This window comes from Mycobacterium spongiae (assembly GCF_018278905.1).
GTDB lineage: Bacteria > Actinomycetota > Actinomycetes > Mycobacteriales > Mycobacteriaceae > Mycobacterium > Mycobacterium spongiae.
Window position 1 is genome coordinate 5,072,475 of sequence record NZ_CP046600.1, and the last position, 57,671, is coordinate 5,130,145.

52 protein-coding genes and 2 pseudogenes (2 of these 54 cut by a window edge) are annotated in these 57,671 nt (G+C 65.8%); 26 read left to right on the top strand and 28 right to left on the bottom strand.

Annotated features, from left to right (window positions below; all coding sequences use genetic code 11):
* The 3 genes from F6B93_RS20425 to F6B93_RS20435 form a co-directional block, all read right to left on the bottom strand.
* A protein-coding gene (locus F6B93_RS20425) for a PE family protein (protein WP_211696702.1) crosses the window boundary here: on the bottom strand, positions 1–2,701 show its 5' portion. 1,664 nt of this gene lie to the left of the window's left edge; the window shows 2,701 of its 4,365 coding nt (coding positions 1–2,701); it begins with the start codon at positions 2,699–2,701; its stop codon lies off the left edge, out of view.
* A gap of 250 nt (positions 2,702–2,951) precedes the next feature.
* On the bottom strand, positions 2,952–3,335 hold the full coding sequence (locus F6B93_RS20430) for a type II toxin-antitoxin system VapC family toxin (protein ID WP_211696703.1): 384 nt from the start codon (positions 3,333–3,335) through the stop codon (positions 2,952–2,954).
* Positions 3,332–3,595: a hypothetical protein gene (locus F6B93_RS20435; RefSeq protein WP_211696704.1), complete on the bottom strand. Its 264-nt coding sequence runs from the start codon at positions 3,593–3,595 to the stop codon at positions 3,332–3,334. The genes F6B93_RS20430 and F6B93_RS20435 overlap by 4 nt, the downstream gene beginning before the upstream one ends.
* 187 nt (positions 3,596–3,782) lie before the next feature.
* Here F6B93_RS20435 and F6B93_RS20440 point away from each other — a divergent pair, with 187 nt between their 5' ends.
* Positions 3,783–4,613, top strand: coding sequence for an HNH endonuclease (locus F6B93_RS20440; protein WP_211696705.1), 831 nt, complete (start codon positions 3,783–3,785; stop codon positions 4,611–4,613).
* A 70-nt stretch (positions 4,614–4,683) separates the two neighbouring features.
* Here the strand turns inward: F6B93_RS20440 and F6B93_RS20445 are convergent, their stop codons facing one another.
* The 6 genes from F6B93_RS20445 to ipdE1 form a co-directional block, all read right to left on the bottom strand.
* Positions 4,684–5,115 carry a nuclear transport factor 2 family protein gene (locus F6B93_RS20445; protein ID WP_246540889.1) on the bottom strand — a complete coding sequence of 144 codons (432 nt, stop codon included), beginning with the start codon at positions 5,113–5,115 and terminating at the stop codon, positions 4,684–4,686.
* 92 nt (positions 5,116–5,207) lie between these two features.
* Entirely contained in the window at positions 5,208–6,983 is a 1,776-nt protein-coding gene (locus F6B93_RS23515) for a serine/threonine-protein kinase PknH/PknJ (protein WP_211696706.1), read from the bottom strand.
* A gap of 198 nt (positions 6,984–7,181) precedes the next feature.
* On the bottom strand, positions 7,182–8,342 hold the full coding sequence (gene fadA6 / locus F6B93_RS20455) for a steroid 3-ketoacyl-CoA thiolase FadA6 (protein WP_211696707.1): 1,161 nt from the start codon (positions 8,340–8,342) through the stop codon (positions 7,182–7,184).
* An 18-nt stretch (positions 8,343–8,360) separates the two neighbouring features.
* Positions 8,361–8,963, bottom strand: a complete 603-nt coding sequence (gene kstR2 / locus F6B93_RS20460) for a TetR family transcriptional regulator KstR2 (protein WP_211696708.1) — start codon at positions 8,961–8,963, stop codon at positions 8,361–8,363.
* 42 nt (positions 8,964–9,005) lie between these two features.
* The gene (ipdF, locus tag F6B93_RS20465) at positions 9,006–9,794 is read right to left on the bottom strand and encodes a (5R,7aS)-5-hydroxy-7a-methyl-1-oxo-2,3,5,6,7,7a-hexahydro-1H-indene-carboxyl-CoA reductase (RefSeq protein WP_211696709.1); all 789 of its coding nucleotides are present in this window, start codon (positions 9,792–9,794) and stop codon (positions 9,006–9,008) included.
* Positions 9,791–10,942 (bottom strand): acyl-CoA dehydrogenase IpdE1, encoded by a 1,152-nt coding sequence (gene ipdE1 / locus F6B93_RS20470; protein WP_211696710.1) that lies wholly within the window; start codon positions 10,940–10,942, stop codon positions 9,791–9,793. The genes ipdF and ipdE1 overlap by 4 nt, the downstream gene beginning before the upstream one ends.
* A gap of 98 nt (positions 10,943–11,040) precedes the next feature.
* Between ipdE1 and fadD3 the strand changes: the two genes are divergently transcribed.
* The 6 genes and pseudogenes from fadD3 (at position 11,041) to F6B93_RS20495 (ending at position 16,941) form a co-directional block, all read left to right on the top strand.
* Positions 11,041–12,570 carry a 3-((3aS,4S,7aS)-7a-methyl-1,5-dioxo-octahydro-1H-inden-4-yl)propanoate--CoA ligase FadD3 gene (fadD3, locus tag F6B93_RS20475; RefSeq protein WP_211696711.1) on the top strand — a complete coding sequence of 510 codons (1,530 nt, stop codon included), beginning with the start codon at positions 11,041–11,043 and terminating at the stop codon, positions 12,568–12,570.
* A complete protein-coding gene (locus tag F6B93_RS20480) occupies positions 12,571–13,716 on the top strand; it encodes an acyl-CoA dehydrogenase family protein (RefSeq protein ID WP_211696712.1) in 1,146 nt (381 codons plus the stop codon).
* Positions 13,716–14,669: an acyl-CoA dehydrogenase family protein gene (locus F6B93_RS20485; protein WP_211696713.1), complete on the top strand. Its 954-nt coding sequence runs from the start codon at positions 13,716–13,718 to the stop codon at positions 14,667–14,669. Before F6B93_RS20480 ends, F6B93_RS20485 begins: the two co-directional genes overlap by 1 nt.
* Before the next feature lie 13 nt (positions 14,670–14,682).
* A pseudogene (locus tag F6B93_RS23870) lies at positions 14,683–14,756 on the top strand (hypothetical protein); the annotation flags it as partial.
* A 65-nt stretch (positions 14,757–14,821) separates the two neighbouring features.
* Positions 14,822–15,778, top strand: a complete 957-nt coding sequence (gene ipdE2, locus F6B93_RS20490) for an acyl-CoA dehydrogenase IpdE2 (protein ID WP_211696714.1) — start codon at positions 14,822–14,824, stop codon at positions 15,776–15,778.
* Positions 15,775–16,941 carry a pyridoxal phosphate-dependent aminotransferase gene (locus tag F6B93_RS20495; protein WP_211696715.1) on the top strand — a complete coding sequence of 389 codons (1,167 nt, stop codon included), beginning with the start codon at positions 15,775–15,777 and terminating at the stop codon, positions 16,939–16,941. Before ipdE2 ends, F6B93_RS20495 begins: the two co-directional genes overlap by 4 nt.
* Here the strand turns inward: F6B93_RS20495 and F6B93_RS20500 are convergent.
* The 6 genes from F6B93_RS20500 to hsaA form a co-directional block, all read right to left on the bottom strand.
* Complete coding sequence (locus F6B93_RS20500; protein ID WP_211696716.1) at positions 16,927–17,757, bottom strand: arylamine N-acetyltransferase family protein; 831 nt, start codon at positions 17,755–17,757, stop codon at positions 16,927–16,929. The genes F6B93_RS20495 and F6B93_RS20500 overlap by 15 nt on opposite strands.
* Positions 17,758–17,790: 33 nt before the next feature.
* Complete coding sequence (locus F6B93_RS20505) at positions 17,791–19,401, bottom strand: PE family protein (protein ID WP_211696717.1); 1,611 nt, start codon at positions 19,399–19,401, stop codon at positions 17,791–17,793.
* Between the two features lie 143 nt (positions 19,402–19,544).
* Positions 19,545–20,108 (bottom strand): 3-hydroxy-9,10-secoandrosta-1,3,5(10)-triene-9,17-dione monooxygenase reductase subunit, encoded by a 564-nt coding sequence (gene hsaB / locus F6B93_RS20510; protein WP_211696718.1) that lies wholly within the window; start codon positions 20,106–20,108, stop codon positions 19,545–19,547.
* 49 nt (positions 20,109–20,157) lie between these two features.
* A complete protein-coding gene (gene hsaC / locus F6B93_RS20515; protein WP_211696719.1) occupies positions 20,158–21,060 on the bottom strand; it encodes an iron-dependent extradiol dioxygenase HsaC in 903 nt (300 codons plus the stop codon).
* A complete protein-coding gene (hsaD, locus tag F6B93_RS20520; RefSeq protein ID WP_211696720.1) occupies positions 21,057–21,944 on the bottom strand; it encodes a 4,5:9,10-diseco-3-hydroxy-5,9,17-trioxoandrosta-1(10),2-diene-4-oate hydrolase in 888 nt (295 codons plus the stop codon). The genes hsaC and hsaD overlap by 4 nt, the downstream gene beginning before the upstream one ends.
* 18 nt (positions 21,945–21,962) lie before the next feature.
* The gene (gene hsaA / locus F6B93_RS20525) at positions 21,963–23,147 is read right to left on the bottom strand and encodes a 3-hydroxy-9,10-secoandrosta-1,3,5(10)-triene-9,17-dione monooxygenase oxygenase subunit (RefSeq protein WP_211696721.1); all 1,185 of its coding nucleotides are present in this window, start codon (positions 23,145–23,147) and stop codon (positions 21,963–21,965) included.
* A 177-nt stretch (positions 23,148–23,324) separates the two neighbouring features.
* Between hsaA and F6B93_RS20530 the strand changes: the two genes are divergently transcribed.
* Positions 23,325–24,410, top strand: coding sequence for a ferredoxin--NADP reductase (locus F6B93_RS20530; protein ID WP_211699638.1), 1,086 nt, complete (start codon positions 23,325–23,327; stop codon positions 24,408–24,410).
* 55 nt (positions 24,411–24,465) lie between these two features.
* Positions 24,466–25,008: a hypothetical protein gene (locus tag F6B93_RS20535; protein ID WP_211696722.1), complete on the top strand. Its 543-nt coding sequence runs from the start codon at positions 24,466–24,468 to the stop codon at positions 25,006–25,008.
* On the opposite strand, the gene F6B93_RS20540 is transcribed toward F6B93_RS20535, so the two are convergent.
* From F6B93_RS20540 to F6B93_RS20555, 4 genes are all read right to left on the bottom strand, one after another.
* Positions 25,005–26,264, bottom strand: a complete 1,260-nt coding sequence (locus tag F6B93_RS20540; RefSeq protein ID WP_211696723.1) for a cytochrome P450 — start codon at positions 26,262–26,264, stop codon at positions 25,005–25,007. The two genes, F6B93_RS20535 and F6B93_RS20540, sit on opposite strands and share 4 nt — an antisense overlap.
* Positions 26,261–26,716, bottom strand: coding sequence for a 2,4'-dihydroxyacetophenone dioxygenase family protein (locus F6B93_RS20545; RefSeq protein ID WP_211696724.1), 456 nt, complete (start codon positions 26,714–26,716; stop codon positions 26,261–26,263). Before F6B93_RS20545 ends, F6B93_RS20540 begins: the two co-directional genes overlap by 4 nt.
* A gap of 76 nt (positions 26,717–26,792) precedes the next feature.
* Entirely contained in the window at positions 26,793–28,289 is a 1,497-nt protein-coding gene (locus F6B93_RS20550) for an NADP-dependent isocitrate dehydrogenase (RefSeq protein ID WP_211696725.1), read from the bottom strand.
* A 279-nt stretch (positions 28,290–28,568) separates the two neighbouring features.
* Positions 28,569–30,791, bottom strand: coding sequence for an acyl-CoA dehydrogenase family protein (locus F6B93_RS20555; RefSeq protein ID WP_211696726.1), 2,223 nt, complete (start codon positions 30,789–30,791; stop codon positions 28,569–28,571).
* Positions 30,792–31,083: 292 nt separating this feature from the next.
* Here F6B93_RS20555 and kstR point away from each other — a divergent pair, with 292 nt between their 5' ends.
* Complete coding sequence (kstR, locus tag F6B93_RS20560) at positions 31,084–31,683, top strand: cholesterol catabolism transcriptional regulator KstR (protein ID WP_211696727.1); 600 nt, start codon at positions 31,084–31,086, stop codon at positions 31,681–31,683.
* Positions 31,684–31,710: 27 nt separating this feature from the next.
* On the opposite strand, the gene F6B93_RS20565 is transcribed toward kstR, so the two are convergent.
* On the bottom strand, positions 31,711–32,787 hold the full coding sequence (locus tag F6B93_RS20565) for an Rv3575c family transcriptional regulator (RefSeq protein WP_211696728.1): 1,077 nt from the start codon (positions 32,785–32,787) through the stop codon (positions 31,711–31,713).
* Positions 32,788–32,997: 210 nt separating this feature from the next.
* Between F6B93_RS20565 and F6B93_RS20570 the strand changes: the two are divergent.
* From F6B93_RS20570 to F6B93_RS20600, 7 genes and pseudogenes are all read left to right on the top strand, one after another.
* Positions 32,998–33,837 (top strand): annotated as a pseudogene (locus F6B93_RS20570) (metal ABC transporter solute-binding protein, Zn/Mn family); the annotation flags it as partial.
* Between the two features lie 12 nt (positions 33,838–33,849).
* On the top strand, positions 33,850–34,653 hold the full coding sequence (locus tag F6B93_RS20575; protein WP_211696730.1) for a metal ABC transporter ATP-binding protein: 804 nt from the start codon (positions 33,850–33,852) through the stop codon (positions 34,651–34,653).
* A 17-nt stretch (positions 34,654–34,670) separates the two neighbouring features.
* A complete protein-coding gene (locus F6B93_RS20580) occupies positions 34,671–35,504 on the top strand; it encodes a metal ABC transporter permease (protein WP_425518572.1) in 834 nt (277 codons plus the stop codon).
* Positions 35,505–35,908: 404 nt separating this feature from the next.
* Positions 35,909–36,364 (top strand): DMT family transporter, encoded by a 456-nt coding sequence (locus F6B93_RS20585; RefSeq protein WP_211696732.1) that lies wholly within the window; start codon positions 35,909–35,911, stop codon positions 36,362–36,364.
* A 102-nt stretch (positions 36,365–36,466) separates the two neighbouring features.
* Positions 36,467–37,225 carry a LamB/YcsF family protein gene (locus F6B93_RS20590; RefSeq protein WP_211696733.1) on the top strand — a complete coding sequence of 253 codons (759 nt, stop codon included), beginning with the start codon at positions 36,467–36,469 and terminating at the stop codon, positions 37,223–37,225.
* Positions 37,225–38,145 (top strand): MBL fold metallo-hydrolase, encoded by a 921-nt coding sequence (locus tag F6B93_RS20595; protein WP_211696734.1) that lies wholly within the window; start codon positions 37,225–37,227, stop codon positions 38,143–38,145. The genes F6B93_RS20590 and F6B93_RS20595 overlap by 1 nt, the downstream gene beginning before the upstream one ends.
* 13 nt (positions 38,146–38,158) lie before the next feature.
* Entirely contained in the window at positions 38,159–39,400 is a 1,242-nt protein-coding gene (locus F6B93_RS20600; RefSeq protein WP_211696735.1) for an SLC13 family permease, read from the top strand.
* A gap of 31 nt (positions 39,401–39,431) precedes the next feature.
* Here the strand turns inward: F6B93_RS20600 and rlmB are convergent, their stop codons facing one another.
* The 5 genes from rlmB to carD form a co-directional block, all read right to left on the bottom strand.
* The gene (gene rlmB, locus F6B93_RS20605) at positions 39,432–40,361 is read right to left on the bottom strand and encodes a 23S rRNA (guanosine(2251)-2'-O)-methyltransferase RlmB (protein ID WP_211696736.1); all 930 of its coding nucleotides are present in this window, start codon (positions 40,359–40,361) and stop codon (positions 39,432–39,434) included.
* Positions 40,362–41,780 carry a cysteine--tRNA ligase gene (gene cysS, locus F6B93_RS20610; protein ID WP_211696737.1) on the bottom strand — a complete coding sequence of 473 codons (1,419 nt, stop codon included), beginning with the start codon at positions 41,778–41,780 and terminating at the stop codon, positions 40,362–40,364. It lies immediately after the preceding gene.
* Positions 41,781–41,873: 93 nt separating this feature from the next.
* Entirely contained in the window at positions 41,874–42,380 is a 507-nt protein-coding gene (ispF, locus tag F6B93_RS20615) for a 2-C-methyl-D-erythritol 2,4-cyclodiphosphate synthase (protein WP_211696738.1), read from the bottom strand.
* A complete protein-coding gene (ispD, locus tag F6B93_RS20620; protein ID WP_211696739.1) occupies positions 42,377–43,066 on the bottom strand; it encodes a 2-C-methyl-D-erythritol 4-phosphate cytidylyltransferase in 690 nt (229 codons plus the stop codon). The genes ispF and ispD overlap by 4 nt, the downstream gene beginning before the upstream one ends.
* Positions 43,067–43,095: 29 nt before the next feature.
* Positions 43,096–43,584: an RNA polymerase-binding transcription factor CarD gene (gene carD / locus F6B93_RS20625; protein WP_211696740.1), complete on the bottom strand. Its 489-nt coding sequence runs from the start codon at positions 43,582–43,584 to the stop codon at positions 43,096–43,098.
* 496 nt (positions 43,585–44,080) lie between these two features.
* Between carD and F6B93_RS20630 the strand changes: the two genes are divergently transcribed.
* The 3 genes from F6B93_RS20630 (at position 44,081) to disA (ending at position 47,243) form a co-directional block, all read left to right on the top strand.
* Positions 44,081–44,653 carry a copper chaperone PCu(A)C domain-containing protein gene (locus F6B93_RS20630; protein ID WP_211696741.1) on the top strand — a complete coding sequence of 191 codons (573 nt, stop codon included), beginning with the start codon at positions 44,081–44,083 and terminating at the stop codon, positions 44,651–44,653.
* Positions 44,654–44,719: 66 nt separating this feature from the next.
* Complete coding sequence (gene radA / locus F6B93_RS20635; protein WP_211696742.1) at positions 44,720–46,162, top strand: DNA repair protein RadA; 1,443 nt, start codon at positions 44,720–44,722, stop codon at positions 46,160–46,162.
* Between the two features lie 4 nt (positions 46,163–46,166).
* Positions 46,167–47,243, top strand: coding sequence for a DNA integrity scanning diadenylate cyclase DisA (disA, locus tag F6B93_RS20640; RefSeq protein ID WP_211696743.1), 1,077 nt, complete (start codon positions 46,167–46,169; stop codon positions 47,241–47,243).
* 103 nt (positions 47,244–47,346) lie between these two features.
* Here disA and F6B93_RS20645 read toward each other — a convergent pair whose 3' ends face one another.
* Positions 47,347–48,156 (bottom strand): hypothetical protein, encoded by an 810-nt coding sequence (locus tag F6B93_RS20645; protein WP_211696744.1) that lies wholly within the window; start codon positions 48,154–48,156, stop codon positions 47,347–47,349.
* A 95-nt stretch (positions 48,157–48,251) separates the two neighbouring features.
* Positions 48,252–48,884 (bottom strand): carbonic anhydrase, encoded by a 633-nt coding sequence (locus F6B93_RS20650; RefSeq protein ID WP_211696745.1) that lies wholly within the window; start codon positions 48,882–48,884, stop codon positions 48,252–48,254.
* On the opposite strand from F6B93_RS20650, the gene F6B93_RS20655 reads away from it, so the two are divergent.
* Positions 48,883–49,794, top strand: coding sequence for an HhH-GPD family protein (locus tag F6B93_RS20655; protein ID WP_211696746.1), 912 nt, complete (start codon positions 48,883–48,885; stop codon positions 49,792–49,794). The two genes, F6B93_RS20650 and F6B93_RS20655, sit on opposite strands and share 2 nt — an antisense overlap.
* A 20-nt stretch (positions 49,795–49,814) precedes the next feature.
* Here F6B93_RS20655 and F6B93_RS20660 read toward each other — a convergent pair whose 3' ends face one another.
* On the bottom strand, positions 49,815–50,261 hold the full coding sequence (locus F6B93_RS20660; RefSeq protein ID WP_211696747.1) for a YqhA family protein: 447 nt from the start codon (positions 50,259–50,261) through the stop codon (positions 49,815–49,817).
* Positions 50,262–50,440: 179 nt separating this feature from the next.
* On the opposite strand from F6B93_RS20660, the gene F6B93_RS20665 reads away from it, so the two are divergent.
* The 5 genes from F6B93_RS20665 to F6B93_RS20685 all read left to right on the top strand — a co-directional run.
* Positions 50,441–51,658, top strand: coding sequence for a LuxR C-terminal-related transcriptional regulator (locus tag F6B93_RS20665; protein ID WP_211696748.1), 1,218 nt, complete (start codon positions 50,441–50,443; stop codon positions 51,656–51,658).
* A 161-nt stretch (positions 51,659–51,819) separates the two neighbouring features.
* The gene (locus F6B93_RS20670) at positions 51,820–53,106 is read left to right on the top strand and encodes a hypothetical protein (RefSeq protein WP_211696749.1); all 1,287 of its coding nucleotides are present in this window, start codon (positions 51,820–51,822) and stop codon (positions 53,104–53,106) included.
* A gap of 25 nt (positions 53,107–53,131) precedes the next feature.
* Entirely contained in the window at positions 53,132–53,620 is a 489-nt protein-coding gene (locus F6B93_RS20675) for a flavin reductase family protein (protein ID WP_211696750.1), read from the top strand.
* Between the two features lie 303 nt (positions 53,621–53,923).
* Complete coding sequence (locus tag F6B93_RS20680) at positions 53,924–55,507, top strand: proton-conducting transporter transmembrane domain-containing protein (protein WP_211696751.1); 1,584 nt, start codon at positions 53,924–53,926, stop codon at positions 55,505–55,507.
* A protein-coding gene (locus tag F6B93_RS20685; protein ID WP_246540890.1) for a DUF2309 domain-containing protein crosses the window boundary here: on the top strand, positions 55,504–57,671 show its 5' portion. 412 nt of this gene lie beyond the right edge of the window; the window shows 2,168 of its 2,580 coding nt (coding positions 1–2,168); its start codon is at positions 55,504–55,506; the stop codon falls past the right edge of the window. The genes F6B93_RS20680 and F6B93_RS20685 overlap by 4 nt, the downstream gene beginning before the upstream one ends.

Here is a 57,671-nt window from a genome sequence, read left to right on the forward strand (position 1 = left end):
CGCCGGCCCCGCCAGCACCCCCGCTGAAAGCGCCAGTGCCACCCGCACCGCCGGACCCGCCGACACCACCGAACCACCCGCCGGCCCCACCGACCCCGCCAGCCCCGCCGTTATTCCCAAAAACATCCGTAGAGCCCCCAGCACCCCCAGCACCCCCACTACCAAACAACCCCGCATTCCCGCCCGCGCCACCATTCTCACCCGCCGCACCCGAGCCCCCAGCCCCACCATTGCCGAAGAGCCATCCACCCGCCGTGCCGTCGGCACCGGTGCCGGCCGCCCCGGGGGTGCCGTTGCCGATCAACGGGCGACCGGTCAGATCCTCGAAGGGTGTGTTGATCGCGTTCAGCGCCTGTTGTTGCAGGGTGTGCAGGGGCGAGGTGCTTGCCGGGGCGTTGAATCCGTCTAGGCCCAGTAGTTGCCCGCCGATGCCACCAACGCCGATGCTGCCCACAGTCACACCGGTTCCGCCGACGCCGGCATTGCCACCGTTGCCGATCAGCTGGGCATCTCCGCCGTCGCCGCCGTCGCCGCCGTCGCCGGTGAGCCCGCCGCTGCCCCCGGCGCCGCCGTTTCCGGCGCTACCGATCAACGCGGCCCCGCCCCCAGCACCGCCGGCACCCCCGACGGTGCTGCCATTGCCGGCGATGCCGCCCGCCCCACCGGCACCACCACGCCCAAACAGCCCACCGCCACTACCACCGGCACCACCGCCACCACCGTTGTTGCTGGCGCTGACAGTGGAGTTCCCCCCGGCGCCACCAGCACCGCCGACACCACCATCACCGAAGAACAAGCCCCCGCTACCGCCGGCCCCACCAGCACCCCCGCTGCCATCGGCGGTGTTATCCAAGAATCCGATCCCGCCGGCACCGCCGACCCCCCCGGCACCGCCATTGCCGCCGAACAACCCGCCATCACCACCGGCCCCGCCGGCACCGCCGTTACCAAGGCCACTGTCGCCGCCGATACCGCCGGCCCCGCCGAACCCGAATCCAGTGCCGCTACCAACACCGCCGGCACCACCGTTACCGCCATTACCGCCGGCGCCCACCGCACCATCACCACCGACACCACCGACACCCAAGAACACCCCACCAGCGCCGCCGGCGCCGCCGTCACCGCCGGGCGCGAACCCGCTGACGCCGCCGGCACCGCCAGCCCCACCAATGCCGATCAGTCCGGCGTTGCCGCCAGCCCCGCCGTCCCCGCCGCCGGCCGAGCCCGCGGACAGTGGACCGCTGAACCCCCCTTGCCCGCCGGTGCCTCCCATGCCGAACACCAAACCGCCGTCGCCGCCATCGCCGCCCGCACCCCCGGCCGACAGGCCAGGGTCGCCGGGGAAGCCGACGCCGGTGCCACCCACACCGCCGTCCCCGCCGGTACCGAACAACGTGGCCTTGCCGCCGTCCCCGCCGGCACCACCGGGCCCGCCCGCCCCGGTACCACCAACCCCGCCGCTACCCCCATTCCCGCCGAACAGTCCGCCGGCCCCGCCAGACCCGCCCGTCCCGCCGCTGCCGGCTCCGCCTTGCCCGCCGCGCGCGCCGTCGCCACCGGGACCCCACAACAGGCCGCCGTCGCCGCCATCGCCACCCGCAGCACCAACGCCAGAAAACCCAAGACCACCAACGCCGCCGTTACCACCGATACCGAACAATCCCGCATCTCCGCCGGACCCGGCGATCCCACCCGACGGGCCTTGCCCAAACCCGCCGAACCCGCCCCCGCCCCCGACGCCGAACAGCCATCCGCCACGCCCACCATCTCCACCGGCCCCACCAACGCTGACTTGGCCAATCTCCACGCCATTAGTGCCGCCCGAACCACCCGTCCCACCCCCACCACCGGTGCCGAAAATCCCGGCGGCACCACCACTGCCAGCCGCACCCCCGGTAAGGAATCCAGTTCCGCCGTGGCCACCGGCCCCACCATCGGCAGCCGCCAAGAACCCGGAAGCACCACCGTCGCCGCCCACACCACCGACACCCGCAGTGCCGATACCGCCCGTGCCACCCGCGCCGCCACCACTAAAGAGCCGACCAGCCCCGCCGGCCCCGCCAGCACCCCCGCTGAAAGCGCCAGTGCCACCCGCACCGCCGGACCCGCCGACACCACCGAACCACCCGCCGGCCCCACCGACCCCGCCAGCCCCGCCGTTATTCCCAAAAACATCCGTAGAGCCCCCAGCACCCCCAGCACCCCCACTACCAAACAACCCCGCATTCCCGCCCGCGCCACCATTCTCACCCGCCGCACCCGAGCCCCCAGCCCCACCATTGCCGAACAGAATCCCGCCATGTCCGCCGTCCGCGCCAGTCCCCGGTGCCCCGTTGGCACCATTGCCGACTAACGGGCGGCCCAGCAGTGCCTGGGTAGGCGCGTTGACCACATCGAACAGCGCTTGCAATGGAGCCACGCTTGCCGCTTCGGCGCTCGCGTATGCCGCCGCCCCTGAAGTCACGGCCCGCAGGAACTGTTCATGAAACGTGGCCACGCTGGCGCTCAGCGCTTGATACTCGAGGGCCTGCGCGGCGAACAAGGCCGCTATCGCCGCCGACACCTCATCAGCACCCGCGGCCACCACCTGGGTCGTCGGCACGGCGGCCACCGCGTTCGCTGCGTTGAGCGCCGACTCGATTCCCGCCAAATCCGCCGCCGCCGCTAGCATTTGCTCCGGTGCCGCGACTACATAGGACATTTGGACCTCCCACCGCGAGCCACGCCAAGCATTCACCCACCCTGAGATCGCCCGTCAAGACGATCGGCTAATCAAACGCTATCAGCGCACATGGATGGTTGTGGGCGTTTTCCGCCACTACCACCATGAGGTTGGCGCGGACGCGCCCCTATCACGTCGCGTCGCCGGAATGCCTACAGCCGCATCGCTGTTCGAAGTCCAATCTGGGAAGCACCGTGGGCGTGGAATAGCGGGCACAAACTGGCCGCACTCATGTGTGAACAGGCACGCCGCGTTTGCGGGCCACGGCAGCGAGCGCTTCATCAAAGGTCGCAAGGCTTGCCTGGTGATGGATGGCGACATCCAAGACGCAGCAGTCAGGTAGCTTGAGCCCCGTACTTGCGCGTAGTTCGGCAAGACGCAGCGGTTCGCCATCATCGTGGGGCGCAACGCCGATGCCGGCGGACTGCAAATCGTCAAGCATCGATGCTCCTTGCCTGACGCGGACGCCGCCGACGAGGACCTCGGCCAACGTGTCGGTGTGCGCCAGCATCCGTCCAGGTGTCGCGGCCAGCAGAACCGCGGTGGCCGCGTCATGATGGGCGTCGCGGGAGTTCAAATGCGCTATCAGAACGCTGGCGTCCAGCACGATCACGCGGGCCAATCCTCCCGCAGGTCAGTCAGATAGCCAGGCGCGAACGCCTCGGAGTAGCGGCCACTGCTTGCCAGCACCGCGGCACGATGCGCACTGTCGTCCGATTTCTCGTTGCGCTCGAGGATGCCGCCCCCGACTTCGATCAGCCGTCGCAACAATTTGGACCGTGGCTCACCAGGCCATCGCCTGGCAGCCTGGTCGAGCGCCCGAGCGATCTCCGGTGTTTCGGTTACCTGGTAGCGCGGACGTGTGGTCGGCATAGGCGCCAAGTGTACCACTTTTTCTACGGTGGTACACTTTGCTGTTGACCGAAGGTAGCAGTGCCGCACAGGACTTCGGCGGCTAATGGCAGTCCTGGTCCACCCCAAAAGGCGAGCTGCTCAGCGAGTCAGCCGTCACACGCCCGGAGTATCGTTCGGGAGCTGAGAAACGGGAGTAGCACATAACGTGAATGGCCAGTTCGCCGCCGCAGCAGTCGTTCTAGCGTTCCTGGGAGCTATCTCTGGCGTCCTACTCCTCGCCGTTGCAAAGCGTCGGCGTCTAGTGGTCGAGAACAGTGCTGCGCTAGCCGAACTCGACTCGCTCAACCGAAATTACCGGCAGCGACTGCAGTATTCAGGTCCGATCACCTACAACTGGGAAGACAGGGTCAACTCCAAAGCAAAGCTCGAACGCTACGACCTCCATGCGTTCTTCCTTGCAAACCTCGCCGCCCTAGAGGCCGAGCTACAGTATGCAATCGCTTTACGGACAAACGATTTGGTGGTGTACGCCGAGTATCGCGGCGCATATCAGCACATTGACTCAACCAAGCTCGGCCGCTCAGCTACTGACCAGGTGAACCCCGAGGCATTCGCACGGATTGAGCGGAAGCTCTTCACCAAGTGGACGCTGAGCCCGCCCGTTTGCGCCGCTCACGTGCGTTGCGCCGTCCGGTACACCAGCCCGAAGGGACAGAATTCCTATTCCAAGGCTCTTTCGTGGGACTTCGAGGGGCTTCGGAGCGCGTTCACCGAGATGAAACGGCTTCGGGAGGCCCAGTCCACGGCGACGTTCCTACGCCGACAGGAACGTAACCGCATGACCGCCAGCCTCCGATATCAAGTCCTCTCGCGAGATGGCTCGCGCTGTCAACAATGCGGAGCGAACCCACAAACGCGTGGCGTGACCCTCCATGTTGACCACATCGTCCCGGTGAGCAAAGGAGGAAAGACCGAGATGGGCAACCTCCAGACCTTGTGCGAGTTCTGCAATCTAGGGAAGAGCAACCGCCACTAATGTGCCGCATCAGGCAAGGGCCGGCGGCATACGGCCCGAGCGCTTGAGGACGGCTGCTGCCGCCAGCCCATTACATGCAAATTTTCCAGCCTTCCTCGGTGCGTGCCAGTGTCATGCTGACCTGCATAGAGCCAATGAGTTCGTTGGTGGAATCGAGGTCTGCCTTGGCGGTGTCGCCGGTGATGGTGACGCCGAGGACCGTGACGATCGTGATGCCGTCCGCGGCCCGGTTCGTTTTCACCTGTTCCATGATCGGCGCGGTGAACGTAGCGCGCATGGCCGGGCACATCGCCGCCAGGTAAGCGTCCCAGTTCTGACTGTTGGCTGCGTCCTGAAACGCCTTGATTGCCGCGCGGACCTGGTCCTGGTCGGAAGGTGGTGCGGTGGTAGTCGGGGTGGTTCTGCTCGGTGGCGTAGCGGTGATCACCGGCGTGGGCGGCGGGGTTGAACCATTCTCGGCGACCGGATTGCCAGTGGTAGTGCCGCACCCGGCGAGCACCATCACCGCAGCGTTGGCGGCAAATACTCGCAATCTGGTCACCAGCAGCGCCCTTTCAGCCCGTCGTGGGATGGCACACCTTAACAACTTCCCAGTTACTGGCGCGGTACCCGATCTCCGGCAGCTCGGATCAACGCTGCGACGTCGCCGCCTCCGCCGGGGCGGCACAAGCGCATGTCGATGACCACGTTCCCGCGCGCGGCGATCCCGCGCGAGCACGAAACGCCGCCGTCGGCTGGGGTGGCGGTCAGCGTGACGATTCCGCCGGTGGTGACCGGCTGGGAGAACGTCCAACTCTGAGCTGCCCCGTCTGGCAGGGTCACCGTCACCGCACCGGCCTGCGCGCAGGCCACCCACCGGCGTTGCTCGCCTTGCATGAACCCGCTGATGCTCATCACGGAGTCCAACGAGACCGCGGCCTGAATCACGCCGTCTTGCCACACCGCCGCACCCAGCGCGCGTAGTGTCTGCACCGCCGCTCCGGTTTGTCCGCTGCCGGCATAGACCGATCGTTGGGCCGGTGACCAAGCCCCGCGACACCGCGGACTGCTCACTGAGGCATTGGCCGACAGTTCGGTGGTATCGCTGTCCATCGTCAACGCCGCTCCCCCAGCGATATTCGCGATCTGGCTGTCGGACAACAAAATCGACCGCAGTTGGTCCGGTGCGACATCGGTGGCTGGTCGCCGAGTCGGGGTGGCCGATGTCGGGGCGGTCGCACCCGTCGTAGTCGAAGATCTGGCGGGGGCTGGGTTGCCACCTTGTGCCGCCGGTGGCGCTGGGGAGGATCCGCGCGGCCAGACGATTGCCGCAACAACCACCAACACCACCACCGCTGCTAGTGACGCGGCGATCCACCCTGCGCGGCGGCGGCGAGGGAGAGGCGCCCGGATCGAGACAGTCGCCGCCGGCGGAACCGCACCGGGGGCGAGCATGGTGCGCGGGCCCCTGTCGGGCCACCCGGCCGTGCCCGGCGGCGGATAGGACGACACGTCCCGGCTAGACACCGGAGGCAGCGGCGTGCTGATGAGCATGGTGGCGTCATGGAGCGCCGATGCGGCCGCCGCCGCCAACGCCGCCGCGGTCGGGAAGCGTGCTGCGGGGTCTTTGGCCATCGCGATTGCGATCACTGCATCCAGCGCCGGCGGAAGGGACGGCACGAAATCGGTGACCCGCGGTGGGGGCGCCTGCAGATGCGCCATCATCACCGCAGCCATCCCGTTGCTCGCAAACGGGGGTTTGCCCGTCAGCAGCCGAAACAGCGTGCAGCCGAGCGAGTAGATGTCTGCCCGCCCGTCGACCGAGAGCCCGGAGAGCACTTCGGGGGCAGCGTATGCAACGGTGGCCACGAGCGACCCGGTGGCTGTCAGTCCCACATCGTCGAGCGCGCGAGAAATCCCGAAATCGCCCATTAGCACCCGCTCTGAGGGGCCGATAGGACCGGACAACAGGAAGTTCGCCGGCTTGACATCGCGGTGAATGATGTTGCGCGAGTGGGCATGGTCGAGGCCTTGGGCGACCGCGGCCACGATGTGCACTGCCCGATCGGGTGTCATTTCCCCAGCCCGCAGGGCCGCCTCAGCGTCGGTGCCGTCGACGAACTGCATTGAGATCCACAGCTGGCCGTCCTCGGTCTGACCGCGGTCATAGACCCCGACGATGTTGGGGTGATCCAGGCTGGAGGCGACGTCGGCTTCGCGCAGGAATCGGGTTCGAAAGTCTGGGTCGTGCGATAGCTCCGCGGAGAGCACCTTCAACGCGTCGCGACGTGGCAGGCTTGGATGGGCAGCGAGGTACACCGCGCCCATTCCGCCAACGCCGAGCGTCCTGTCGATGCGGTAGCCGGCCAGTACCTCGCCAGGTTTAAGCATCCATCGCCCTACCTTTTCGCATCCAGCAGATGCTCAACATCGTTGGTGCGCTGCATCGCCCAACGTGCAGCTTAGGTGACGAGTGCTGCGCTTAGTGCCGGCAAGGTCAGCGACATTCCGGATGTGGGAGATGAGCGACTCACCTCGATGCCGGCCGGCGCTTGTCAGCCGGCCCTGTGGGGAGACCCGCGGCGCGGGCTACAACCGCTCGATGATCGTGACGTTGGCCGTGCCGCCGCCTTCGCACATCGTCTGCAACCCGTAGCGGCCACCGATGCGCTCGAGCTCGTTGAGCATTGTGGTGAACAACTTGGCCCCGGTGGCCCCCAGCGGGTGGCCGAGGGCAATCGCGCCACCGTTGGGGTTCACCGTCTCCGGGTCGGCCTTGATTTCCTTGAGCCAGGCCAGGACTACCGGTGCGAACGCCTCGTTGATCTCGACGGTGGCAATGTCCTCGATGGCCAGTCCGGTCTTTTCCAGAGCGTAGCGGGTGGCTGGGATAGGCCCGGTCAGCATGACCACCGGATCTGCGCCACGAGCGCTGATGTGGTGGATTCTGGCCCGCGGGGTCAACTTGTGGTCTTTGACCGCCTGCTCGGACGCGAGCAGCACGGCACTGGCGCCATCGGAGATCTGGCTGGCCAGGGCGGCCGTCAGCCGGCCCCCCTCGACCAGCGTCTTCAGACCCGCCATTTTCTCCAGCGATGTCTCGCGGGGCCCCTCGTCGATGCGGAAATCCGTGCCATTCTGGTGGACCGGCACGATCTCATTGTCGAAATGTCCTGCACGGATTGCCGAAAACGCACGTTCGTGGCTGCCGAGGGCGAATTGCTCCATTTCTTCTCGCGACAGGTTCCACCGCTCGGCGATCATCTCGGCGCCGCGGAACTGCGAGATCTCCTCGTCGCCGTAGCGGTGCTGCCATCCCTTGGACTCTGCCGTGGGAGAGGTGAAGCCGAACTGGTTGCCGACCTCCATGGCCGCAGAAATCGGGATCTGGCTCATGTTCTGGATACCGCCAGCCACGATGAAATCAGCGGTTCCGGCCATGATCGCTTGCGCGCCAAAAGAAATCGCCTGCTGGCTGGAGCCGCATTGTCGATCGACCGTGACGCCTGGGACCTCTTCGGGGTAGCCGGCCGCCAGCCACGCCAGCCGGCCGATATTGCCGGCCTGCCCGCCGATGGCATCCACGCACCCCACGATCACGTCGTCGACGGCGGCGGGGTCCACATCAACCCGTTCGAACAAGCCGTGGAACACCTCCGCCCCGAGATCAATGGGGTGCACTCCGGCCAGGGATCCGTTGCGCTTACCGACGGCGGTCCGCACAGCGTCCACGATGTACGCCTCGGGCATTTCAGACTCCTTCTGTCGTCATTGTTGCTGAGCCGTGATCCCGCCAAGGACGATGGCGAGATATTGCTGACCTACCTGTTCTGCGGTGAGCGGCCCGCCAGGCTGATACCAGCGCACCGATACCCAGGTGGTGTCACGGATGAATCGGTACACCAGATCAACGTCCAGGTCGGGACGAAGAAAGCCTTCGTCAATGCCCTGATTGAGCACCTCGACCCACATCTTCCGCTGCTGCTGGTTCAGATCCTCGATATAGGAAAACCGCGGCTGAGACGCGAGTCGTTGCGCCTCATGCTGGTAGATGACGACCTGCGCGTGGCGATGCTCGATCGCGTCGAACGAGGCCATGAACAGGCCCTTGAGCCGCTCCAAGGGATTGGCCTCGGTGTCCACGATCTCGCGATAGCGGGCGAAAAGCCCGTCCAGGAAACCGCGCAACAGCTCGTCGATCATCTCCTCTTTTGAGGAGAAGTGGTGATAGAGACTGCCGGACAAGATACCGGCGCCGTCGGCGATATCGCGCACAGTCGTAGCACGAAGGCCGCGCTCGGCGAACATCTCGGCAGCGAGCTCCAGCAGCTCGTCTCGCCGGCTGTTAGCCTGACCGGCCACTCGGTCCATTCCCCCAGGATATCAACCAAGCGCTTGCTTGGCTATCTGTGGTCACGGATGCTGGCTGGAAACCGAAATCACCTCTCCGGTGAGGTAGCTGGAATAGTCACTCGCCAGAAAGGCAATGGTGGCCGCCACCTCCCAGGGCTCGGCGGCCCGTCCGAACGCCTCACCCGCGGCCAACCGATCGAGCAGCTCGGCCGAGGTCGTCTTGTCCAAGAACTTGTGCCGGGCAATGCTGGGCGAGACGGCGTTGATCCGGACTCCGTACTCGGCGGCTTCAATGGCGCTGCACCGGGTCAATGCCATGACCCCGGCCTTGGCGGCGGCATAGTGGGCCTGCGAATGTTGAGCTCGCCAGCCCAGGACGCTGGCGTTGTTGACGATTACTCCGCCGTGCGGCGCGTCGCGGAAGTAGCGCAGCGCGGCCCGGGTGGCCCGGAACACCGACGTGAGGGTCACATCGAGAACACGCTCCCACTCGTCGTCGGACATGTCGGCCACGGGCGTCTGCCCGCCGAGGCCGGCATTGTTGACCAGCACGTCGAGGCGGCCCATCCGGGCAGTCGTCGAGTCGATCAGGGCATCGACGGCGGCGGTTGAGGTCACGTCACACACGACGCTTTCGACGCGGCCCTGTCCCAGCGCCGACAGCTCGTCGGCCGTCTCCCCCAACCGTCGCTCGTGGTGGTCGGAGACCATCACATCGGCGCCTTCGGCCAGCGCACGCCGCGCGGTGGCCGAACCGATACCGGTACCCGCCGCCGCGGTGACCACCACCACCTTGCCAGCGAGAAGTCCGTGTCCAGCAACCTCTTTCGGCGCCACGGAAAGGGTCATCCCTTTACCTCCCTGGGCAGGCCAAGCACCCGCTCGGCAATGATGTTGCGCTGTATCTCGTTGGACCCGCCGTAAATGGTGTCGGCGCGGGTAAACAGAAATAATCGCTGCCATTCGTCGAACTCGCCGTCGGCCATGGTCAGCGAGGGCTTGCCGACCACATCCATCGCCAACTCCCCGAGATCGCGATGCCAGTTGGCCCACAACAACTTCGACACGTTGTCCTGGCCGTCGACAGCTGGCCCTTCCAAGGTGGCCAGCGCGTAGCTGCGCATGGCTCGCAGCCCCGTCCACGCTCTGGTCAGCCGCTCCCGGATGAACGGGTCCTCGGCGGCGCCGGTGCGCTGTGCGAGCTCGGCCAGATTGGAAAGCTCACGCGCGTAGACGATCTGTTGACCCAGCGTTGAAACGCCGCGCTCGAATGTCAGCGTCCCCATCGCGACCCGCCAACCGTCACCCGGCTGGCCGACCACCATGCCGGCGTCGGTACGGGCGTCATCGAAGAACACTTCGTTGAACTCGGCAGTGCCCGTGATCTGGACGATCGGGCGGATCTGCACGCCGGGCTGGTCCAGCGGCACCAACAGGTACGACAGGCCAGCATGGCGCTTGGAGCCCTTCTCGGTGCGGGCGACGACGAAACACCACTGCGACAGGTGTGCCAGCGATGTCCACACCTTCTGCCCGTTGATCACCCACTGGTCGCCGTCGAGTTCGGCTGTGGTCGACACGTTGGCCAGGTCGCTGCCGGCACCGGGCTCCGAATATCCCTGACACCACAGCTCGGTGACGTCGCGGATCCGCGGCAGAAACCGTTGCTGTTGCTCGGGCGTTCCGAACGCGATCAATGTCGGCCCCAGCAGCTCCTCGCCGAAATGGTTCACCTTGTCCGGCGCGTCCGCGCGGGCATACTCCTCGTAGAACGCCACCCGGTGCGCGGTCGAAAGCCCACGGCCGCCATGCTCGACCGGCCACCCCAAACAGGTCAGTCCCGCCGCCGCCAAGTGCTGGTTCCATGCCCGGCGCTCTTCGAAAGCCTCGTGCTCGCGTCCTGGCCCGCCGAGGCCGCGCAGTGCAGCGAACTCGCCGACCAGATTGTCCGCGAGCCATTGGCGGACTTCTGCGCGGAACTCCAGAACATCCTGCATCCCTGTAGGCTAACCTACCAAGCACTTGCTTTGTTAGCCTGGCGGTAATACGCATCACAAAGCTTGGCGACGATGTACGCCACGTTCGAGGAGCGTCGATGACCACCGATCCCCGTACCGTGCCTGCAGCGGTCGATCGCTCGGTGCGCCAGTTACCCGGCCACGATGCGTTGGTGACGGACGACCGGAGCTTCACATCGCATGAGTTGCGCGACGAGGTGTACCGGGCGGCGGCCGCGCTGGTCGCGCTGGGCGTCGAGCGCGGAGACCGAGTGGCCATCTGGTCACCGAATACCTGGCACTGGGTGGTGGCGTGCCTGGCCATCCACCACGCCGGCGCGGCGATGGTTCCGCTGAACACGCGTTATACCGCGGAGGAAGCCGCCGACATCTTGGGTCGAACCAAGGCGCCCGTGCTATTCGCGATGGGCCGATTCCTGGACGCCGACCGGGCAGCCGACTTGGATCGTGCTGCCCTGCCCGCGCTGCGCCACATCGTTCGGGTGCCGATCGACGAACCCGATGGAACCTGGGATGAGTTCATGGACGCAGGGGCGGGTGCCGGAACCCTCGACGCGGTACGCGCGCGGGCTAGCGCCGTCTCGCCCGACGACGTCAGCGACATCCTGTTCACCTCCGGCACCACGGGCCGAAGCAAGGGCGTGATGTGCGCACACCGGCAATCGTTGTCGGCGTCGGCTTCGTGGGCCGCCAACGGCAAGATCACGAGCGCCGACCGCTACCTGTGCATCAACCCGTTCTTTCACAATTTCGGCTACAAGGCTGGAATCTTGGCTTGCCTACAGACCGGCGCGACGCTGATCCCACACCCGACATTCGACCCACTGCAAACGCTGCGAACGATCGAGGAACAGCGCATCACCGTGTTGCCGGGTCCGCCCACGATTTACCAGAGCTTGCTCGATCACCCGGCTAGGCCGGAATACGACCTGAGCTCGCTGCGGTTCGCGGTGACCGGTGCGGCCACCGTGCCGGTCGTGTTGGTGGAGCGCATGCAGTCCGAACTCGACATCGACATGGTGCTCACCGCCTACGGCCTGACCGAGGCCAACGGGATGGGGACGATGTGCCGCCCCGACGACGACGCGGTGACGGTTGCCACCACCTGCGGACGACCTTTCGCGGATTTTGAGTTGCGCATCGCCGAGTCTGGCGAAGTCTTGCTGCGCGGGCCCAACGTGATGCTCGGTTATCTTGACGACCCCGAAGCGACCGCCGCGACGATTGACGCCCATGGCTGGCTGCACACCGGCGATATCGGTACCGTCGACGACGCTGGCAACTTGCGAATCACCGACCGACTCAAGGACATGTACATCTGTGGAGGTTTCAACGTTTATCCCGCCGAAGTTGAGCAAGTGTTGACGCGAATCGACGGCGTGGCCGACGCGGCGGTGATTGGCGTTCCCGACCATCGGCTCGGCGAGGTCGGTCGCGCCTACGTGGTTGCTCGACCGGATTCGGACATCGACGAACGCGCGGTGATCGCCTATACGCGTGAACATTTAGCGAACTTCAAGGCACCGCGTTCGGTGCGGTTCGTCGACGCATTGCCGCGGAATGCCGGCGGCAAAGTAGTCAAATCACAACTGCGAGAGCTGGCCTGAATGGATCTGAATTTCGACGAAGAGACCCTGGCGTTCCAAGCCGAGGTACGAGAGTTTCTTTCGGTCAACCGAGACTCGATCCCGGTGAAGTCCTATGACAACGCGGAAGGGTTTGCACAACATAGACATTGGGACAGGGTTCTGTTCGATGCCGGCCTGTCGGTGATCACCTGGCCGGAGAAGTACGGCGGCCGCGACGCGCCACTACTGCATTGGGTGGTGTTCGAGGAGGAATACTTTCGCGCCGGCGCGCCGGGTCGCGCCAGCGCCAACGGTACTTCGATGCTGGCGCCGACACTGTTCTCACACGGCACCGAAGAGCAGCTGGACCGGCTGCTGGTCAAGATGGCTAGCGGCGAACAGATCTGGGCTCAGGCCTGGTCAGAACCCGAAGCCGGCAGCGACCTTGCGTCGCTACGATCCACCGCCACGCAGACGGACGGTGGTTGGCTGCTCAACGGCCAGAAGATTTGGAGTTCGCGCGCACCGTTCGCCGACATGGGATTCGGGCTTTTTCGATCCGACCCTGCAGCCGAACGACATCGCGGGCTGACGTACTTCATGTTCGACCTGAGTGCCGAGGGAATCACGGTGCGGCCGATCGCTCAATTGGGCGGCGACACCGGCTTCGGCGAGATCTTCCTCGACAACGTCTTCGTGCCGGACGTGGACGTCATCGGCGCCCCCAACGACGGGTGGCGTGCGGCCATGAGTACATCGAGCAACGAACGCGGTATGTCGCTGCGCAGCCCGGCACGCTTCCTCGCGGCCGCAGAGCGACTGGTTGCGCTATGGAAAGACAACGGCTCTGCACCGGAATTCGCCAACCGGGTGGCCAGCGCGTGGATCAAGGCGCAGGCCTACCGACTGCAGACGTTCGGCACCGTAACGAGGCTAGCCGCGGGCGGCGAGCTGGGCGCGGAATCGTCAGTGACCAAGGTGTTCTGGTCCGACCTGGACGTGGAGATCCACCAGACGGCACTCGACATCCGCGGCGCCGATGCAGAATTGGCCGGCCCCTGGACCGATGGCTTGCTGTTCGCCCTGGGCGGCCCGATCTACGCCGGGACCAACGAAATCCAGCGCAACATCATTTCGGAACGCCTGCTGGGTCTTCCGAAAGAGAAAGCCGGGGGCAAGAAATAGTGGATTTCGCACTAGACGAACAGCAACGGGATTTCGCGGCCAGCATCGATGCGGCGCTGAGCACCGCGGACCTTCCTGGCACGGTCCGCGCGTGGTCGACGCACGATGTCGAGCCGGGCTGCAAGGTGTGGGAACAGCTGGCCGCCCTTGGCATCACTGCACTGGCCGTGCCCGAGCAATTCGACGGCATAGAAGCGCATCCCGTAGATCTGGTAGTAGCGCTCGAGCGTCTAGGGCGATGGTGCGTGCCGGGCCCGGTTGCCGAATCCATCGCTGTTGCCCCGGTGTTGTTGGCGCACGACGAGCGGTGTGGCGAGCTGGCTTCGGGCGAATTGATAGTCACTGTCGCGATGCCGCCGGAGATGCCCCGCGCGGTCGACGCCGACACCGCGGGACTGGTCTTGTTGGCCGGCGACTTCGGGGTCGCGGAGGGAACTGCCGGCGAGCCCTACGAGTCTGTCGATCCCAGCCGCCGCCTGTACGACGTGACCGCAACCGACGGTACCTGGCAGGCAGACGTTATGCGCGCCTACGAGTTCGGGGCACTCGCCACGGCCGCACAACTGATCGGTGCCGCCGAGGCGCTGCTGAACACGACCGTCGACTACGCCAAGCAACGCACCCAGTTCGGTCGGGTGATCGGTTCCTACCAAGCGATCAAGCACAAACTCGCCGACGCCCATATCGCGATCGAGCTGGCTCGGCCCCTGGTGTACGGTGCCGCATTGGCGATAGCCGAGAACTCGGGCGCGTGCGGCCGAGACGTCAGCGCCGCCAAAATAGCGGCGTCCGAGGCGGGCCTGCTGGCGGCGCGGTCCGCGTTGCAGATACACGGTGCCATCGGTTTCACCGAAGAGCATGACCTGTCACTCTGGCTGCTGCGAGTGCAGGCCTTGCGCGCGGCCTGGGGTGATCCAATGTTGCACCGGCGGCGCGTGCTCGAGGCGCTGTGACCCGCCGGCGACGATGCAGAGCGCAGCGATGAGGAGGAGCGGCGCCAATGACACCCGCCGGCGACGATGCAGAGCGCAGCGATGAGGAGGAGCGGCGTTTATGACCCCGCCGGCGACGATGCAGAGCGCAGCGATGAGGAGGAGCGGCGTATATGACTGACGAACGCGAGATGCTGCGGCAAACCGTTGCTGCCCTTGTCACCAAGCACGCCAACCCAGCGGCAGTCCGAACGGCGATCGAGTCCGAGCGAGGCTACGATGAGGCGCTCTGGCAGTTGCTGTGTGAGCAAGTCGGTGCCGCCGCATTGGTGATACCCGAAGAACTGGGCGGCGCAGGCGGCCAACTTGCCGACGCCGCAATAGTCCTCCAAGAGCTGGGCCGGGCGCTGGTGCCCTCACCGCTGCTGGGCACGACGTTGGCGGAGCTCGCCTTGCTGGCCGCACCCGAGCCGGACACCGAGGCACTCGAAGCGCTCGCCGAGGGACGCGCGATCGGCGCGCTGGTGCTTGACCCCAGTTACGTGGTCAACGGAGATACCGCCGAGATCGTCGTCGCCGCCCACGACGGTGTGCTGACAAGGTGGACCCGCTTCACCTCCGAGCCCGTGGCCACCATGGACCCCACCCGCCGGCTGGCGCGGGTAACCGCGGAGGAAACCATCGCCGCCGGCACCGACCCCGGCATCGCTGACGCCGCGGCCATCCTGCTGGCGGCCGAGCAGATCGGCGCCGCCGAGCGCTGCCTGGAACTGACTGTCGACTACGCCAAGAGCCGGATCCAATTCGGACGACCGATCGGCAGCTTCCAGGCGCTCAAGCACCGGATGGCCGACCTGCACGTCACGATCGCCGCGGCACGCGCCGTCGTGGCCGACGCGTGTAAGGACCCGACACCGACGAATGCCGCCACGGCACGGCTCGCGGCTACCGAGGCCCTCAGCGCCGCCGCGGCCGAGGGGATTCAGTTGCACGGTGGCATTGCGATCACCTGGGAACACGACATGCACCTGTACTTCAAACGAGCCCATGGCAGTGCGCATCTGCTGAGCGAACCGCGAGAACTGCTGCGAACATTGGAGTCCCACGTGCTAGGTGCCGGATCACCGTGAACGATCGGGTGGCGCTGCGCGCCGGCATCCCGCCGTTCCATGTGATGGATGTCTGGCTGGCGGCCGCCGAGCGCCAGCGCAGCCACGGCGATCTGGTCAACCTTTCCGCGGGCCAACCCAGCGTGGGCGCACCCGAGCCGGTCCGCGCCGCCGCCGTCGCCGCGCTGCGCGACAACCAGCTGGGTTACACTGTGGCACTCGGTATCCCAGAACTCCGCGCTGCGATCGCGACCGACTATCAACGCCAGCACGGTCTCACCGTCGAACCGGACGCAGTCGTGGTCACCACCGGTTCGTCGGGTGGCTTTCTGCTGGCATTTCTGGCGTGCTTCGACGTGGGCGACCGTGTAGCACTGGCCAGCCCCGGCTACCCGTGCTATCGGAACATCTTGTCGGCGTTGGGATGCGAAGTGGTCGATATCCAATGCGGCCCGGACACCAGGTTTCAACCCACCGCGCAGATGCTGGCCGCGCTCGATCCCCCGGTGCAAGGCGTCGTCGTCGCCAGCCCGGCCAATCCCACCGGAACCGTCATACCGCCGGCAGAGCTCACGGCGATCGCGTCGTGGTGCGAAGACTCCGGGGTGCGGTTGATCAGCGATGAGGTCTACCACGGGCTCGTCTACCAGGGGGCGCCACAAACCAGCTGCGCCTGGCAGACTTCACGAAATGCCTTGGTGGTCAACAGCTTTTCCAAGTACTACGCGATGACCGGCTGGCGGCTGGGCTGGCTGCTGGTGCCGCCTGAGCTGCGGCGCGCCGTGGACTGCCTGACCGGTAATTTCACCATCTGCCCGCCGGTCCTGGCGCAAATCGCGGCGGTGTCGGCGTTCACGCCCGAGGCCACCGCCGAAGCCGACAACAACCTGGACCACTACGCGATCAACCGATCGCTGCTGCTCGACGGTCTGCGGAGCATCGGCATCGCCCGGCTGGCACCCACCGATGGCGCATTCTACGTCTACGCCGATGTCTCGGACTTCACAAACGATTCGCTGGCCTTCTGCTCGAAGTTGCTGGCCGACACCGGAGTTGCGATTGCACCTGGGATCGACTTCGACACCGTGCGCGGCAGTTCTTTTGTGCGTCTGTCGTTCGCCGGGCCGACGAGCGACATCGAGGAGGCGGTGCGGCGAATCGGATCTTGGCTACTGGCTCAGTAGCTGGTCAATGCGCGCTTCGAGCGCGCTGCGCTCGCCGACATCGGCCACGTTGATCCCGAATCGCTCACCCAAAGTATCGACCACCGCGGCCGCGTCGCCCAGAAGGATCTTCTCGGTCCCGTCGGCGCGATGGATGGCCAGAGTGCGGCCAGCCAGGTTGCACCGCGCCTCGCCAGCGAACCCTGCAACCGTCAGGCCCGTCACAAAAAGAGAGGAGGGGTGTGTTGAGGCGAACCAGCTGCCCACCTGCAGATCGATGTGCGGCCGAGTTTGCACGGTGAACTGGTAGAGCGCCTGCCACTCGTCGCGGACCAGTGCGTGCAGCAGCAGTCCGTCGCCGCGGTCGTCGAGGCGATACGGTTCGTGCCTCGTCTGCTGGATGCAGCCAGTTTGCAAGCGCAGGGGCGACGTAGGCGTCTGGCCCCCGAAGCCCACGTCGACCAGATACGACCTGTGGGCGCCGGGGAAGGTGACCGCCAACGCGGTGTGCGTCTCGGCGGGCACCGGAGCGTCGGGCGGACGCATCCAGATCACTCGGCCGGCCAATCGGCGCACCCGAAATCCGAGTTCTGACAGCACGTAGCCCATGAGCCCGTTGTGCTCGTAGCAGTAGCCGCCGCGGCGCCGGTGAACCAGCTTGTCGGTCAGTGCCTCCGGACTCAGGTTGTCGATGGGCACCCCCATGAACGGATCCAGGTTTTCGAAGGGAATGGCACGGGTGTGGGCGGTCACCAGGTCCTGCAGGACACCGAAGGTCGGCTCGGTATCACCGTGGTAGTTGACGCGGTCAAAGTATGCGGGCAGATCCAGTGCCATACGGACATTGTGACCCGGCCGCACCGCGGCGGCTCAGGTGCCGTTGCTTCCCGCGAACCCGATGAACCCGCCGGCTCCGCCGGATCCGCCGTCGCCATTGGTGGCACCGGTGCCACCATCGCCGCCATCGCCGCCGTTGCCGATGACCTGGGCGGCGCCGCCGTTGCCGCCGTCCCCACCGGTGCCAGAGGTGGAGTCGCCGCCGTTGCCGCCGTTGCCGCCGAACCCGATCAGTGCTCCGGCGGCGCCACCGGCCCCGCCCGCACCACCCGTACCCGTCTCGGCGGCCCCGCCGTTGCCCCCCGCACCGCCGAAGCCGAGCAAGATTCCGCCGCCGCCGCCGGCCCCGCCAGCACCACCGGCTTCGCCATCGGTTCCCGCCCCGCCAACCCCGCCGTTGCCGCCGCTGCCGATCACGATGGACCTGCCGCCGGCGCCACCCGCGCCGCCCTGTTCGCCGCTGGCGTCGCCGGCGCCACCCGCACCGCCGTGGCCGCCGAAGCCGAACAACGCACCGCCACCGTCACCGCCACGCGCGTCGCCCGACAAGACTCCGGCCCCGCCAGCGCCACCATCGCCGCCAACGCCGAACAACGCGAACCCGCCGCTGCCGCCGATAACCCCGGCGGCGCCGCCGTTGCCGCCTTCACCGAATATCGCGAATCCACCGCTGCCGCCGATAGCGTCGCCGTAGCCGCCAGCACCACCGTTGCCGAAGAGCAGCCCGGCAAAGCCGCCGTCACCGCCGATGCCACCGTCGCCACCGCGGCCGCCAGCGCCGCCATCGCCGGCTATCAACGCGCCACGGCCGCCGGCACCGCCGAAGCCTCCGTCTCCACCGGTACCGCCGCTACCACCGGCCCCGGCGTGGCCTATCAGACCCGCATTGCCACCAGCGCCGCCGTCGCCGTTGAAGACGCCATCGGAGTCGCCGCCAGCACCGCCGGCCCCGGCGTTACCGAACAGCCACGAGTTGCCACCGGCACCTCCGGTGCCGCCGACATCGCCCGCAGAGCTAGCACCCGAACCGCCAACGCCGCCAACCCCGCCGTGACCGAACAGCCACCCACCATGGCCTCCGGCGCCGCCGTTTCCGCCGAGTCCCACAAGGCCGTCGACCCCGTCCCCGCCACTGCCGCCGGCCCCGCCGTTGCCGAACAGGCCCGCGTCCCCGCCGTTTCCGCCAGGCACGCCGGGGCTCAGGCTGTCCCCACCGTTGCCACCACTACCGAACAGGATCCCACCATCGCCGCCATCCGTCCCCACTGCGCCGGTAATCCCGTCTGCGCCATCGCCGATCAGCGGCCGGCCCAGCAGCAGCTGAGTGGGCGCGTTGATCACGTCGAGCAGGATCTGCACGACGCTGGCGGCCTCGGCGTTGGCATACGACGAGCTACCGGCAGTCAGGGCTTGCACGAATTGTTGGTGAAACGCCGACATCTGGGCACCGACGGCCTGATAAGCCTGCGCGTGCGAAGCAAATAGCGTGGCGATGGCTTCCGATACCTCGTCGGCAGCGGCCGCCGGCAGGGCGATTGTCTGGGCAGCCGCGGCGGCGTTGGCCTCGGCAAGAGTGGACCCGATTCCTGCCAAATCGGCGGCCGTAGCCAGCATTTCCTGCGGGCCTGCGATCACAAACGACATACTGCACCTCTCCCGGTCAGCGCATCCTTGCCCTTGCCCGACAACCGTGGACTAGGCAGGACCTGATCGTATCCCGATGGAGGTCAGCATCGGGGGCAATTGCGGCGCCCGCCCGCGCCGGGCGGTGTGCAGCCCGGGAACGATCAGAGCCAGGTGTCGCGGGTGGTGGTCGTGAGAAAGGCTTCCAAGTCATCGCGCCAGTGCGCTGGCGTGGTCTTATCCGGCTCGATGCCGGTGTAGTCGCCACGATAGAACAGCAGCGGCCGCGGCTTGACCTTGGGAACCTCCGACAGCGATTGAACCGCACCGAAAACCACGAAGTGATCTCCGCCGTCATGCACAGAAGCCACCGTACAGTCGATATACGCTAGCGATCCGGAGATGATCGGCGAACCGAGTTGCGAAGGACGCCAATCGATCCCCGCGAACTTGTCGGGCTCCTTCGAGCCGAATCGCGCCGAGACGTCCTTTTGCTTTTCCGTGAGCACGTTGACGCAAAACCGGCCGCTGGCCTCGATGGCCTTCCAAGACCGCGACATTTTCGTCGGACAGAACAGCACGAGCGGTGGGTCCAAGGACAGCGCGGCGAACGACTGGCAGGCAAAGCCCACCGGCACGCCCTCGTGCTCGGTGGTGATAATGGTGATTCCGGTGCAGAACTGACCCAGCACCTGCCGGAAGACCCGCGGATCGATCTGCGCCGTCATTATTTGTCTCGGGGTTGGTCTCTGGGTTGGTCTCGGGATTGGTCTCAGGCTAGCCGCGAGCGCCGACCGTGAAGTCGTGACCCCACAGGCTGACGGCGGTGCTCTCCCGGGCGATCCAGTCCTGGTCGTCGACTTTCCGGCCCTCACAGCCGAATTCGACATCAAAGCCGCTAGGCGTCTTCATGTAGAACGACAACATCAGGTCGTTGACGTGACGACCCAAGGTGGCCGACATCGGCACCTTGCGGCGCAACGCCCGATCGAGGCACAGACCCACGTCGTCGGACTGCTCGACCTCCACCATCAGGTGGACAATCCCGCTGGGCGTCGGCATCGGCAGGAAAGCCAGGCTGTGATGGCGGGGGTTGCAGCCGAAGAAACGCAACCAGGCCGGCGGGCCATCGGCGGGCCGGCCAACCATCTGCGGCGGAAGTCGCATCGAGTCACGCAGCTTGAAACCGAGCACGTCTCGATAGAAGTGCAGCGCTTCGGCGTCGTCCCGGGTGGACAGCACCACGTGACCAAGCCCCTGCTTGCCGGTGACGAACTTGTGGCCGTAAGGGCTGACGACCCGCCGGTGTTCAAGCGCGACGCCGTGGAAAACCGCCAGGCAATTGCCGGACGGATCGGAGAACCTGATCATCTCGTCGACCCGGCGGTCCGCCAGTTCCGCCGCGGTGGCCTCCTTGTAGGGCGTGCCCTCGACGTCAAGTCGATTCCGGATCTCTTGCAGACCTTCGGCATTCGCGCATTCCCAGCCAGCCTCCGACAGCCGGTCGTGCTCGCCGGGCACGATCACCAGCCGAGCGGGGAAGTCGTCCATGCGCAGATACAGCGCACCCTCGGTAGCGCCCTTGCCCTCGACCATGCCGAGGACCTTGAGGCCGTACTCACGCCAGGCACCCATATCGGTGGCCTCGATGCGCAGATATCCCAGCGACCGAATGCTCACCTCGCACCTCCCAGAAAATCACTCGTCAGCCTGTTGAACTCGTCGAACTTCTCCACTTGCGCCCAGTGTCCACACTGCCCGAAGACGTGCAGCTGCGCACGAGGCATGGTCTTGAGGGCAACCAGCGCACCGTCCAGCGGATTGACCCGGTCCTCCCGGCCCCAGATCAGCAGCACCGGTTGACGCAACCGGTATACCTCGCGCCACATCATGCCGAGCTCGAAATCGGCTGCGGCGAAGGACTTTCCCATCGCCCGCGTCGCGGCCAGCGATTCCGGCGTACTGGCCAGCTCAAATCGCTGTTCCACCAACTCGGGGGTGATCAGCTTCTGGTCGTAGACCATCACCCGGAGGAACGCCTCGAGATTTTCCCGGGTGGGCGCCACGGAGAACTTCCCCAGCCGCTTGACACCTTCGGTCGGGTCGGGTGCGAACAGGTTGATGCTCAGCCCGCCCGGGCCCATCAGCACGAGCCGCCCCGCTCGGTCGGGGTAGTCCAGCGCGAACCGCACCGCGGTGCCCCCACCGAGTGAGTTGCCCACCAGCGGAACCCGCTCCAGCCCCAGGTTGTCGAACAGCCCCTTGAGCGCCCTGGCCGCATAGCGGTTGAACTGACCGTGCTCAGCGCGCTTGTCGGAGTGACCATAGCCGGGCTGGTCGACGGCAAGAACGTGAAACTGCCGCGCCAACACCGCGATGTTGCGCGCGAAGTTGGTCCAGCTCGACGCGCCGGGCCCGCCGCCGTGAAGCAGCACCACCGTCTGGTCGTGGCCGACGCCCGCTTCGTGGTAGTGCAGCTTCAGAGGTCCGTCGACGTCCACGTCGGCAAAGCGCGACGTGGATTCGAAGGTTATTTCGTCGGTCTCGGACTGGCTCACAGTCATGGCTACAGGCCTCGCCCGCTAAACCATGGTGTCGCCGGCCGGCAACCCGAATTCGTGGTTGCCGAAGATGACGTACGCGCGCTCGGGGTCGTTGGCAGCGTGCACCCGCCCAGCGTGCGCGTCGCGCCAGAACCGCTGAATCGGAGCGTCGTTGGCCAGCGCGGTGGCCCCCGACGCCTCGAACAGCCGGTCGACCGACGCGATCGAACGCCCGGTGGCGCGCACCTGGTCACGCCGCGCGCGGGCGCGCAGCTCGAAGGGAATCTCCTTGCCAGCGGCCAACAGTGCGAACTCATCGCCGACGTTACCCATCAGCTGGCGCCACGCCGCGTCGATGTCACTGGCCGCTTCGGCGATGCGCACCTTGGCGAACGGATCGTCCTTCGACTTCTCCCCGGCGAACGCCGCGCGAACCCGCTTGCCCTGATGCTCCACGTGCGCGTCGTACGCGCCGTAGGCCATGCCCACGATCGGAGCCGAAATGGTCGTGGGATGCATGGTGCCCCAGGGCATCTTGTAGACCGGCGCGGTGTTGGTCTGCAGCCCACCGGCAGTTTGGTCATTCATCGCCTTGTAGGACAGGAAACGGTGCCGCGGCACGAAGACGTCCTTGACGACGATCGTGTTGCTGCCCGTACCACGCAGGCCGACCACGTGCCACACGTCGTCAATGCGGTACTCAGTGCGTGGGATCAAGAAACTGCCGAAGTCGACGGGGCGACCGTCCTTGATCACCGGACCACCCACGAAGCACCAGTCGGCGTGATCGCAGCCCGACGACCAGTTCCACGAGCCATTGACCAGGTAACCGCCGTCGACCACAACGCCCGCCCCCATGGGCGCGTACGAGGACGAGACCCGCACCGTGGGATCGTCGCCCCAAACCTCCTCCTGGGCCTGTTGGTCGAACTGCGCCATGTGCCAGTTGTGCACACCGATGATCGAGCTCACCCAACCGGTAGAGCCGCACGCACTGGCGATTCGGCGCGTGGCCTCGAAGAACTGTGTCGGGTCACATTGCAGTCCGCCCCACTGCTCCGGCTGCAACAGGGTGAAAAAGCCGGCTTCGTCCAGCGCCTTGACGGTCTCGTCCGGCAGCCTGCGCAGATCCTCGGTCGCCTGAGCGCGCTCCCGAATCTGCGGAAGCAGATCATCGATGGCAGCCAACACCGACTGCGCATCACGCTGTTGAATGGTTGTCACTTAGGTTTGCCTCCTGGGAGTGCGGATTAGGTCCACAATATGACCGGACCGTTGGAACCTACAGAAAAGACTAGAACACGTTCCGATTTGTGTCGAGCACGGCGTTCCTGCGCCTGGTAGCGATACTAAACCAGTTTTCTATAACATGTTCTAGTTATGACGGAAGAGAGGGTCGGCTTGACCGAGGCAATTCCCGACGAGCCACTCGGCGACCACGTCCTTGAGCTGCAGATCGCCGACGTCGTAGCCGAGACCGACGACGCGCGGTCACTGGTGTTCGCCGTGCCAGATGGACCAGACGACCCACAGATCCCGCCCGAGCGCCTGCGCTACGCGCCCGGTCAGTTCCTGACGCTGCGTGTGCCCAGCGACCGCACCGGCTCGGTGGCACGCTGCTACTCGTTGTGCAGCTCCCCATTCACCGACGAAGCACTCACCGTCACGGTCAAACGGACCGCCGACGGGTACGCCTCCAACTGGCTCTGCGACAACGCCCACCCAGGCATGCGCATGCACGTGTTGGCCCCGTCCGGCAATTTCGTGCCCAAGACCCTCGACGACGACTTCCTGCTACTGGCGGCAGGAAGCGGGATCACCCCGATCATGTCGATTTGCAAGTCAGCGCTCGCCGAGGGCAGTGGTCAGGTGACGCTGCTCTATGCCAACCGCGACGACCGCTCGGTCATCTTCGGCGACGCGCTGCGTGAGTTGGCCGCCAAATACTCGGATCGGCTCACGGTGGTGCACTGGCTGGAGTCGCTTCAAGGACTGCCCACCGCTACCGCGCTGGCGAAGCTGGCCGAGCCGTTCACCGACCGGCCAGCGTTCATCTGCGGGCCGGGTCCGTTCATGCAGTCGGCCAGGGATGCCCTGGAAGCACTCCGTATGCCGGCTCAGCGGGTACATGTCGAAGTGTTCAAGTCGCTGGAATCGGATCCATTCGCGGCGGTGAAAATCGACACCGCAGCCAGCGACGACGATGCACCGCCAGCTTCGGCGGTGGTGGAGCTCGACGGTGAAACCCACACCGTGACGTGGCCGCGCCGCGCCAAGCTGCTGGACGTGCTGCTGGCTGCCGGACTCGACGCGCCGTTTTCCTGCCGGGAAGGCCACTGCGGCGCATGCGCCGCCACGCTGCGCAACGGCAACGTGAGCATGGAAGTCAACGACGTGCTCGAGCAGCAGGACCTCGACGAGGGACTAATTTTGGCCTGTCAATCTCATCCGGAATCTGATTCGGTAGAGGTGACCTACGACGACTAGTCGCGGGTTTAGGTTTCTCCCATGAGGTCGCCTGACCGGAGAGGCAGGATTCGCGATGAAGCCGCTGGTACGGGGATCTGTGACGGTCGGAGCGCTGGTGGGACTAATGCTGGCGTTGCTGCCCGCCCCGACCTCGGCGGCCGGGAGCGACACCGCCACCACCCTGTTCCCGGTCGACGAGATCAATCAGCTGGAGACTCATACCTTCGTCGACTGCCATCCGAACGGTAGTTGTGACTTCGTCGCGGGGGCGCACCTGCGCACACCCACTGGCCCTGCGGGCTTCCCGCCGGGGTTATGGGCGCGCCAAACTACGGAGATTCGTCCGTCGAACCGGATGGCGTACCTGGACGCGCACGCCACCAGCCAATTCGAGCGGGTGATGAAGGCCGCCGGGTCCGATGTGATCACCACGGTCTACTTCGGCGAGGGTCCGCCAGATAAGTACCAGACCACCGGCGTCATCGACTCGGCCAGTTGGTCGACCGGCCAGCCGATGACGGACATCAGAGTAATCGTGTGCACGCACATGCAGGTGGTCTACCCCGGGGTCAACCTCACCTCACCCAGCACCTGCGCGCAGGCCCCGTTTGGCTAGACGCCGCGGATCTGGCGAATCTCGGTCATCAGCCGGACCGGCAGGCCCTTGAGTGAATTGTTCAGGTTCGACCGAATCCGGACGGGCTCGCCGATCAGCTCGACCCGCGCAAACGTAGCAAGCAGTTCCTCGAAGAACAGACGGCCCTCGAGTCTGGCCAGGTGCGCGCCGAGGCAGAAGTGGGCTCCCATCCCGAAGGAAAGGTGCGGATTGGGGTGACGGTGGATGTTGAAGGACTGCGGATTATCGAAGACGGTCTCATCCCGGTTGGCAGATGTGTAGTACATCGCGACCTTGTCGCCAGCGCTGATCCGGGTATCCGCGAGCACGGTGTCGACGAGTGCGGTGCGCCGAAAGTAGTGCAGCGGGTTTTCATAGCGAACGATCTCTTCGACAGCGCGGGCGATGAGCGACGGGTCGGCGCGCAGTTCGGCCATCTGGTCGGGATGCCGCAACAGCGTCAGCAGCCCCGACGAGAGCATCCCTTTCGTCGTGTCGTTGCCAGCGGTGACCAGCTGCACAAAGAAGCCGCCGAAGTCGAAGTCACTCATCGGGTGCCCGCCGAAGTCGGCGCGCAGGATCGCACTGGTCAAGTCTTCGACGGGATCGTGCTGGCGACGGGCGGCAGCGAACTCGATGGCGTACGCGGCCATCTCGGCCCCGGCATCGTCGTCACCGTAACCTGACCCACCGAAGTCTGGATCCTGGCTCGACGTGATGCGCTCGGCCAGTTTTTGCAGATAGCTCCAATCTTGCCGCGGCAGACCGAAGAACTCGCCGAACACCCGTGTCGGCAGCGGTGCGGCGACCTCATGAACGAACTCGACGTCTGCGCGTTCTCTGGCCTCGGCCATGATGGCGCGACAGATATCCCGAACCCGCTCCTCGCGTCGCGCGATCGCACGGGGCCGAAAGTGCTCCGAGAGCGGGCCCCGGTGCGCGCTGTGCCTGGGTGGATCCATTGCCGCGAGCATGGTGCGGACCCTGGCCAGGGTCTGTGGCGGCGGGTCCTCGATGACAATGCCGCCCTCACTGGCCGAGAAGATCTCGGCGTGGCGGGCGACCCGTACCACGTCGGCGTGCCGCAACACCGCCCAGAAGCCAGGCTCGCCATCCATGGGCTGCCAGTGCACCGGATCGGTGCGCCGCAGCGCCGTGAGCGCCTCGTGCGGAGCACCGTGGAGGAAGGTGTCCGGGCTGGCCAGGTCGACGGAACCGGATGGGCCGGATGAACCGGATGCGCTGGCCACGTTCATCCGACCAGAACATTCGGCTCGGGGAGGCCGGCAGCCGCACACGCCGACCGATAGGTCGCCAGGGTGCTGGCTCCGTCGAAGACACTCTCGACGTTGCCCGCGGCGTCGAGGTTGAGGTTGGCGCCGTAGATCTGGAACCAGACATGAGTGTCGTCCTCGAGAACCTGCAAGGTATGGATCGACCCGGCCGGTTCATAAAGGAATGAGCCCGCACGGTTGACGTAGCTGTACTCCTTGTACCTCCACGCGCCTGACGTGGTGTAGGCGTAGACCGGTCCGGTGTGCTTGTGCCGCTGCACCTCATAGCCGGCCCGGAACAGGTTCTCCACGATCCAGAGCCCCTCGGCCTCCCTGACCTGGATCACCTTCAGCATCGAGCCGTCACCGACGTCCACGAACGGCAGCTCATCGGCCCCGATGTGCACGGCAGCGGGAACATCAACGATGGTCATCTGGTAAACCTCCTGCTAGCTGGCGGCAGCATCCGGTGGCGATCGCTTGCGCCCCGAGTACTTGTCCTCGTCCTTGTTATTGTCCTTGTCCCAGGGAATAGCCGGGCTGATCATCGAACCGATACAAGCCCTCGGTCTTGATGAAGTCGAATCCCGCGCGATACAAGCGGTGCAGCAACTGCAGTATGTGGCTATGCGCGGCGGCTCCGGGGTAGGGAGCGGTGAATCGGGCACGCCAGTGGTCCGTGCAGAATGTCTCTGGGAACCCGTCGGGCCACACCTTCACGCCGCGATTGGTGATCATCTGCAACCGCAGCCAGCCCTGTCCGGCAGCCGAGAGCAACGCCACGGCTAGATCGTCCGGGCGGGCGTTCGGGGCGTGCAAGAACACGTCGACACCGTCGAGCGCCTTCTTCGCGCGTGCGACCGGGGCAGGGGCGGGAAGCTCCTGGCGTGCGATGACGGGGTAGTCGACGGCGGGGAGCCGCTCCGGACACTGCCCGAGATGAGCCATCACCGCCTTCGCGAAGTCACGGGTACCCAACGGCGCCCGTCCCGGTCCCGCGATGTCATAGGTGGCCGCTCCCGCCTCGAGAGCCGCCAGCCAGGCGTTGTGGACCGTGGTAGCCACGTCGCCCTGACCGATGTGTACCAACATCATCACCGCGCCGAGCAACAGTCCTGACGGATTTGCGACGTCGCGGCCGGCTCGCCGTGGTGCGGAACCGTGTATGGCCTCGAACATGGCGACGCCGTCGCCAATGTTGGCCGACCCCGCCATTCCTACCGAACCTGCGATCTGGGCACCGATATCCGACAGGATGTCGCCGTACAGGTTGGGCATCACCACGACGTCGAAGTTTTCCGGTGTGTCGGTCATCTTCGCCGCGCCGATGTCGACGATCCAGTGTTCGGAGGTGATGTCGGGGTAGTCACCCGCGACCTGGTCGAACACTTGGTGAAATAGCCCGTCGGTCAGCTTCATGATGTTGTCTTTGGTGAAGCAGGTAACCCTGGACCGTCCGTGCCGGCGGGCGTATTCGAAGGCGTAGCGGCAGATTCGCTCACTGCCAGGCCGGCTGATGAGTTTGAGACATTGGCTAACCTCGTCGGTCTGGCGATGCTCGATGCCGCCGTAGAGGTCCTCTTCGTTCTCCCGGACTACGACCACGTCCATGCCGGGGTGGCGCGTCGGCACAAACGGCGCGTATGCCACGCAGGGACGAATGTTGGCATAAAGACCCAAGGTCTTGCGCACGGTGACGTTCAACGATTTGAAACCCCCGCCTTGGGGTGTGGTGATCGGAGCCTTGAGGAACACCCGCGTCCGGCGTAGTGATTCCCACGCCTCGGGCTCGATACCCGAGCTGTGACCGCGCAGATAAACCGCTTCCCCGATCTCCACCTCTTCGACGTCCAACCGAGCGCCGGCCTCGGTAAGGATTTCCAAGGCCGCGCGCATGATCTCGGGACCGATGCCATCGCCATGCGCGACCGTGATCGGCACCGAGGTTGGGATGCCTGGCACGATCAACCGCTCGGCGTGGTCAGAAACGCGGCATTGCCTGGTCATGGTTGTGGTGCTCCCAGCTCGACGACGTCAGTGCGAAAACAATAACATGTAACTTAATACATGTAATCTGTTTCATACACTTTAGTCTGCCGGAGCCGGGCGCCGCAAGACCACGGACGATTCGTGAGACGATTCGCCCACGTTGGGGCACCTCCCGAGAGCCGAGCTGAGACGCCGCGCGCTGGGCGGCCTTGTGCCCGGCGTTGCACCGCACCGACACCGCATTGCGCTGACGGCGGAGCATTCCTGCGGACCGAAACGGGGGTCTGCTCGAACGAACTACCGCGGCAGTCCGAGCAGCCGCTCGGCGGCCACCGTGAGCAGGATCTGCTCGGTACCGCCGGCGATGGTGAGGCACCGGGTGTTGAGGAAGTCGAACACCGCCCGATTCTCGACGAGGCCACCACCGTCGGACACATCCATCATGTATTCGGCCAGCGCCTGCCGGTAGCGCACGCCGATAAGCTTGCGCACGCTGGATTGCGCTCCGGGATCCTGGCCACCCACCGCGAGTTGGGCGATGCGCTGATCGAGCAGCGCACCCGTGGCCGCGATGACGATCAATCCCGCTAGCCGGTCCTGCTGGGCAACGTCAAGTTCGATCTGCGCCAGCACTGCAAGCAGCTCCTCCATCGGATCACCCAAGGCGGTCCCGGTGGCCATCGCGACCCGCTCGTTGGCCAAAGTGGTGCGAGCAAGCCGCCAACCGTCGTTGACAGCGCCGACAACCATCTCGTCGGCGACGAAGACGTTGTCCAGGAACACCTCGTTGAACAACGCGTCACCGGTGATCTCGCGCAGCGGCCGGATCTCGATGCCCGGTGACGCCATGTCCAACAGGAAGTACGTGATGCCCTTGTGCTTGGGCGCGTCCGGATCGGTGCGGGCCAAGCACACACCCCACTTCGCCAGATGGGCCTTGGACGTCCACACCTTCTGCCCGGTGAGCAGCCAGCCGCCATCCGTCCGAACCGCCCTGGTGCGCAGCGATGCCAGGTCCGAGCCAGCTCCGGGCTCGGAAAACAGCTGGCACCAAAGGAATTCACCGCGCAGCGTCGCCGGCACGAAGCGCTCGATTTGTTCGGGCGTGCCGTGCTCGAGGAGGGTTGGCGCCGCCCACCAACCGATCACGAGGTCCGGCCGCACCACACCGGCCGCCGCGAGCTCCTGGTCGATCAGCAACTGCTCGGCTGGCGAGGCATTGCGCCCGTGCGGCGCTGGCCAATGCGGCGCCAGCAGCCCAGCCTCGGCCAGGGCCACCTGCCGTTTCTCCTCGGGCAAAGTCGCGACCTCCGCGACGGCCGCGGCGATTCCGGGTCGCTGATCGGCGACCTCGGAAAGGTCGATACCGAGATGGCGACGGACACCGTCGGACGTCAGGGCCGCGACGCGACGCAACCAGTGTTGGGCACCGCCAAGGAACCGGCCAATACTGTGCGCCCGACGCAGGTACAGATGTGCGTCGTGCTCCCACGTGCACCCGATGCCACCGAGCACCTGGATGCAGTCCCTGACATTGGCCTTGGCGGCGGTGATGCCGATGCTCGCGGCCAACGCCGCGGCGATCGATAGCTGGCCGGGATCGGACTCATCCCCAGCCCTGGCGGCATCTGCAGCAGCCACCTCGGCCTGCTCGGCGCGACACAGCATCTCCGCGCAGAGGTGCTTGATGGCCTGGAAGCTGCCGATCGGTTTCCCGAATTGCTCTCTCACCTTGGCATAGGCGACCGCGGTATCCAGTGCCCACCGGGTCACGCCGGCGGCCTCGGCCGCGAGGACAGTCGCGGCTAGGTCTTCGACCCGCGGTCCGAGGTCGGGCAGCACTGCCACCGGAGCAGAAGTTAGCACCACCCGGGCCAGTGGCCGAGAGAAGTCCGTGGCCTGCAACGACTGCACCTCGACGCCCGAGCTGGTGGTGTCGACCAGCAACCAGGCCCGGTCGGCCGGCACCAGCACGAGGCCGCCGGGCGCACCGCCGAGCACCCATGGGATGGGGCCCGAGGCCCGCGAGTTGTTTGAGTCGACCTGAACGTCACCGCCCAACGCCACGCCGGCGAAGCGGTCACCTGAAGCCAGCGCGCTCGCCAGTTCTGCCGCCGTCGGCAGTTCCGCAGAGACGGCCTCGGAGAGGACCACACTGGCAATGGCTGTCGTCGCGACCGGCCCCGGCACCAGCGACTTTGCGGCCTCTTCGACCATGGCGCACATGTCCGCGATGCTGCCCCCGGCACCGCCGATGTCCTCGGGCACGGCGACACCAAACAAGCCCAGGTCGGCCAGACCGGAGAACAGCGGGCGCCAGACGTCGGCGCTTGCCTGAGTGCCTGCCTGATCCTCGCGGTGTTCGTCCCGGTGTTCGTCTCCTGGTTCGTCCTCCTGTTGGCCGCCGTGCTCCATCTCGCGCACTGCGGCCGTCGCAGCGGCGCCAGACGCCGCCGTGCGAGCCCAGTCACGCACTAACTCGCGTGCCGCGAACTGTTCGTCGGTGACGGTCACTAGCACCTGTAGTCCTCCGCGTCCTCAAGTTCACATGCCTGAACATGTCCCAGAAGCATTCTTACTCACTAGAACGTGTTCTAATAGTGCATACAACTAGCCGTCAAGTCGCACGCTATTACGCCAGGACACTGCATGCACCGACAGGTTTTACCGACAGCGGGAGGTGGGAGATTTACGCACGACAAGCGTATCGTTGGCGAGCCAACCGCCCGGGAAAGGAGCTGTCCCCTCGATGTCGCCAGCGAACACGAACCGGGGACCTGTTCCCGACACACAACCTCGTGAGGTCATAGACGTGGCGGTGTTGGCAGAGTCCGAGCTCGGGTCGGAAGCGCAACGGGAGCGCCGCAAGCGCATCCTGGACGCCACCATGGCGATCGCGTCGAAAGGCGGCTACGAGGCGGTTCAAATGCGCGCCGTGGCGGATCGGGCCGACGTTGCCGTCGGCACCCTGTACCGTTACTTCCCGTCGAAAGTGCATTTGCTGGTATCCGCGCTGGGCCGGGAATTCAGCCGCATCGACGCCAAAACCGACCGCTCTGCGGTTGCCGGCGCCACTCCCTTCCAGCGGCTTACCTTCATGATCGGCAAGCTCAACCGCGCGATGCAGCGCAATCCGCTGCTCACCGAGGCAATGACCCGTGCCTACGTCTTTGCCGACGCGTCGGCAGCCAGCGAGGTCGACCAAGTCGAAAAGCTCATCGACAGCATGTTCGCGCGCGCGATGGCCGAGGGCCAGCCGAGCGAGGAGCAGTACCGCATCGCCCGGGTCATTTCGGACGTGTGGTTGTCCAATCTGCTTGCCTGGCTGACGCGGCGAGCCTCGGCCACCGATGTCAGCAAACGGCTGGACCTGGCTGTCCGACTGTTGATCGGCGACCAGCAGAGCGCCTGACTCGCACCACGGGCCGGCGGCTGCTGGCTACGCCGGGCCCGCGGTCCGACCCCGGATCAGCTCGGTGCCCAGTACTTCGATGACTGGCAGACCGGATCGTGGCGGCTTCAACAGCAGCTCACCCGCGCGGCGACCCTTGTGCAGGCTAGGCTGCGACACCGTGGTCAATCCGCGACTGATGGCTTCGGGTACCCCATCGAAACCCGTGACCGTCATCTGTCCTGGTACGTAAATGCCGTGTCCCCGTAGGTAATCCATCGCCGACAGCGCCAGTATGTCCGCCGTGCACATCAACGCGGTAATCCGCGGATTGGCCTCGAGCGCCACCTTGGCCGCGGTCCCACCCGACGTCGCCACGTTCTCATAACTTTCCACCACGATCAGCGAATCCGGATCAACACCGGCAGCTGTCATCGCCTCCCAGACGCCGGTGATGCGTTCGCGCTGCACGTCGAAAGTCGGCGACTTCAGCCTTTCGGTGTCCACCAAATCCTGGCGTCGGTCCCGGCCCAGCCGCATGGTCAGCAGTCCGATCTCGCGGTGCCCCAACCCGAGCACATAGTCGGCGATCGCGCGCATTGCCGCCCGATCGTCGATACCCACGCGCGACACCCCCGGAAGGTCTTTCGGCTGGTCGACCACCACCACCGGCAGCCGTCGCTGCAGTACCACCTCGAGATAGGGATCGTCATCGCACACCGAATACACCACGAAACCGTCCACCCCGGCCGCCAGCACGGCAGAGCTGCCGTCCGCGAGGCTGCGACTCGGACCGACGGCTACCAGCAGCAGCCCCTGACCCAACTCCTCGCACGATTGCGCCAGTCCCGCAACGAAATCCCGCGCTGCCGGATCACTGAAGGAATAGCTCAGCGCTTCGGTCATCACCAGGCCAACCGCACCAGCTCTGCGGGTCCGCAGAGATCGCGCCACGGGGTCGGGTCCCGCATAGCCCATCCGCTTGGCCGTGGCGAGCACTCGCTCACGTAGGTCGGCGGACAGTTGATCCGGTCGGTTGAAGGCATTCGAAATAGTGGTGCGCGACACATTAAGCTCGGCTGCCAACGACGCCAGAGTCGCCCGCCCGCGCGGTGTGGGACTCACGTCCGGTGAGGTTACAGCGGGCCCTACGACTGGCGCTTATGCGGCCGTGGCAGGCCTGCCGCGCAACTTTGTAATGGAAACCATTTTCATTACGATTATCGGGCGGCTGAGCGGGCCGCGCGAAAGGAAACACAAGTGCCAAGAGTGCTAGCCCGGGCGGCAAGCTTGTTGTGCGCGACTTTCGTCACTCTGATCGGTTCTACCGCTCTGATCGGCTGTGCAACCGATGGTCCGGCGCACCCTGGCGCACTCGATGTGGTGGCCTCCACGGACGTCTGGGGCAGCGTGGCACGTGCCGTCACCGGCGGGCACATCCCGGTCAAGTCCATCCTGAGCGGTGCCGATGTCGACCCGCATTCGTACCAGGCGACCCCCGCGGACGCTGCCGCGATCGTCGATGCGGAGCTGGTGGTCTACAACGGCGGCGGTTACGACCCATGGGTGGACCAGGTGTTGGCCGGTCATCCCGGTGTCGAGTCGGTCGATGCCTACTCGCTTCTCGGTGCCGAGACCGACGGATCCACGCCCAATGAGCATGTCTTTTACGACCTGAATGTCGCCAAGGCGGTCGCAGCGACGGTCGCGGACCGGTTGGCGGCTATCGACCCGCCCAATGCCGGGGACTACCGGGCGAACGCTGCGGAATTCAGTCGCGGCGCCGACGCGATCGCAATTTCCCAAAAGGCGATCGCTTCCACCTACCCCGATGTCGCTGTCATCGCGACCGATCCCGTCGTGCACTACCTGCTGGCGGCATCCGGCCTGACGAACCGAACACCGGCCACCTTCTTGGCAGCGAACGAAAACGACAGCGACCCTTCTCCGGCCGACATGGCGGCCGTTCTGGACATGATCGCTGGCCGGGAGGTCGCCGCGTTGCTGGTCGATCCCCAGACGGCCACCACCGCAACCGACGACCTACAGGTGGCCGCTCGGCGCGCCGGGGTGCCCATCACCGAGGTGACGGAGACCCTGCCCGACGGAACCGACTACCTAACGTGGCAGCGCAGCACTGTCGACCAATTGACCGCTGCGCTGCGGTCAGGCCGCTAGTGAACGCCGGTGACTGAGCACACGGTCGCGCTAGCCGGCGCCCGGCTGGCATTCAGTGACCGGGTGCTGTGGGACCACCTCGACCTATCGGTTTCGCCGGGCGAGTTCATCGCGGTGCTGGGTCCCAATGGCACCGGCAAGACGTCGCTGCTCAAGGTGCTGCTTGGACAACTGCCGCTCAGTGCCGGCATGGCACTGGTGAACGGCGCTCCGGTCACCGCGGGCAACGCGCGCATCGGTTATGTGCCGCAACACCGCCCGATCGACCGAGAGGTGATGCTGCGCGGGCGCGACCTGGTTCGCCTGGGCATCGATGGACGCCGCTGGGGCGTGATGCCGCTTCGGTCCGCGGATCGGGCGCAGCGCCGCCAAACCGTCCGCCGGGCGCTGCGCCAGGTCAATGGCGAACGGCTCGCCGATGTCCGGGTCGGGCTGATGTCGGGCGGGGAGTTGCAGCGGGTCCGCATCGCGCAGGCGCTGGCCAGCGACCCGACGCTGATGCTGTGCGATGAACCGCTGCTGACCCTGGATCCGGCCAACGCCAAGCTGGTGTCGGAGCTGATCGACCGGCGCCGCCGAGAAGCGGGAACTGCGGTCATGGTCGTCACCCACGAAGTCAACCCGATCCTGCCGTATGTGGACCGCGTGCTGTATCTGGTCGACGGACGATTCTTGATCGGCACCGTCGAGGAGGTGATGACCACCGAAACGTTGTCGGCACTGTACCGGGCCAACATGCAGGTGGTGAAGGTCGTCCAGGGACGCGATGTCCGCTATGTGGTGATCGGCGAGCCGGAAGGACGCTCGCAGTGAACGATCGATTCAGCGACATGGTGGACAACTTCTTCTCGTTCGACATCACCGCCCACCTGCTGCGGCACGACTTCGTCCAGCAGGCGCTGGTCGCTGCGGCACTGCTGGGGCTGGTGGCCGGTCTGATCGGGCCGTTCATCGTGATGCGCCAGATGTCGTTCGCCGTTCATGGCTCTAGCGAATTGTCCTTGACTGGCGCCGCATTCGCCCTACTGGCCGGGTTTCACGTGGGGGTGGGCGCGCTGGTCGGCAGCGCCATGGCCGCGGCGCTGTTCGGAATCCTCGGTCAGCGAGCACGCGAACGCGACTCGGTCATCGGCGTGGTGTTGGCCTTCGGGCTGGGCCTGGCGGTCTTGTTCATCCATCTCTACCCGGGACGGACGGGGACCAGTTTTGCGCTGCTGACCGGCCAGATCGTCGGCGTCGGCTACTCCGGGCTGGCCATGCTGGCCGTGGTCTGCCTGCTCGTGGTTGCCGTGTTGACGCTCTGCTACCGACCCCTGTTGTTCGCCACCGTGGATCCGGAAGTCGCGGCAGCCCGCGGCGTACCAGTGCGCGCCCTTGGAATTGTGTTCGCCGCATTGGTCGGCGTGGTGGCGGCCCAGGCGGTCCAAATCGTCGGGGCGCTGCTGGTGATGTCGTTGCTCATCACGCCCGCCGCTGCGGCGGCCCGAGTGGTCGTGGCACCGGTCGCCGCGATCGCGGCATCGGTGATCTTCGCCGAGGTTTCCGCGGTCGGCGGCATCGTGCTGTCGCTAGCGCCTGGAGTCCCGGTCTCGGTGTTCGTAGCCACCATCTCCTTCCTGATCTACCTGATTTGCTGGCTGGTCGGGCAGCGCCGTCCCAACTGACTTCGGTTGCGGTTTGGCGCAGCTGCGCGGCTGCTGTCCGATCTCGATCAACACTTGACCGGAGCCCGCTCTGAAACTGGGCCATCACAACCAACTTGCCTTGTGATGGCACCTGTTGGACCGCCGCGCCGTTGCCTGAGATGGAATCGGTATGGGCGTAGGGTGATTCGGCGCATTCGAGTCGGTCGCATTTCACAGACGGCTTCGCTGGCGGACTTCCGGCCGGGGGGCTATGCTGTCGATGCCAAAATCTGCCGCCGGATGCGATAGTGGCTCATATGTGACGAATCACGGTTTTTGGCAGGGTAATTGGGCGACCATGACGGTCGGCCCAGCTCACCTAGGAGGGGCAACGCGCCGATCTGGAGCTACCCTCGGACGTTTCTTCGGAATAGGAGTCGGAGATGCAATCCATAAGTATGGTCTGGTTATTGCCGGTAATCGCCGCGGCGGGAGCACTGCAGGCGGTCGGCGTACCCATGAACGCGGTGCTGCGCAGTTCGCTGGTCAACCCCTGGTTAGCCTCGCTGGTGTCGTTCGGCTTGATCGTAGCGGCGTTCCTCATCATCGTGGCGGTGTTCCCACGACCGCTGCCCACTGCAGAAGCGATCTCGGCGATGCCGTGGTGGGCTCCGCTCGGTGGCATCGTGGGCGCGTTCGCGGTGGTGGCCGGATTGTTGTTCGTCGACAAGGTCGGTGCGGGCGTGTTCGCGGCGTTTCTGGTCAGTGCCAACGTGATCATGTCGGTGGTGATCGATCATTTCGGTTGGCTCCATGTGCCCGAACATCCGATCACGCCGGTGCGTGCGGTGGGTGCGGTGGCCCTGGTTACCGGTGTCGCATTGATCACCGCAGTGTGAGCCTGCCGACCATGTGCCCCCGCTAGCGGGGGCGTAGCCAATCGGCGCCAATCTCGTTGCTGCTGCCGGTGATCGCCAGCCGATGTCGTAAGCTGGGTCTCCGTGACCTCCGTCGACCTCAACGCCGACTTGGGTGAGGGGTTCGGCGTCTGGCAGCTTGGCGACGACGACGCCATGCTCGAGATCGTCACCAGCGCCAACGTCGCGTGCGGATTTCATGCTGGTGACCCCACTGGTTTATTGCGGGTCTGCCGGTCCGCTGCTCAACGCGGCGTGCGCATCGGCGCCCAAGTGAGCTACCGCGACCTGGCCGGGTTCGGCAGACGGTTCATCGATGTCGACCCCGACGACCTGCTCGCCGATATCGTGTATCAGATCGGTGGATTGCGGGCCATCGCGGAGGCATCCGGTTCTACCGTTTCCTATGTGAAACCTCATGGTGCTCTTTATAATACGATCGTGAAGAACCGTGAGCAGGCGGCCGCTGTCGTTGCGGCCGTGCACACCGTGGACAGTCGATTGCCGGTGCTGGGGATGGCGCATTCGGTGTTTTTCGACGAAGCCGCCCGCCTGGGATTACGGACAGTTGCCGAGGCTTTCGCCGATCGCGCCTACCAGCCAGACGGTCGCCTGGTCCCCCGCCGCCAACCCGGTGCGCTGCTGACGGATCCGGTGGCCATCGCACAGCGGGTGGTGACCATGGTGACCGCCGGCACGGTGCCCACGGTCGACGGCTCACCTCTCGACATTGAAGTGAAATCCGTTTGTGTACATGGTGATTCACCAGGTGCCGTCCGGATCGCAGCAGCGGTGCGCGACCACCTCAACGCCGCCGGCATCGAGTTGGGAGCGTTTAGCTGATGCGCTTGAAACTAGGCCGCCCCGATCTCACCCGGTATTCGAACCGGTTCAGTGTTCCTGCCGCCGAAGCTGATTCGCCGCTATGGGTGACATGGATGGGCGTGGCGACGCTGCTCCTCGACGACGGGTCGGCCGCGTTGATGACCGACGGCTACTTTTCCCGCCCCGGCCTGGCTAAGGTGGTCGCCGGCACAGTGTCACCGTCCGCGCCGCGCGTCGACGGCTGCCTGGCTAGGGCCAACGTGTCGCGCCTTGCGGCCGTCATCCCGGTGCACACCCACATCGACCATGTGATGGACTCCGCAGTGGTTGCCGACCGCACCGACGCACAGCTGGTCGGGGGCGAGTCGGCGGCCAACGTCGGGCGTGGCCACGGGCTGCCCGAGGACCGCCTCGTCGTCGCCGTCCCCGGCGAACCAATTCATCTCGGTTCCTTCGTAGTTACGTTGGTGGAATCCCATCACTGCCCACCCGACCGGTACCCCGGGGTGATCGACGCACCGTTGATACCACCGGTTAGGGCATCGAAGTACCGATGCGGTGAGGCGTGGTCGACATTGGTGCAACACCTACCGTCGGGGCGTCGGCTGCTGATCCAAGGTAGCGCCGGTTTCGTCAAGGGCGCCCTCGCCGACTACCATGCCGATGCGGTCTATCTGAGCGTCGGCCAGCTGGGCCTGCAACCCCCGTCATATGTCGTCGACTATTGGACCGAGACGGTCCGCGCTGTCGGCGCGCGCAGGGTGGTTCTCATCCACTGGGACGACTTCTTCCGCCCACTATCAAAGCCATTGCGCGCCGTGCCCTATGCAGGCGACGACCTAGACGAATCCATCCGCATCCTCGATGAGCTGGCCACACACGACGGCGTTGCACTAGAGCTGCCGACAGCGTGGCGGCGCGAGGATCCCTGGATGTGAAACGTCGCGGCCCTTGATACTTGCTCTCGCGCTGATCCTGCTGGCTGTCGTACTCGGGTTCGCGGTTGCTCGCCCACGAGGCTGGCCGGAGGCCGCGGCAGCCGTTCCGGCGGCGATCATTCTGATTGGCGTCGGCGCGATCTCGCCGGATCAGGCGCTGGATGAGGTTTCGGGGCTGGCGCGGGTAGTCGCTTTCCTGGGCGCAGTTCTGCTGCTGGCCAAGCTGTGCGACGACGAAGGCCTGTTCGAGGCCGCTGGTGCCGCGATGGCGCGGGCCAGCGACGGAGCGCACGGACTGCTACGCCAGGTGTTCATGGTTTCCGCCACCATCACCGCCGCACTCGGCCTCGACGCCACGATCGTACTGTTGACCCCCGCGGTGCTGGCCACGGTCCGCCGGGTGCGCACCCCGGTACGCCCGTACGCCTACGCCACGGCCCATCTGGCCAACGCCGCCTCGCTGCTGTTGCCGGTATCGAACCTGACCAACCTGCTCGCCTTCCGTTTCGCCGATCTGTCGTTCACCAAGTTCACGGTGCTGATGGCGCTTCCGTGGCTGTCCGCAGTGGCCGCGGTGTATGTGGTCTTCCGGTGGTTTTTTGCCGCCGATCTGCGCGAGCCGCCAGATCCGCGAGAGCACGGTCCACCGCAACAGCCACCGGTATTCGTCCTGGCGGTTGTGGCGCTCACGCTCGCCGGCTTCGCGGTCGCGCACTCGCTGCACGTGGCCCCCGCGTGGGCGGCGCTGGCCGGCGCGTCGGTACTGGCGGTGCGCAGCCTGCGCCACGGCCACACCTCGATTGCGGAGATGGCGCGCGCTTTGAACGTGCCCTTCTTGGTATTTGTGCTGGCACTGGGCGTGGTCGTGCATGCGGTCATGCTCAACGGGATGGCCGCCAGGATGTCCCCGCTGCTGCCAAGCGGTTCGGGCCTGCCAGCCCTCTTGGGTATCGCCGCGGTGGCCGCCGTACTGGCCAACGTCGTCAACAACCTGCCCGCAACCCTGGTCCTGGTGCCGCTGGCTGCAGCTAGCGGCCCGGCAGCGATCCTGGCCGTGTTGATCGGGGTCAACGTAGGGCCAAACCTGACCTACGTGGGCTCGCTGTCCAACCTGTTGTGGCGCCGGGTCCTGCGCAACCACAATGTCGACGCCAGCGTCGGCGAATACACCCGCCTGGGACTGTGCACGGTACCCACCGCACTCGTGATGGCGGTCCTCGCGCTCTGGGCCAGCACCCGGGTGCTAGGTGTCTAGGGCCAGCAGTGCGAGAGGTGCTGCCACGTCGTTAACTTCGCCGCTGGCGGGCGATTTCGGCCAGCACTACTCCGGCGGCCACCGATGCATTGAGCGACTCGGTGGCACCCGCCATCGGGATCGACACCACTTCGTCGCAGTTCTGCCGCACCAGCCGAGAAAGCCCCTTGCCTTCCGACCCGACAACCACCACCAGCGAATCGGCGCCGTCCAGTTCGTCGACGGTACTGTCACCTCCGGCGTCGAGCCCGATCACCCGCAGCCCGCGCTCAGCCCAATCCTTCAGAGTCCTGGTGAGATTGGTGGCCCGCGCAACCGGAATCCGCGCCGCGGCGCCGGCACTGGTGCGCCACGCCACGGCCGTCACCGATGCCGAACGACGCTGGGGAATCAGCACACCATCGCCACCAAACGCGGCCACCGACCGCACAATCGCCCCGAGGTTACGCGGATCTGAAATGTTGTCGAGCGCAACGAGCAGCGCCGGCGGGGAGTCGATGGCGGCCGCGAGCAGATCGTCGGGGTGGGCATAGTTGTACGGTGGCACCTGCAACGCAATGCCTTGATGCAGGTGGTTGGCCGTCATGCGGTCCAAGTCCGTGCGCGGCACCTCAAGTATCGCGATCCCCAACTCTGCTGCACGGGAGACGGATTCCGTCAGCCGCTGGTCAGCGTCGGTGCCGAGCGCTACGTAGAGCGCAGTGGCGGGAATTCGGGCACGCAGGCATTCGAGCACGGGATTTCGACCGACCACGGTCTCGGTCTCGTCGGTGCGCCTGACCTGTCGGGGCCGCTGCGTATTGGCGCGCTTGGCGGCGGGGTGATTGGGACGCATGTGGGCAGGCGGCGTGGGACCGCGCCCCTCCAGGCCGCGGCGGCGCTGGCCGCCCGAGCCGACCGTCGGACCTTTCTTGGTGCCGGCTTTGCGTACCGCCCCCCGGCGCCGCGAGTTACCGGCCATCTACTTGCCGTCACTACCCAGGGACCACTGTGGCCCGTCGGCGGTATCGGTGACCTCAATTCCAGCTTCCTTGAGGCGATCCCGAATCTGGTCGGCGAGAGCCCAATCGCGCTCCTCGCGCGCCTTTTGCCGGTTCGCCAGTTCGGCTCGAACCAATACGTCGACTGCCGCCAAAGCCGCCGGCGTCTCGTCGCGGGACTCCCAGCGTTCGTCAAGCGGGTCACAGCCCAGGATGCCCATCATCGCCCGAATCGCGCTGGCGCTCTCCAATGCGCCTTCGTGGTCGCCGGCGTCTAGCGCCCGGTTGCCTTCCGCACGGGCGTGATGCACCTCCGCTAGCGCGATGGGGACCGACAGGTCATCGTCGAGCGCTTCGGCGAACCGCGATGTCCACCGACCGGGGAGAACGACACCTACCCTGCTGCGCACGCGATGGAGGAAATCCTCTAGTCCGACATAGGCTTTCACCGCGTCCTGCAGCGCGGTTTCGGAGAACTCCAGCATCGACCGGTAGTGCGCGCTGCCGAGGTAATAGCGTAGTTCGGCCGGCCGGACGCGCTGCAGCATCGCCGGAATGGACAACACGTTGCCCAGCGACTTGCTCATCTTCTCCCCAGCCATGGTCACCCAGCCGTTGTGCAGCCAATAGCGGGCGAACCCATCGCCGGCGGCGCGGCTCTGCGCGATCTCATTCTCATGGTGCGGGAAGATTAAATCCATTCCACCACAATGAATATCGAACTCTGGCCCCAGGTAGCTGCGGGCCATTGCCGAACATTCCAAATGCCAGCCCGGACGTCCCCGGCCCCACGGGGTCGGCCACGATGGCTCACCAGGCTTCTCGCCTTTCCAGAGGGTGAAGTCGCGCTGATCACGCTTGCCGGCTGCCACACCCTCGCCCTGGTGCACATCGTCGATCCGGTGGCCCGATAGCTGCCCATACTCCGGGTAGCTGAGCACGTCGAAATACACATCCGAGCCGCCGGCCCGAAGATCTTGATAGGCGTGACCTGTCTGCATGAGGCGTTGGATCATCTCGACCATCTGGGTAATGTGCCCCGTGGCTCGGGGCTCTCCCGACGGGGGCAATACGCCCAGCGCGTCGTAGGCCGCGGTAAATGCGCGCTCGTGGGTGGCTGCCCACTCCCACCATGGACGGCCGGCCGCGGCAGCCTTGGCCAGAATCTTGTCTTCGATATCGGTCACGTTGCGGATGAAGGCGACGTCGAAGCCCCGCGCAAGCAGCCATCGCCGCAGGATGTCGAAGGCAACCCCACTACGGACGTGCCCGATATGCGGCTGGCCCTGCACGGTGGCCCCGCACAGGTAGATAGAAGCGTGGCCGGGCCGCAGCGGAACGAAGTCACGCACGGCACCAGACGCCGTGTCATGGAGCCGCAAGGCCGGGCGATCGGTCACGACGTGCCAGCTTACTGCCTGCATAAGGCTGGATTGGATTGCCCAGCCCGCGCAGGCGGCTGCTACCCGAATGCAGCGCGAATCATCGCCGTGCTACGACGGCCGGGCCGGGCCGCTCGGATAGGGGCGAGCCACAACCAAAGCCGTCGCAATGGCTGCCAAGCCTTCTCCGCGACCAGTCAGGCCAAGCCCATCGGTGGTAGTCGCTGACACCGATACCGGCGCGTTGAGTAGCCGCGACAGCACCGCCTGCGCCTCGTAGCGACGCCAGTCGATCTTTGGTCGGTTTCCAATGACCTGCACCGCAGCATTGCCAACCCGATAACCGTGCTGGGTAACCAGTTCGAGGACATGACGCAACATGTCGGCACCGCTGACCCCTTGCCATCGCGGATCGTCTGTTCCAAACACACCGCCAATATCGCCTAGCCCCGCGGCCGACAGCACGGCGTCGCACAGCGCATGGGCCGCAACGTCACCGTCGGAGTGTCCCGCGCAACCGTCGGCACTCGGAAACAACAGTCCCAGCAGCCAGCACGGCCGCCCCACTTCGATCGGATGGACATCGACACCCAGACCAACACGTGGCAGTTCGTTCACCGGCGCGCAATCGCTTGAGCCAGCAACAGATCCAGCTGGGTGGTGATCTTGAACGCCAGAGGGTCGCCCTCGACTACGTGAACGCGGCCGCCAGCGTGCTCAACGACAGAGGCGTCATCGGTGAATTCCGCGGCCGCACCATCGGCCGGGCGCTGCTGATAAGCGCGCAACAGCAAATCCGTGGCGAAACCCTGCGGCGTTTGCACCGCCCGCAAACCGGCCCGTTCCGGCGTTTCGAGCACCATCCCGTTGGCATCCACGGCCTTGATGGTGTCAGAGAGTGGCAACGCAGGCACCACCGCGGGCTCGCCGGCGCGCAGCGCGCCGACCACACGCGCGATCAACGCTGGCGGCGTCAGAGCCCGCGCGGCGTCGTGGACGAGGACAAACTCCGGGGCACCAGAGACTGCCGTCAATGCCAAGCGCACAGACTCGGTACGGGTAGCCCCGCCCGCTACGACCGCTGCTTTATCACCGAGGATCAGTTTCGCCTCATCGGTGAGATCCGGGGGCATCGCAACGACCACAGCGTCGATGACATCGGAATCCAGGAGACCCGCGACTGTCCATTCGACAAGGGTGCGCCCCTCAAGTGGACAAAATGCCTTGGGCACGCCGGCGGCCAGCCGTTTCCCCGAACCTGCGGCCGGGACCACCGCGACTACGGTGCCCGTTCCCCCGACCACGTAGAGCCTCGGGGTATTTCAGGACGCGTTCAGGAAGCCGCCGCCAGAACCTCGTCGAGGATGGTCTCCGCTTTGGCGTCGTCGGTGCTCTCCGCCAACGCCAACTCGCCAACCAGGATCTGACGGGCCTTGGCCAGCATCCGCTTTTCGCCAGCGGACAGGCCGCGCTCGCGGTCACGGCGCCACAGATCACGCACGACCTCGGCCACCTTGTTCACGTCCCCAGAGGCAAGCTTCTCGAGGTTGGCCTTGTACCGGCGCGACCAGTTGGTCGGCTCCTCGGTGTGCGGGGCACGCAAGACCTGGAAAACCTTATCGAGGCCTTCCTGGCCGACGACATCACGAACTCCGACGTACTCCGCGTTCTCAGCAGGTACTCGAACCGTTAGATCGCCCTGCGCCACTTTCAAGACGAGATATTCTTTTTGCTCCCCCTTGATGGTTCGGGTTTCGATCGCCTCGACTAACGCAGCACCGTGGTGTGGGTAGACAACGGTGTCCCCGACCTTGAAGATCATCAGATTCGAGCCCCTTTCGTTGCTTCAGTTTAACACGCGGCCAAACCGCGTGCGGAACAACGGTGCAGGTCAGGGGCTCAGCGAGAGCATATTGGGGGTTGACAGGCGAAAAGGAACGTGCATCAGCCGCCCCCGCCACGGACATACCTGGGGCTCCTCGTAGACACCGCGTAGCCACCGCGCGCGGGCTTGGTGCCGTCTGGCCGCAGCCGAGCCTGCCCGTTCAGCGGCCATTCGGCCAGCAGAACACCACAGATGTCCGATACAGGGCGACCGCAGCACGCCACCGCCACGGCTGCTGCGCTCGCATCCACTCGCTACGACCCGCCACAACGACGCCAGCCCGGTGAACCCCACACGTCCCCGCCGCTACCGCCGGCGGCACCGACCTACTACTGTGCATAGTTGAATGTGCATAGTTGAACCGCCGTGGCGATCCGCGGTGGGCGCAACCGCCGGCACCGCGCCGCGCCAAGCCTGAGCAGGAGGCAACCGAGTGAACCGCTTCAACGCGCGCCTGCGTCTCCCGCGGCTGCCCGCATGGCTTGCGAGCGCCCTGCTGATTGCGGTCGCACTGAGCGGTTGCGGCGCCGGACAGCTCTCGCAGACGGCCGCCCAACAGTCCGCCGTCAACGGCAACACGCTGACGATCAGCAACATCGCGCTGCGCGACATTCGCATCCAGGCCCAGCAGTGCACCTCGGATTTCCTACAACCCGGCAAAGCCGTCGAACTGGTTCTGGTGGCGGTAAACCAGTCTCCGGACACGGCGGACCAGCTGCTAGGCGTCAGCACCGATATCGGCACGGTGACCGTGACCGGCGACGCTCGACTGCCGGCAAGCGGGATGCTGTTTGTGGGTATTCCAGACGGCCAGATGGTGGCGCCGGGGCCGCTGCCCTCCAGCACGGCAGCGAAGGCGACGATCGTCTTGACCAAGCCCATCAGCAACGGCCTGACCTACGACTTCACCTTCAATTTCGAGAAGGCCGGCCAGGCCAGCGTCGCAGTGCCGATTTCGGCCGGGGTTGACCAACCGGAAGTCCAGGCGCCGGCTGACCATTCCTAGCTGTTCGATCGGCTGTCCGGTCGGCTGTCCGGTGGGCCTGTCACCCCCTCCCGATACCGTCACCGCGTGGCCAACGCACGCTCGCAGTATCGGTGCTCGCAATGCCGCCATCTCAGCGCCAAGTGGGTTGGACGCTGCCTGGCGTGCGGCGGTTGGGGCACGGTCGATGAGGTGACCGTGCTCAGCGCGGTCGGCAGCGGCCGACGTAGCGAAAGACCGGCCGCGATGCCTACGTCCCAAGCTGTTCCCATGAGCTCCGTAGAGCCGAACCTCAGCCAACACCGTTCCACAGGCGTAGCCGAACTCGACCGAGTTCTTGGCGGCGGCGTAGTTCCCGGTTCGGTGACGCTGCTCGCGGGTGATCCGGGCGTCGGCAAGTCGACCCTGCTACTCGAGGTGGCCCGCTCCGTAACGCAGTCGGGGCAGCGCGCGCTGTATGTCTCCGGCGAAGAGTCCGCCGGTCAGATTCGACTGCGCGCCGACCGGATCGGCTGCGGCAACGGGACCGACGAGGTCTTCTTGGCCGCAGAATCCGATGTGCACGTGGTGCTCGGCCACATTCAGGCGGTGCGCCCGGCTTTGGTGATCGTTGACTCCGTGCAAACCATGTCCACCGGCGACGCTGACGGCGTGGCCGGCGGAGTCACCCAGGTGCGCGCAGTCACCGCCGCGCTCACGGCCGCCACGAAAGCCGACGGCGTAGCGCTGATCCTGGTCGGCCACGTTACTAAGGACGGGGCGATCGCCGGCCCCCGCTCACTAGAACACCTCGTCGACGTCGTGCTGCATTTCGAAGGTGACCGCAACGGGACGTTGCGGATGCTCCGCGGTATCAAGAATAGGTTTGGAGCCGCTGACGAAGTCGGCTGTTTCCTGCTGCACGACAACGGAATCGACGGTATCGCCGATCCGTCTTACCTGTTCCTCGACCAGCGGCCGACACCAGTGGCCGGTACGGCCATCACCGTGACGCTAGACGGGAAGCGGCCACTCATCGGCGAAGTCCAAGCACTGCTAGCGACGCCCGGCGGCGGCTCGCCACGGCGCGCCGTCAGCGGGATCGACAACGCCCGCGCCGCGATGATCACCGCCGTCCTGGAAAAACACGCTGGCCTGCGCATCGCCACCAACGACATCTATCTGTCCACCGTTGGTGGGATGCGGTTGACCGACCCGTCATCGGACCTTGCGGTCGCGATCGCGCTAGCCTCCGCTGCTGCGAACCTGCCGCTGCCCACCACCGCCGTGATAATCGGCGAGGTGGGGCTCGCAGGAGACTTGCGACAAGTCAACGGCATGCAACGGCGGCTGAACGAAGCCGCCCGACAAGGTTTTACCATCGCGCTGATCCCGCCGGGTTGCGATGCGGTACCGGCAGGCCTGCAAGTGCTGTGTGCACCCACCGTCGTCGCTGCGCTAGACCACATGATCGATATTGCGGACCACCACAGCAGCGCTCTGGCTACCGCGCATCGGCTAGACACGGCTCAGCTCGTGGCCGGCACGTAGCAGAATGCACCCTGTGACTCGTCCAAACCTGCGTCAGGCTGTCGCTCGCCTCGCACCCGGCACCGGGCTGCGGGATGGCCTGGAACGCATCCTGCGCGGCCGCACCGGTGCCCTCATCGTGCTCGGCTGCGACGAGAACGTCGAGGCGATCTGCGATGGTGGCTTCCCGCTCGACGTGCGCTACGCGCCGACCCGGCTACGCGAGCTGTGCAAGATGGACGGCGCCGTCGTGTTGTCTACCGACGGCACCCGTTTCGTTCGGGCCAATGTCCAACTGGTTCCGGATCCGTCGATACCCACCGATGAATCCGGAACGCGCCACCGCTCGGCAGAACGGGCCGCGATCCAGACCGGCTATCCGGTGATCTCGGTCAGCCACTCAATGAACATCGTGACCGTCTACGTCGGCGGGCAGCGCCATGTGCTCACCGACTCGGCAACCATCCTGTCGCGAGCCAATCAGGCCATCGCAACGCTGGAACGCTACAAAGCCAGGTTTGACGAGGTCAGCCGGCAGCTATCCAGGGCGGAAATCGAGGATTTTGTCTCGCTGCGCGACGTGATGACGGTCGTGCAGCGCCTAGAGCTGGTCCGGCGAATCGGGTTGGTGATCGACTACGACGTCGTGGAGCTCGGCACCGATGGCCGACAGCTGCGTCTGCAGCTCGACGAGCTGCTAGGCGGCAACGACACCGCCCGAGAATTGATAACGCGCGACTACCACGCATCCCCGGAACCACCATCCAAGGCGCAGATCACTGCCACCCTTGAGGAGTTGGACAACCTATCGGACGCCGAGCTCCTCGATTTCACCGCACTAGCCAAGATTTTCGGATATCCAACAACAACCGAGGCACAGGATTCGGCGTTGAGCCCGCGCGGCTACCGCGCCATGGCCGGTATCCCGCGACTCCAGTTCGCCCACGCCGACCTGCTGGTCCGAGCGTTCGGAACGTTGCAGGATCTGCTGGCGGCAAGCGCCGGTGACCTGCAGTCCGTGGAAGGGATTGGCGAGATGTGGGCTCGTCACGTGCGGGAGGGGTTGTCGCAGCTGGCGGAGTCGACGATCGCGGACCACTGATCGGACTTGTCCCCGCGGATCCCGAGCGGATCCCCAGCAGACCACCGTGCACCTAGCGACCACCGCGGCCTAACCGGGCTACCCGCCGATCAGCGCCGATCAGCTAGCCCACGGGGGCATGCGCGGCCGCGGGCGGCGCCTCAGGCGGCGGCGCAGCGGCCGGACCTGGGGCAGGCACCGGCCCGGGTGGCGGTGGCGGTTGATTCAGGATGAACGGAACCGGACGCGAGCGCAGATTGCCCAGTTGCACGACGAGGTTGTAAGTGCCTGGACCGATCGCCGGCCGCGGCAATGGACAGCGCGGCGCGGACCCCATCCCGGTCCAGGTCACGGCGGTGGTCACCTGCTCACCCGGCGTGAATGTCTTGATCAATGTCTCGTTGGAGGGCGCACAGTCCAGGTTGGACCACAGCCGCTTGTTGTCTAGCGAGTAGACGTAGGCGGCGAGCACCGCAGCACCGACGTCACGTTTGCACGCCACCAGGCCGATGTTGGTGACCACCATGGTGAACTTCGGCTGGTCACCGATGTAGTACTGGGGTGAATTGGTCAGCCCCTTGACGGCCAAGGTCGAATCAGGGCAGTCATCCCCCTCCTTGAGAACCGGCGGCGGTTGCACCGCAGCTGTGGGGGTGGGGGTTTCGGGGTTTTGCCCCTGCGGCGGTGCGGCCGGAACTTCGCCTTCGGTTTGCCCAGCCGGCTGCGGCGCAGCAGACGCTGGCGAGTCCGGATTGCCTTGCGCTGAGCCCGGTTTCTCCGCGGCCGCCGGTTTCGCGCCGGAGCTGTGGCCGACGAACGCCACTACCGCAGCTACCGCGAGCCCGATGACGATGACCGCGATGCCCAGGGCCAGGCCCCTGCGGCGCCAGTAAATCTCAGTGGGAAGCGGGCCACGCGGTTCCAGATCCAGCACATTCACACCGTAGGCCCAGGTCACGCCGACTTGACTGACCCGCCTCGGCGTGTCGCCAGGTTAGCTGGCCAACCGCTGTGTTAGGGCCTCGGAGATCAGACCCGCTCGGCTAGTTCGCCGATGTCACCAATGTGGTCGCGCAACACCGCTTGCCCGTCGGCAAGTTGATAGGTGACCCCGACGATCGCCAGCTTACCGGCTGCGACCCGCTCCGAGATCGCCGTCGATCGCGACATGAGCTGCTCGACCGTCTCGTGGATGTGGCGTTGTTCGAACTCGTCGACTCGCGTCAGGCCGTCGCGCCTGCCCATCAATATGGACGGCGCCACCCGTTCCACCACGTCGCGAATGTAGCCCTCTGGCAAAGCTCCGCTGTCGAGCGCCGTCACTGCGGCCTTCACCGCACCGCAACTGTCATGGCCGAGGACGACCACGAGCTGGACATTGAGGACCGCCACCGCGAATTCGATAGAACCCAGCACCGCCGAGTCGATGACATGCCCGGCCGTGCGGATCACAAAAGTGTCGCCGAGGCCCTGGTCGAAAATGATCTCTGCGGCCACCCGGCTGTCAGAACAGCCGAAGATCGCCGCCGTGGGCTTCTGCCCAGCGGCAAGGCTCGCGCGATGCTCGACGCTCTGGCTCGGATGCTCGGGCTTGCCGGCAACGAATCGCTCGTTACCCTCGTACAGTGCTTTCCATGCGGTCGCCGGAGTGGGGATAGCCATGCCACGCATTCTGCCGCACCGCACTACGCCCGCGACACAGGTCCCGGCAGACGAGCTTGTTAACTGGTACCAACAATTCCGCCGCGACCTGCCCTGGCGCGAACCCGGCGTCAGCGCATGGCAGATTCTGGTCAGCGAATTCATGCTGCAGCAAACGCCGGTGTCGCGGGTGCTGCCCATCTGGACTGATTGGGTGCAACGTTGGCCAACCGCGTCGGCCACAGCCGCGGCGACGGCCGCCGACGTGCTGCGCGCCTGGGGAAAGCTGGGCTACCCGCGGCGGGCCAAGCGCCTGCACGAATGCGCGACGGTCATCGCGCGTGATTTCGGCGACGTGGTCCCCGACGACGTCGAGACCTTGCTAGCCCTGCCGGGCGTCGGTAGCTACACCGCCCGAGCGGTGGCGTGCTTCGCCTACCGCAAACGGGTGCCGGTGGTGGACACCAACGTGCGCCGCGTAGTCACCCGTGCGGTGCACGGCCGCGCCGACGCCGCTGCGCCCTCGCCGGCCCGCGACCACGCCGACGTCTCCGCCCTCTTGCCGGACGACGATGCCGCGCCGCTATTTTCGGTGGCGCTGATGGAATTGGGGGCAACGGTGTGTACCGCGAGGGCACCGCGCTGCGGTTTGTGCCCGCTGGCCAGGTGCGCATGGCGACAACGTGGCTATCCCCCCGCGGACGCTCCGCCGCGGCGAGCGCAGACTTACGCCGGAACCGACCGGCAAGTCCGCGGACGACTGCTGGACGTGTTGCGGGCCAGCGACTCTCCAGTTACCCGCGCTGAGCTTGACGTGGCCTGGCAGACGGATGGCGCCCAATGTGATCGGGCGCTGAACTCGCTGCTCGCTGACGGCCTGGTGACCCGGACGCTTGGTGGCCGGTTCTGCCTGGCGGGCGAGGAGTCGTGACCGCGCACGGTCACTGGGGCCTATTCCTCGCCGAAGCGGATAAACACAGCCAGAGCAATAATCACCACAGCGGTTGCGGCCCCGTAGTACAAGGTGTCCAGCGCGTTGGTCAGCAACATGCGCTCGACGAACTTGATCACGATGACGACGACAAGCACCTGGATAATCGGCCGTTTCAAATCGCCGAGGTTGCGCACTGTCAACCAGTCGGGCAGGTGAAGATCCGCGACGAATAGTTCGAAGAGGCCTAAGGCCACAATGAGTTGCACCGTCGCCACCAAGAACAGGTCAACAACTTCGAGCAAGCTGACGATCGCAGAATCCTGCCGCCAGCCCCCACGAGCGAGCACCACGATGAGATCCACCGCTCGCCCCGAAGCCCAGATCAAGGTGACGACAGTCGTCAGCGACAAACCGCACACGGCGATAACAGTGAAGAACCGGAGGCGTTCAAAAGCCGATCGCACGGTCTGTCATTGTGCACTGGCGCCCGGCCGGAGAGCCAGCGGGTGAGAACTTCGGCCCACGAAGCGCACCCAACCGGCACGTAGTCCCCAGGATGGCGGGTTCGTCCCCCTTTTGGGGGACACACTTGCCGCCACAAGTGGGCGGGCGGAGACTGGGCTGGGAGGTGGTGGCGGGTCAGATGCCAGTCCAATTGGCGGTCGCGCGCCGAGCGCATGAGGCCTCGGAAGTCGATGACCTCGGACGACGGGCGCACGAGACGGCTGCGCGGCTGTCTCGTGCGTTGACTGCTGCTAGGGACCTGGTCGACGTGCCCGCATGGGCTCCGTCGATGCCCGGTCGGCTGCTGGCCGAGGTTGGCGAGTACACCGACGTCGTAATCGATCGGTTGCTCGGCAAGATGCGGTCAAACCAGGCCGCAAGCTCGGAGCTGATCGCCATGTGCGAGTTGGTCGTCGAGCTACAACGATGTCGCAGCGAACAGCAACTCATCATGGCCGACGAACGCATCCGCATCCTTACCGCGGCTCAACGTAGCGACTCAATGCTCGGCTCCCAGCTCGATGTGGACGCCGTCCTCGAGCGCGCCGCTGCTGTTGCCTGCCGGGTATGTGGGCTTGATCGGTCGATGATCTTCCGGATGGGCAACGGATACTTGCATGCGGCGTCGACGTACTTCACCGACCATGACGAGTGGGCCGCGCAGTGCCACGCGCACGCCGAGGTGCATCCGGTCGATCTCAGCGCCCGACCGTTGGAGGCGGAGATGGTTCGACGCCGCTTGCCGGCGTTGATGACCGATACCTTGCACGACCCGCAAGCCTTCAAACCGATCGTGCACCGGATCCGCACCTCGAGCTACGTCGCGATTCCGGTGCTCGTCAACGGCAAGGTCACCGTGACCCTGCACCTTGACGCGTACTTTCGGGGTCGCGAGGTTGATGCTGGCGACCGTGACACCGCGGCGGTCTTCGCCAGCTCACTGGGCCGAGCACTTGAGCGTGCGTTCACCGCCGAGCAACTGCGATCGCAGCGCGCCGCCCTGTCGGAGCTCATCCGCGACACCAACCGTGACCTGGCGATGCTGGCGGGCGAGTCCACCGTTCTCACCGACGCGTCCCCAACGGCGTGCGCAACTACCACGGAGCCACACCGCTGGGTCGGAACACCTGCCACCTCCGTACGCCAGATTGGCCACCAGGCCCTGGCCAGCCTGACGCGCCGGGAGATGGAAGTTCTGGAACTCATGACGACGGGGGCCACCAACGTCGAGATCGCGCAACGGTTTTTCGTCGCCGAGGGCACCGTCAAGACCCACGTCAAGCGAATTCTGCGCAAGCTCAATGTGGGTAATCGGGGTCAGGCAGTTGCCATGTACCACCGCTGCACGTCGCGGTGATCGTTGATGTCAGGTATCCCTAAAGAGGGATAGCCGTCTCCCTTCGGATTGATCTTCGCCGAACTCCGTTGCCATCCACTGGCGTGGTGCCAACTATCGAGTTCAACCGCCCGCAGCGTCAAAAGCGCTCTTATGCATCATCTTTTCCGAAGGAGCACACAATGTCTGTCGTTGTCGATGAAGCTGATGTAAGAACCCGCAGCCGCAACGAGAACGTCGATCACTACATCAAGCGATATGTCTCGGGCTCGGGACACAGCGCCTACGACTGCGCTGTGATCGCGGGAAATGGCATCGGAGCCCAGGTTTTCGCCGCGCAGTTGGCCAAACACCCTCGGTTTGAAGGCCGGGTGACGATGGTGGCACCGCCGAACAACGAGTCACGGCGGTTGATCAACGGGGTGAGCCTGCGCGGCCTGGCGGCCGACTTCATCGCCTCGGCGCTGGGCACCGATCATGCGGGCTTATTGGCGCAGATCGCGGCTCCGGGTCCAGCGCCGGTGGCTCACCGGCAGACGGCGGCGATGGCGGTTCCCGACGGCCACCATTGGCGGTTCACTCGCACCGGCGCGTGGCAAGGTGGTCGCCGCGGCCGCGCCGAACCGATTGTCTACGGCATCCGCAATACCCGCCTGGTGGGCGGTATCTCGGAGCTGCTGGCCAATCGTGCCGTCACTGTCATCAACGAAAAGGTGGCGTCGCGGGCGCAACTGCGGAGTTTCGCTCTCGGGCGTAATCCGTTGCTGGTCAACGCCACCACGCAACCGACCCTGCTGGGCGGCGAATCCGCCCCGCCTAGACGCATGGTGCTGGCCGTGCAAGTTCCGCTGATCACGACCGCGTCCGGGCCCAGCGCACCGGCCCAGCACGATACGGCCATTGCGCCCCTGATCCGACGCGACGGAACGATCGACGTCGGCTACTACACACCGTTCAGCGATCCAGAGTCCCCGCGCTCGACCTGGTACGGCATCATCGCGCGGGTCGTCAACAGCGACTCCGGCTTCGACAAGCAGCGCGAACTAGACACGATGACCGACGAGCTCTACGGGCTCGCCGCGGCAATGGGAATGACCCCCGACGACCCCGAGGAAACATTGGGGCGTTGCTGTGTTCCGGCCGCGCCGTGGGAAAAGACGGCACCGTCGCAACCGGGCACCCTTGACCTCAAACGGATGTACTCGGGAGGGGCGCCGTGCTTCTACGCCGACGGCATGGTCTCGGCGGCTATTGGCGGTGTCCTCGGCGCCGAAGCCGTTGCCAGGGGCGACGATCCGGATCGCGCAATTCGACGTGCACTTCGCCGCTGGCGACGACACAACTTTCTGTGGTGGATCGAAACCAACCATATCGCCACGGTCGCCGACTACCTCCTGCGGATCAGCGTCCCCATCGCGATGGCATACCCACACTCGGCCGGCATCCGAATGTGGCGGTCGGCCGCATAGACGCGGACTCACAACGGAGTCTTCCATGATCGGATACGACGAATTCCGCAGGGGCATGCGGCGGTTGGCGGCCGGAGTCAGCATCATCTCCACGCAGAGCACCGCGGGACCGTTGGGCATCACCGCAACAGCGGTCACATCCCTGACACCAGATCCGCCTAGTGTGCTGTGCTGCGTCAACAAGAATCTCGTGGCCGGCAACGCGATCCGGCAGAATCGGTCGTTCTGCCTGAACTTGCTACGTCAGCAACATCATTCGCTAGCAAGGCGATTCGCCGGGATGGATGGAGTCAGCGGAACCGCCAAGTTCGACGAAGGCGCCTGGGTGACACTTGCCAGCGGTACCCCAGCGTTGGCCGATAGCCTGGTGTCCTTCGACTGCCAGCTCGACCGTGTGGTAGAGGCAGGCACCCACCATGTGCTTATCGGTGTCATCCACGAGATCCGACTCGGCGAGCTAGGCAACCCGCTGGTGTACTGCGGCGGCAATTTCACGAGCTTACTGCCACATTGACCGCTGGTCTCGAGACGCCCATGATGCGTGCGAAGTCGCGATGTCCGCACCGCCAGTCGATCAGCCCGCATTCGGCACCCCAACTGCTTTGCGGTTGAATGCGTTCAGGCGGCTTGCGTTGGCCGTACCCAGCCCCGGGTCAGCACACCCGGAACCGGGCTCGTCGGCCGTACGACCATAGGTCTGGCAAGCAGACAACATGTGAAATCCGTTTCATGATATTTGACAGAGGTAATTTTTCTCGCGTAGTCTCCGACGCATGTGCAACTCGCTTCCAACGGCCGCAACTGGCGGTGATGACCAGTGAGCGCCGTTCTCGTCGGTGTCTTGACACTGCCCCTGCTCGCAGCGCTCGTAGCGCTCTTGGCCGGCTCGCGCCATCCCCACATCGTGGGTCGATTCGGTGCCGCGGCCACCGGTACGGGCTTGGTCTTCGTATGCCTGATAACACTGCACGTCGCAGTCCACGGCTCCGTATCGGCAACCCTGCAATCGGACCAGGGAACCCTGATAGCCCAGGTCGCGGCTAACCGCCTTGGCGCGGTACTGCTACTCCTGGTGTACGGGGTCAGCACGGTCGTGCAGATATTCGCCCTGCGCTACCTGGCCTGCGACAGCCGATCGGCATGGTTCACCGCCGGCACCGGCCTCCTCACCGCGGCCTCAGCCGGGCTGATGACCTCTGGGACCCTCATCGGACTGGCGGTCTGCTGGACGCTGGCCGGCACCGCGCTGTGCCTGCTGCTGGCCACCTTCTGGGAGCTGCCCGCCGCTCGCGATGGTGTGTATCGAACGGCGGCCGCGTTCGCGCTGGGAGACCTGGCGCTCTGGTTGGCGGTCGGCTTGCTGACGGTGCAGTGGGGCAACATAAGCCTGTTCGACATGGACCCCGGCAGATTCGACGACTCGTCACTCACGCTAGTGGCGGTGGCTGGGCTGATCGTCGTGGCAGCGCTGTCTCGGTCGGCGCAGATTCCCTTTCACCGCTGGCTGCCAGCCACACTGGCAGCGCCGACGCCCGTCTCGGCGCTGCTCCACGCAGGTGTGGTCAACGCCGGCGGCATCCTGCTCGTGCGGCTGAGCCCCATCGTCAGCGGATCCGCTGTCGCGATGGGCCTGGCCTTCGTCGCCGGCACGCTGACCGTGGTCTACGGCGGCGTCGTGATGCTCACCAAGTCTGACATCAAGGGCTCGTTGGTGAATTCCACGATGGCTCAGATGGGTTTCATGATCTTGACCTGCGGCCTGGGCCTCTCAGCGGCGGCGGTGTTCCACCTAGTGGGCCACGGTTTGTACAAGGCCACCCTGTTCCTATCGTCAGGCTCGGTCATAGCCAAACATCGCCAAAAGGCCTCCCGCCCAACCGCACAACCGCTGACCACGGCGCGACGGGCAGCGATCCAACTCACCGGGTTGCTGTTGCCCGCCGGGGCGCTGTTTATCGCCAGCACAGTGGTCCACCTGCCGCATGGAGAGCACGGATCGGCGCAGGCATTGCTCGTCTTCACCTGGGCGACCGCCGTGGCGGCGCTGACCGGCTGGTTGGCGCGCAGCCCCGGGGTTCCGGCGGTGCTCATCGGAGCCGGGGCGCTGCTCGTGGGGGCCATCGCAGCCGTAGCGCTGGTCGGCGCGGTGACCGGATTTCTGGCCCCTGATCTCCCGCCGGTCAACGTACCGTCGACATCGTCACTGGGCATCGTCGCGGTCGCCGTCATCCTGGGCGCGTTGGCCCTCCTGCGACAGGCTCCACCGAGCGGGCGGACGGCACGCCTGCAACGGGTCCTCTACACCAAAGCGCTTGTCGCCGGCTATGTCCCAGCGACCCGGCCACACGCCATGCCGAGCAACCACCCGCTGACTCAACAACTGACAGGAGCCCGCAAGTGACCACCGTGGCCGAACACGTGTCGACCGATACCCGCCGCGCGCAGTTGCGCAGTGAGGTTAACCTGGCCGCCCGGGTGATCCCGACGCACTATCCACTGGAGACCTTCATCGCGGTCAACCCGCTGGCCGGACTGGAGTCGATGCCCTTCGAGCAGGCAGTTCGGCGTGCCGGTGACCTCTACGGGATCGCAGGTCTACTGGACGAGACAACCTACCGCGACTTGTATCACGGCGGGCGGATCAACGATGCCGACCTCGAGTCGACACTGCGGCTGCGCTACCCCACTTTGGTGGATGGTCCGGCCATTCGAATGGGGATACACACCGTGACACCGGCCGAACTGCTACGTGCCGACCTTCTCAACGGCACCACCGCCCCAAAACCATGGCGGCGCAACAAGACCCGCAGCGAGCAGACGGCGCCACAGGTAGCTGAGCAGGTTGACGCTCGGGCTGCTCAGTGGTGCGCAGCCTACTTCGGATCGCCCGGAGCGGGCTGGCCGATGCCCGACCACCACAAGGGCTTCTACCCCGCCTGGCGGGCACTGGCGGCCGGCGACTACAAGCTGAGCCGAAGGGTCCGCGCCTCGCTGCGAGCAGTGCCCGAGCGCGCCGATGACGCCGCCTTGCAAGCCCTGCACCTGTTGGGGGTAGCCGAGGACGACCGCATCACCTATCTGCAAGCCCACTTGACGCAGCTACCTGGGTGGGCGGCCCACGTCCGCTGGTCCGCCGAACGGCTAACCGGTGTCGATTTGTTGGACTATCTCGCGATGCGGTTGACGTACGAAGCAGTGTTGTTGTCCCATAACAGTTCCTTTGCACCGCCGGAGTCGGTAGAGACAGCCCGGCCACGCATCCCCTCGGCCCGCGAACGAGCCGTCGCGCTGGCCAGAACGTGGGGGCTGGACAACATCAACGACAACGAATTAAGTTCTGCCGCAAGAGTATTGTCCGCGTTGCCCGTCACCGCGCGGCAGATGGTGTGGCAGCAAGCCTATGAGGCACACTACCGCGATGGGCTACTGCGCTCGTTGGCCGACACCAGGGCGAACCAGGACCAACGGCGGCCTCGCGCCCAACTCGTGTGCTGCATCGACACCCGATCCGAGGGCCTACGTCGCCACTTCGAATCCCTGGGCCAGTACGAAACACTGGGCTTTGCCGGATTTTTCGCTGTCGCCATTCGGTTCACCAGCATGCTCGGCGGAAAGTCCAGCGACCTGTGCCCGGTGCTCATCCGGCCGCAACATGACGTCAGCGAGAGCCCGGCACCATCTGCCGACGCGGCGGCACGGCGATTGCGGGCCGGCAGCATGATGATGGCCGGCGCCGAGGCGGCATTTCAGGCCGCCAAACAGGCGCTGGTCGCACCCTTCGCATTGGCTGAACTGTCCGGCTGGGCCGCTGGTCCATGGGCAGCGGCCAAGACGCTAAGCCCACGGGGAACTGGCACCCTGCGACGGCGTCTGCGCGACCGGCTGGCCCCCCCAACCCCGACCGTCCTATCGGTCAACGACACCGTTGAACTGACCCAGCGCGCCCTGTACGCCGAGGTGGCGCTGACCACCATGGGCCTGACCAAGGGATTCGCCCGCCTGGTCGTGCTCTGCGGGCACGGCAGTGTCACCGAAAACAATCCGTATCAGGCGGCACTGGACTGCGGGGCCTGCGGCGGCCAGGCCGGCGGTCCCAATGCCCGCACCGCCGCCGCGATCCTCAACGACGCCGAAGTCCGTGCGCAATTGCGCACTCAGGGCATAGCAATACCGGACGACACCGTGTTCGTCGCCGCCCAGCACGACACCGCCACCGATCGGGTCACGATCTTGGACGAGCATCTGGTTCCGGGCAGCCATCGATCGGACATGCACCGAGTCATCGCGGATCTCGGCGTCGCCGGAACGAAACTGGCCGCCGAGCGCTGCCCAGGGCTACCAGGTGGCCCTGCCACCCCCCGCCCGGGGCATGCGTCTCGCCACGTCGAAAACAGATCCGTCGACTGGGCGCAGGTCTTTCCCGAATGGGGACTGGCCGGCAATGCAGCTTTCATCGTCGGGCCGCGCTCGATCACCCGCGGAATCGACCTGCATCGCCGCGTCTTTCTGCACTCCTATGACGCCGAAGTGGACGCCGATGGCGGCGCGTTGGAGACCATCCTCAC

What these genes read in the sequence shown, in the direction of transcription:
- F6B93_RS20435 (WP_211696704.1), bottom strand. Translation starts at nt 3,595, where the DNA reads ATGCCGACCACACGTCCGCGCTACCAGGTAACCGAAACACCGGAGATC.
- F6B93_RS20445 (WP_246540889.1), bottom strand. Translation starts at nt 5,115, where the DNA reads ATGGTGCTCGCCGGGTGCGGCACTACCACTGGCAATCCGGTCGCCGAG.
- F6B93_RS23515 (WP_211696706.1), bottom strand. Translation starts at nt 6,983, where the DNA reads ATGCTTAAACCTGGCGAGGTACTGGCCGGCTACCGCATCGACAGGACG.
- fadA6 (WP_211696707.1), bottom strand. Translation starts at nt 8,342, where the DNA reads ATGCCCGAGGCGTACATCGTGGACGCTGTGCGGACCGCCGTCGGTAAG.
- kstR2 (WP_211696708.1), bottom strand. Translation starts at nt 8,963, where the DNA reads ATGGACCGAGTGGCCGGTCAGGCTAACAGCCGGCGAGACGAGCTGCTG.
- ipdF (WP_211696709.1), bottom strand. Translation starts at nt 9,794, where the DNA reads ATGACCCTTTCCGTGGCGCCGAAAGAGGTTGCTGGACACGGACTTCTC.
- ipdE1 (WP_211696710.1), bottom strand. Translation starts at nt 10,942, where the DNA reads ATGCAGGATGTTCTGGAGTTCCGCGCAGAAGTCCGCCAATGGCTCGCG.
- fadD3 (WP_211696711.1), top strand. Translation starts at nt 11,041, where the DNA reads ATGACCACCGATCCCCGTACCGTGCCTGCAGCGGTCGATCGCTCGGTG.
- F6B93_RS20480 (WP_211696712.1), top strand. Translation starts at nt 12,571, where the DNA reads ATGGATCTGAATTTCGACGAAGAGACCCTGGCGTTCCAAGCCGAGGTA.
- ipdE2 (WP_211696714.1), top strand. Translation starts at nt 14,822, where the DNA reads ATGACTGACGAACGCGAGATGCTGCGGCAAACCGTTGCTGCCCTTGTC.
- F6B93_RS20500 (WP_211696716.1), bottom strand. Translation starts at nt 17,757, where the DNA reads ATGGCACTGGATCTGCCCGCATACTTTGACCGCGTCAACTACCACGGT.
- F6B93_RS20505 (WP_211696717.1), bottom strand. Translation starts at nt 19,401, where the DNA reads ATGTCGTTTGTGATCGCAGGCCCGCAGGAAATGCTGGCTACGGCCGCC.
- hsaB (WP_211696718.1), bottom strand. Translation starts at nt 20,108, where the DNA reads ATGACGGCGCAGATCGATCCGCGGGTCTTCCGGCAGGTGCTGGGTCAG.
- hsaD (WP_211696720.1), bottom strand. Translation starts at nt 21,944, where the DNA reads ATGACTGTGAGCCAGTCCGAGACCGACGAAATAACCTTCGAATCCACG.
- F6B93_RS20535 (WP_211696722.1), top strand. Translation starts at nt 24,466, where the DNA reads ATGAAGCCGCTGGTACGGGGATCTGTGACGGTCGGAGCGCTGGTGGGA.
- F6B93_RS20540 (WP_211696723.1), bottom strand. Translation starts at nt 26,264, where the DNA reads ATGAACGTGGCCAGCGCATCCGGTTCATCCGGCCCATCCGGTTCCGTC.
- F6B93_RS20545 (WP_211696724.1), bottom strand. Translation starts at nt 26,716, where the DNA reads ATGACCATCGTTGATGTTCCCGCTGCCGTGCACATCGGGGCCGATGAG.
- F6B93_RS20550 (WP_211696725.1), bottom strand. Translation starts at nt 28,289, where the DNA reads ATGACCAGGCAATGCCGCGTTTCTGACCACGCCGAGCGGTTGATCGTG.
- F6B93_RS20580 (WP_425518572.1), top strand. Translation starts at nt 34,671, where the DNA reads ATGGTGGACAACTTCTTCTCGTTCGACATCACCGCCCACCTGCTGCGG.
- F6B93_RS20585 (WP_211696732.1), top strand. Translation starts at nt 35,909, where the DNA reads ATGCAATCCATAAGTATGGTCTGGTTATTGCCGGTAATCGCCGCGGCG.
- F6B93_RS20595 (WP_211696734.1), top strand. Translation starts at nt 37,225, where the DNA reads ATGCGCTTGAAACTAGGCCGCCCCGATCTCACCCGGTATTCGAACCGG.
- rlmB (WP_211696736.1), bottom strand. Translation starts at nt 40,361, where the DNA reads ATGGCCGGTAACTCGCGGCGCCGGGGGGCGGTACGCAAAGCCGGCACC.
- carD (WP_211696740.1), bottom strand. Translation starts at nt 43,584, where the DNA reads ATGATCTTCAAGGTCGGGGACACCGTTGTCTACCCACACCACGGTGCT.
- disA (WP_211696743.1), top strand. Translation starts at nt 46,167, where the DNA reads ATGCACCCTGTGACTCGTCCAAACCTGCGTCAGGCTGTCGCTCGCCTC.
- F6B93_RS20655 (WP_211696746.1), top strand. Translation starts at nt 48,883, where the DNA reads ATGCCACGCATTCTGCCGCACCGCACTACGCCCGCGACACAGGTCCCG.
- F6B93_RS20650 (WP_211696745.1), bottom strand. Translation starts at nt 48,884, where the DNA reads ATGGCTATCCCCACTCCGGCGACCGCATGGAAAGCACTGTACGAGGGT.
- F6B93_RS20665 (WP_211696748.1), top strand. Translation starts at nt 50,441, where the DNA reads ATGCCAGTCCAATTGGCGGTCGCGCGCCGAGCGCATGAGGCCTCGGAA.
- F6B93_RS20670 (WP_211696749.1), top strand. Translation starts at nt 51,820, where the DNA reads ATGTCTGTCGTTGTCGATGAAGCTGATGTAAGAACCCGCAGCCGCAAC.
- F6B93_RS20675 (WP_211696750.1), top strand. Translation starts at nt 53,132, where the DNA reads ATGATCGGATACGACGAATTCCGCAGGGGCATGCGGCGGTTGGCGGCC.